Genomic DNA, 57263 nt, shown 5'->3' with positions numbered 1-57263 from the left:
GCGGCCTCGCCCGGCGCGAGAAGTGCCGCACTATGAGCGCAGGCGCCACGGCGACACGCCCCGGCGGATCGTACTTCCTTCCCGCCGACACCGAGATCGCGAAGACTCCCCCCGATATACGCGGAAGATACTCGCGCGATCCGCTGCTGGTAGTCGGCGGCACCGCGGCCAAGGTATGGCTCGGTCTATTCGCGCGGCTGGCCAAGACCGGAGAAACCCATGAGGTCAACCGGATACGCACGCTGAAAGTCATCCGGCGAGAGGTCGTCGCACACGACGAGAACGTCGTCGCGCTGACCCTGTCCGCTGCGGACGGCGGTGAGCTGGAGCCGTGGACGGCCGGCGCACATCTGGACTTGCTGTTGGAGTCCGGCCGCATGCGCGAGTACTCGCTCTGCGGCGACCCTGCCACCCGTGACAGCTACCGAATCGCCGTGCGCCGGGTGCCCGAGGGTGGCGGGGGCTCGATCGAGGTGCACGACAGGCTGCATACCGGATCCCTGATACGAATCAAAGGGCCGAGAAACGGACTGCCCATGGCCGTGCCCGGCCACGGGTCGCCTGCGCGTCGCCTCAGATTCGTGGCCGGAGGAATTGGCATCACACCGATACTGCCGATGCTGATGACCGCCGAGCGACTCGGACTGGATTGGTCGATGGTCTACACCGGGCGCAGCCGTGACTCGATCCCGTTCCTGGACGAACTCGCGATCTTCGGGGACAAGATCACCGTACGCACTGACGACGAACACGGACTGCCCACTGCCGCCGATCTACTCGGCGATATTCCGGCTGCTACCGCCGTGTACTGCTGCGGCCCCGTACCAATGCTCGAAGTCCTGCGCGCTGCGTTGATCGACCGCGACGACGTGGAACTGCACTATGAACGGTTCTCGGCCCCGCCGGTAGTGGATGGTGCGGCATTCACCGTCGTCCTGGCCCGCAGCGGCGATCGGATCGCGGTGTCCCCCAACGAGAGTGCGCTGGCAGCCATTCTGCGCCGCGATCCGAATGCGGCGTACTCCTGCAAGCAAGGCTTCTGCGGAACCTGCGAGGTGAAGGTCGTTTCAGGCGCCGTCGACCACCGCGACAGGTTACTCACCGCCTCCGAACGAGGCGCAGGAGCCATGCTGACCTGTGTATCCCGCTGCGCGGACCGCTCGGGCAACGGAGAACTCACCATCGACCTGTGATCTGCCGCAGCGCGTCGAGTGCCGTTCGGAGCATGAGTCTTTGATCTGCCTCGCCCCCCTCACGCAACCAGCGTTCGGTCATCAGGGCCGCTAGCCGTCCCACCGTGGACACGGCAACTTCGGCCTGGAGGCGGTCACCAGTTCGCCGCTCCACGACGTCGGACAGAGCTTCTTCAAGCCTGCGAATGTCTTTGTGCAGGTGTTCGAACAGGCTCGGATTGTCATCGATCAGCGCCAAAATCTGTGCCATGTCGCCGCGCGATTCGCGCACGATGGCCCAGAGGAGATCAGCGAGATCGTCGACGAGTGGCCTGGTGCCGGCAAGAAACTCATCGACGGCTTGCGTCGGCATGACGATTTCGCCGGTACCCAGCACGGCGTCCTCTTTGGTGGCGAAGTAGTTAAAAACCGTACGAGTAGACACGCCTGCCCGTGCCGCGATCGCCTCCGCCGTCACCTTCGCTACGCCAAATTCGGCGGCCAACTCCCAGGCAGCCTGGTGAATCACATTCCGCGTGTGCCGTGCTTTGCGTTGCCGTACCCCGACCTTCGTTTCGAAGTCCTGCATATCGCAATCATCCCCTACCCCGCCAGAGCCCCCGGCGCCGCACAACAGAGTGAGGGACGTCACGTTGGCAATAATTTTGCACTACTGCAATATTGTAGCTAAGAGATGCGGAGATCTGCCGATGCCGAGAGGAACACCATGATCGACCTTTCCGGGCAGTACGAAAAGGACACGAGTCGCGCTGACCGGCTCAGGACACAGTTCGCCGCGTACAGCCCTGTCGCCGACAACGTCGTTGCGCTGCTCAACCCCTATATCGAGGGCCTCGACAACCTTCCGCCCGACGGACGGGTATTGCTGGTTGCCAACCACACCTTGAGTCCCAGCGCGGACGTCCTACTGGCGCCCTATGTGGCCGGCCGTCATCTCGGTAGGCAGGTCCGCCAGCTTGCTCACAGGATGTTTGGCACGATCCGGAACGTCAATGGATTAACCGCCGATCTGTTCGATGCGGCCGGTGCGGTGATCGGCAGTCCGGAGAATGCCGGCGAGCTGATGCAGGCCAACGAACCCGTACTCGTCTTTCCCGGCGGCGGAAGGGACCTGGCCCGAGGCAGGGACCAGCTCAACCAGATCGACTGGGGTGAGCGAAAAGGGTTCGCCCGCATAGCGATCGAGCACAACTATCCGATCGTCCCCGTCACGCTGGTTGGTCCGGACCACTTTTATCAGGTCCTGACCACCCGAGAGGGCTTGTGGCGCAAGGTCACCGGCTCGGTCGGCAAGCGGTTATCCGGTATGGAGGAGATACCCGCCCTGACTGCGGGTATCGGATTTACCCCGATCCCCTACCCACAGCGGCTCTACCTACGCTTCTCTCCACCCATCGACACCACAAAGCCGCAACGCGTCTCCGGCGAACGGTGGGTGACCCAGATCCGCGAAAAGACCAAAGAAGCCATCGAAACCAGCATCACCGAGCTGCTGGATACTCGCGGCCAGGACCCCTACCGTCACCTAGCACCCTGGGCCAGAGACCGGGCGATCGCGGCGTAACCCGGTTACGGCGAAGCGTTGCCCCGGATATGCGGGGTGACCAGCATCAGCTGTCCCAGTACCCCATTCACGAAGGCGGGCGAGTCATCGGTCGAGAGCTGCTTGGCCAGCTCGACCGCCTCGTCGACAGCGACCACCTCGGGTACGTCCTCGGCGTGCAGCAGCTCCCACACCGCAACCCGCATAATCGCGCGATCCACCGCGGGAAGCCTGGCCAGCGTCCAGCCCTGCAGGTGCGAGGCGATCAGCTCGTCGATGTGGACGGCATGCTCGGTGACACCGTGCGCGACCATCACGGTGTACGGGTTCAGCGGTTCCACGTCCGGCTTCGACTCCGCCAAACTGCGTCGCTCGTCGGCCACCGCGGCTGCCGTCATATCCCGCGCTTCGGCCTCGAAAAGTAGATCCACGGCCCGCTTACGCGCCTTGCGACGGCCTCCCTTGGCAGACGCCCGGCCCGTCGAGCCGGTTTCAGCCATTCACGCGGCCGAGGTAGCTGGCGTCACGCGAATCAACCTTGAGGCGGTCACCGGTGTTGATGAACAACGGAACCTGGATCTCGGCGCCGGTTTCCATCGTGGCCGGCTTGGTGCCCGCGCTGGAGCGGTCGCCTTGCAGACCCGGCTCGGTGTGCGTGACCAGAAGCTCGACGGTCACCGGGAGCTCGATGTACAGCGCGGCACCCTCGTTGAACGCGACCTGCACGGTCATGCCCTCCAACAAGAAGCGCGAGGCGCCGCCGACCAGCTCCGGAGAAAGGTGATGCTGCTCGAAATCCTGGCTGTCCATGAACACGAACGAGTCACCATCGCGGTACAGGTAGGTGGTGTCGCGGCGGTCGACGGTCGCCGTCTCGACCTTCACACCCGCGTTGAAAGTCTTGTCGACGACCTTGCCTGACAGCACGTTCTTGAGCTTGGTGCGCACGAACGCCGGTCCTTTACCGGGCTTCACGTGCTGGAACTCGGTGATCTGCCACAGCTGACCATCGATGTTGAGCACCAGGCCGTTCTTGAAATCGGCGGTTGAAGCCACAGTCGTCTGTCTCCTTGCGTAACTGTTCAGTACTGCTCAATTGATGACGGTGAGTTCCTTGGGGAACCGGGTCAACAGCTCCGGCCCGTCGGGCCGCACCACGAGCGTGTCCTCGATCCGGACTCCGCCCCGGTCGGGCAGGTAGACCCCTGGCTCGACTGTCACCGCCGAGCCAGCAAGCAGTGTACCGGTGGCGCCGGCACCGATACCCGGTGCTTCGTGGATCTGCAACCCCACCCCGTGTCCGAGGCCGTGGCCAAAGTTCTGTCCGTATCCGGCAGCGGCGATGACATCGCGGGCCGCGGCGTCCACACCCTTAAGCGATGCTCCGGGAGCCAGCGCCTCCCGCCCCGCCGCCTGCGCGACCAGCACGAGTTCGTAGATCTCCTGCTGCCACGGCGATACCGACCCCAGCACCAGGGTCCTTGTCATGTCGGAGTGGTATCCGGCAACCAGCGCGCCGAAGTCTATCTTCACGAAATCGCCATCGGCCAGCACCGCGTCAGTGGGCCGGTGATGCGGGATCGCCGAGTGCGGCCCCGTGGCGACGATCGTCTCGAATGACGTGCCGTCCGCCCCGTGCTCACACATCAGGTTCTCAAGGTCACGCGCCACGTCACGCTCCGTGCGTCCGGGCCGGATTCCGCCAGTCTCGATCAACGCAGCCAACGCGGTATCTGCTGCAGCACACGCCCTTTCAAGTAAGAGGATCTCGGACTCGTCTTTCACCTCCCGCAATTTCTCGACCCGATTCGGTGCCCGGACAAGCTCGATATCCGCCGCTGCCGATGTCAGCTTGTCGTATCCGTCGACGGTGACCACATGACTTTCGAAACCCGCACGCCCGCTCTCGGCCAACGCGACCAGGGCCGCGCCGTACCCGCGGTCGATCAGGGCACGCAGGTCTGGAACCTGGGCAGCAGCCTGGGTGCGGTAGCGGCCATCGGTGCACAGCACGGTCGCCTTCTCGTCCGGCCCGTCCCCAGCTGCCACCCACAGCGCCGCCGCCGACCCGGTGAAACCCGTCAGATAGCGGATGTTGACCAGATCGGTGACCAAAAGCGCATCGAGTCCGTCTGCGCGCAGCCCCTCGCGGAGCCGTTCCCTGCGGCCGGTATGGCCGAGGACCGCACCCGAGGTTCTTCGCGCAAGCTGCTCATCACTCTTCACAGCTGTCGACGCTACCGCGATACGCTGGGCCCATGCCCGACGGTGGAACACGTTCTATGACGACTCAATGGCTCACCCGCGGCGCCGTCTTCGCCATCCTCATGGTGCTGATCCGTGTGGTGCAGGGACTGGCCATCAGCATCTGGGAGACCCACGGCACCCTGATCAACATCGTGCTGGTCCTGGTGTTCGTCGCGGCGGTGACGGCCTGGGCGATCGCGGATGGCCGCGGCGACGCGGGGCGCAATCCCGATCCGGATCGCCGCGAAGATCTAGCCATGTGGTGGCTGCTGGGCGGCATCTTCGCCGGAGCTGTCAGTGGTCTGGTGGTCTGGTTGATCAGCCTGTTCAACGACGGGATCTACGCGGCGAGCATCCTCGCCGAGCTCACCACCACTGCGGCGTTCGTGGCCCTACTGGTGTTCGCGCCGGCCATGGTCGGCGTCTTTGTGGGCCGGCTTCTGGTGGACCGCAAAGAAAAAGAGCACGCCGCGCTACAGCAATCCGATACCGACGTGTTCCAGGCGGTTCACGAAGAAGAAGTGGTCACGAAGTAGCGCAGGGCCAGCAGGTATCCCTGCACGCCCAGCCCGACGATCACCCCGGTAGCCAGCGCGCTGAGGTACGACTTGTGCCGGAACTCTTCGCGGGCATGCACATTCGAGATGTGCACCTCGATCAGTCCAGCGGTCAACTCTGCGCACGCATCGCGTAACGCCACCGAGGTGTGGGTGAACGCGCCTGCGTTCAGGATCACCGGATCCTTCGCGTCAGCGGCATCGTGGACCCAGCCGAGCAGTTCCGCTTCGCTATCGGTCTGCCGGACCTGAACGTCCACACCCAACGAGCCCGCCTCGGACTGAATGAGCGACACCAGCTCCGCGTAGGTGACGCTGCCGTAGACGGCGGCCTCGCGTTTGCCGAGACGGCCCAGGTTGGGGCCGTTGAGAATCTGGACTGTCACAACATCACTCCCTCGCCAGAGCTCGGACTGGCCACCACCGAGTACGCGGCGGCCAGCAGCGACGGATCGGGACCTTCCAACCGTCCCGGCTTGGCCAACCCGTCAAGCACCACGAAACGCAGTATGCCCGAGCGGGTCTTCTTGTCACCCTGCATGGATTCGACGAGTTGTCCCAGCGCGTCGGCGTCGTAACGTGTCGGCAGCCCGAGAGCCGAGAGCACCCGAGCATGCCGATCGGCGGTCTCGTCGTCCAGACGCCCGGCCAACCGCCCCAGTTCCGCGGCGAACACCAGACCGACCGACACCGCAGCGCCATGGCGCCACCGGTACCGCTCACGTCGCTCGATGGCATGTCCGAGGGTGTGGCCGTAGTTGAGGATCTCGCGCAGCTCGGCCTCCTTCTCGTCGGCCGCGACCACTTTCGCTTTGACCGCGATGGAGCGTTCGATGAGCTCACGCAGCACCGGCTTGGACGGATCGATCGCGGCTTGTGGATCCGCCTCGATGAGATCGAGGATCACCGGGTCGGCGATGAACCCGGCCTTCACCACTTCGGCCATACCGGCGACGATCTCGTTGCGCGGCAACGAGTCGAGGGTCGCCAGATCCACCAATACCGCGCCCGGCTGGTGGAACGCGCCGACGAGGTTCTTGCCCGCCTCGGTGTTGATACCCGTCTTTCCGCCGACCGCGGCGTCAACCATCGCAAGCAGTGTGGTGGGTACGTGCACCACCTTCACTCCCCGTAGCCAGGTGGCCGCGGCGAAGCCTGCGGTATCGGTGGCAGCTCCTCCCCCAAGGCTGACGACGGCGTCTTTGCGTCCGATCCCGATCCGGCCCAGCACCTCCCAGATGAAGCCGAGCACGGCCAGATCCTTACCGGCCTCAGCGTCGGGAATCTCGACCCGGTGCGCTTCGATACCGGTGTCGGCCAAAGTCTTCCGTATTTCCTCGGCAGTCACAGCGAGGGTGGGCTGATGCAGGATCGCCACCTTGTCGGAACCCTTGAGGGCGCCCACCAACTCACCCAACAGACCCGTCCCCACGATGACCGGATAGGGCGGATTCACCTCGACGGTGATCATCGTCGGTTCGGCGCTAGTCATTGTCGGCTCTTTCCTTGGTGTCGGTTCCGGAAGGGTCGGTATGGGCTGTGGCGGTACCGCCCGAGGTGCGCCGCCGCGAACGGGGACGGCGACGGGGACGGCGACGCCGCGACGAGACGGGTCCTGTACCGCCCTCGGGGTTCTCCAGCCGCGAGACGATCATCCGCACCACAGCGCCGGGGTTTCGCCTATCGGTGTTGACCTTGATGGTGGCGACCTCGCGGTACAGCGGCACCCGCTGCGACATTAGGGCGTGATACTTTTCGGCGCGGTCCGGTCCGGCTAACAGCGGGCGCACCACGCTTCCTCCGGTCCGCCGAATCCCCTCCGCGGCACTGATTTCCAGATACACCACAGTATGCCCGGCGAGCGCTTCCCGAACTCCTGGAGTGAGCACGGCGCCGCCGCCGAGCGAAACCACGCCATCGTGTTGATCAAGTGCCTGCCGAATCACCGATTCCTCGATGCGCCGAAATTCCTGTTCTCCATCGGTGGCGAAGATGTCGGCGATGGTGCGTCCGGCGGCTGTCTCGATGCCGATGTCGGTGTCATAGACGTTGACGTCCAACGCTTTTGCCAGCCGACGGCCGATGGTGGACTTACCCGATCCGGGAAGCCCGACAAGAACGGCTTTGGGGCTCATCCCGCTGTGTTAGCCGCTCTTCGCGCGAGCTGCTCATCGGAAAATTCCTGGCGTGGCTCCCGCTGCGCCACCGCATCCAGGTACGCACCGACATTGGTCTTCGTCTCGGACAGCGAGTCGCCACCAAACTTTTCCAGCGCGGCACGGGCCACCACCAGTGCGACCATCGCCTCGGCGACCACCCCAGCGGCCGGTACTGCGCACACATCGGAACGCTGGTGAATCGCGACAGCTTCGTCGCCGGTGGACATGTCGACGGTCGCCAACGCCCGCGGGACGGTGGAGATGGGCTTCATGGCGGCACGTACCCGCAACGGCTGGCCGTTCGTCATGCCGCCTTCGAGGCCGCCGGCACGATTGGTGGAGCGCAGGATGCCGTCGGGGCCCGGGTAGATCTCGTCATGCGCGACACTGCCCCGCCGGCGGGCGGTCGTGAATCCGTCGCCGATCTCAACACCCTTGATGGCCTGGATCCCCATGATGGCCGCGGCCAGCTGGCTGTCCAGCCGGTCATGCCCGCTGATGAACGACCCAAGTCCGACAGGCAGTCCCGCGACCACGACTTCCACCACCCCACCGAGGGTGTCGCCGTCCTTCTTGGCGGCCTCGATCTCATCGATCATCGAAGACTCGGCCTGTGCGTCAAACGCCCGCACCGGGCTGGCATCGATGGCGGCAAGGTCCGCAGCGCCGGGAACCGGCCCGTCGTACGGCTCGGAGTCGCCGATAGAGATGACATGCGAGATGACATCGACGCCCAGTGCCTGCTTGAGGAAGGCCTTGGCGATGGTGCCCACCGCCACACGGGCCGCGGTCTCGCGCGCGCTGGCTCGTTCGAGAACCGGCCGGGCGTCGTCGAATCCGTACTTGAGCATGCCTGCATAGTCCGCATGCCCGGGACGCGGCCGTGTCAGCGGCGCGTTACGCGCGATGTTCTCCAGTTCAGCAGGGTCGACCGGGTCCGGAGACATCACGGTCTCCCATTTGGGCCATTCGGTATTGCCGACCTCGATGGCCACCGGTCCGCCCAAGGTCAGGCCGTGTCGCACGCCGCCGACCATGGTGACCTGATCGGCCTCAAAGGCCATGCGCGCGCCGCGGCCGTACCCCAGACGGCGACGCGCCAACTGCCTGCCAATGTCCTCCGATGTCAGTTCGACACCGGCGACCATGCCTTCCAGGACCGCGACCAACGCGCGTCCATGCGATTCACCTGCCGTAATCCAGCGCAACACGGGAGCCATTGTCCCATGCGGGCACGTCGGTCTTCCAAATCGATCGGGACAGTGGATGGTTCTTTGTCAGATACCCGGTATCAGGGCGAACAGCCCGACGGCCACTGCGGTCGCCAGGCACATCGACGGTCCGTGTGGCACCGACACTCCCCGGCGTCCGCACGCGAGGAGCAGCATGCCGATCAGACCGGTGACCAGCGGCGCACCGATCGCCGCCAGAAACCACACGTCCAGCCCGAATGCCCCGGACAGGCCGCCGGTGCCGAAGGCGAGCTTGACGTCCCCGGCCCCCATCGCACGCGGCGACAGCAGGTGCGTCACCAGGTACACGCCAGTCAGCGCCACGGCACCCGCCACCATCGGCGGACTGCGGTCGAACATCGCCACCGCGACGACCCCTGCGGCAGCGGGCAGGGTGAGCCAGTTCGGCAGCCTGCGGTACCTGATGTCGAAATACGACAGTGCAGCCATCCAGCACAACACCGCCACCCCCGCCCCGTAAATCATGTGGGGAATGTAGCGCCGCGAGGCTAGATTCGGAACAGTGACGAGGACACCGAAGACACAGTGGAGCCCGCAGGAATACAGCAGATTTGGCGACGAACGCAGTCGCCCCTTCTACGAGCTTCTTTCTCGAGTGCCGGCCTCGGCTCCGCGAACCGTCGTTGACTTGGGTTGCGCCAGTGGAATCTTGACTGTCGACTTGGCCCGCCGGTGGCCCAGCGCATCGGTACGGGGACTGGATTCCTCCGCCGAGCTCCTCGCCACCGCCCCCGTCGATCTGCCGGCCAATCTGCGTCTCGAACAAGGCGATATCGCGGACTTCAAGGCCGAGGGCGTAGACGTGCTGTTCACCAATGCGGCCCTGCAGTGGCTTCCGCAACACCGCGAGCTCATCGCGGCATGGGCCCAGCAGCTCAATCCAGGCGGCTGGCTGGCATTTCAGGTTCCAGGCAACTTCGGCGCACCCTCGCACGCGCTGATGCGCCAGGTGGCCGAATCGCCGCGTTGGGCACCGCGACTGGGCGGGGTACTGCGCGGAACGGAGAGCACCGACGGAGCCGAAGGGTATGCGCGCCTGGCAATTTCGGCCGGATTGGTTCCAGATGCCTGGGAGACGACATACGTGCACCTGCTCGCGGGCGAGGACCCCGTGCTGCGATGGGTGCACGGCACCGGGCTGAGACCTGTCGTGTCGGCACTCTCGGCTGAGGAATTTGCCGAGTTCGAGGACGAATACGCCGGACTGTTGCGCCACGCTTACCCGCGCTCGGGCGATGTGACACCGTTCGGATTCCGCCGGATCTTCTGTGTGGCATCCAAGCCGGAAGTGGGTCGATAGACTCAGCCGGTGCCGGATACCAACGCCAAGGAACGCGCGCTGACCGGGCATGAGGCCCGCTGGGAAAGGCATAACTCCGCCCGCCAGACCCGCATCGTGGAATCTGCCGTCGCGCTGCTCGATGAAACGCCGCCCGGCACCGAGATTCCCGTGCAGGCGATCGCCAAGCGGGCAGAGCTGGCCAAATCCGTGGTGTACCGACAGTTTGAGGGACGCGAGGATCTCGATCGCCGGATCCGCTCATATCTGCTGCAGGACTTCGATACGACAATCTCGTCGCAGCTCGATGTCACCAAGGGTTCCATCAACGACATCGCCACCAGAACCATTCGGGCCGTACTGGATTGGATGACCGACTATCCGCATCGCTATGAGTTCATGGGCTCCGGCACCACCGACGAGGATCCTGCCGTCGACGCCGTCAGCACCGTCAAGGTGCGCATGGAGCAACGCGTACGGGGGGTACTGATCCCGATCACCGAACTACTCGGAATCGACTACAGTCCCTTCGAATCGGTGACATACGCGGTGGTGACGATGGTCGAAGGGACCCTCTCCCGATGGATGCGGGAAACCGAACCCGTGCGCAACCGCACCGAGATCGTCGATGACCTCGCGAACTACGTCTGGTACGTACTGGACGGAGCCGGCCGTTCGATGGGCGTGTCCTTGGACCCGCAGACCGAGCTGATGGCGGCGATTGCCGAACTCTCAGGCGCCAACCGCTAGCGGCGTGCCCGCGTGTGAACGGTCGGGCTCGCTGCGGTAGCGCGACGGACGGCCGTCGATGTGCAGCACCTTCCACAGCGGACGCACCCACCACGGTCGCATTCCGATGTCCTCGGTCAGCTTGCGCATATCCCCGAAATACTCGGAAAGGGTGTGGCGAGCGTGCGCGCTGCGCCAGAAGGCCTGCTTGAAAACCTCACGCGGGATGCCGTATTCGGCAGCGAAGGACCGCGGCGGAATCATGATCTCGTTCGCCAGTAACTTCATGACGACCGGGAACAACAGGGTGCAGAGAGCCCGTTTGCGCGCGCTCATCAGCGGCATGTGCACGCGCAGGAATTCACCGGCGAAGGAGATGTGCCGCGCCTCTTCGGCGACGTGGATCTCCATCGTGCGCCGGACGGCCGGCGGCAGGTCGACGTCCTTGCGGATCAACGACTTCTGATAGTGGTCGATGGGCTCCTCGCCGCCGAGGATGCCGATAAAGAGCACCACATGGGCCCAACCGCCCGCCACGCCGATGATCGGCGAGAGCCTGCGGAACCACTTGCGCATGCCCGGGACGTCGTCACCGATACGGTTGACCAGCTCCTGGAACATCTGGATGTGGTTGCACTCCTCGGTCATCTCGTGGAGACAGTAACGGAACTCCGGCGAGCCGTTCGGCAGCTTCATGAGGTACTGCATCATGCCGCGAATCAGGATGCTCTCGAAGGCAAGCCCCACTTTGACGCTATTGGCCAGTCGCCATCGGCCGATCTCGATTTGGCGATCGAGCGGCAGATCCCGGTACCACTGCGTGGCGCCAAGGGTGTCCAGCTCCGGGTTCAGCACCCATCGCGGATCGTTGCGATCGATTTGGTAATCGGGTGCATCCCAGTCGATGTCCGTGAAGGGGTCGAAGTGCAGGCGCACCGAGCCTTCGGACAGCGTATGCAGGGTCTGCAGGTACTCCGCGTCGAAATCACTCGGCCCGGGGACGGTGTAAAGCGGCATTGCTTCCTCCTCGAATCACCCTCCAATTTACTGGGACGCGGCATCCCACGCAACACCTGATGGGACCAAACGTCCCACAAATTTGATTCCCGCAGGTCATGCTCCATCGCGAGTCTGAATCGCACGACGACCACCGGCTGTCACGACCGGATTTACCGTGTGCTCAGCGCAGGGCGGCGGCCATCGCCGCACGCGGCGCAGGCTGCCCGGTAAACAGCTCCACTTGGGTAAACGCCTGGTTCAGCAGCATCTCCAAGCCGCCGACCACCGCTGATCCCCGTCGTTGCGCCGCGGCAGCCAGATCGGTGGGCCACGGGTGATAGATGACGTCGAGAATCGCCGGAGCCGCCGCCAGAGCCTCCACATAGGCGGTGGCGGCTTCTGCGGGCACGGTGCTCACCAACACACCGGACGACGCGCACGCCGACGGCAGGACCGCATCATCGAAACCGGTCACCGCCGCCCGCACACCCACCCGCCGCGCCAATTCGAGAGCGCCCTGCGCTCGGGCGGCATCACGGGCCACCACCGTCAGGGACCGCACACCCATCGCCGCCAGCGCAACGATCGCCGGTCGCGCGGTGCCGCCGGCACCGACGATCACCGCCGTCTGCCCCGCGGGATCGATCCCGGCGCCGCGCAGTGCCCCGGAGACTCCGTCGACGTCGGTGTTGTCGGCATGCCAACCGTCGTCCGCGCGCACCAGCGTGTTGGCAGCACCGATCAACCGGGCGCGCTCGGTGCAGCTCGAGGCAGATTCCAAGGCGGCGAACTTGCCGGGCATGGTCACCGAGAAACCGACCCACTCGGGCCCGGCGCCGCCCACCACGTCGGGCAACTGCTCGGCCGTGCACTCGATACGTTCGTAGGTCCAATCGGTCAGACCCAGCGCGCGGTAGGCCGCCAGATGCAGATCGGGCGAGCGGGAATGCCCGATCGGTGATCCGAGCACCGCGGCACGGCGAGCCTCAGCCGTACTCATGCTCGTCGTCCACGAGGCTTATCGCGCACTGTCGAGGATGCCGTTCTTCTTGGCCAGCTCGATATTGGCCAGGTGCTCGTTGTAGTCGGCGGTGAACAACGTGGTGCCCTCGGCGTCGATCGTGACGAAGTACAGCCAGTCTCCCGGCTCGGGATGCTCGGCCGCCTGCAGCGCCTCCGGACTTGGCGACGAGATCGGGGTGGCCGGAAGCCCCTGCGACACATAGGTATTCCACAGCGTCTTGTTTTCCCGGTCGCGGTCGGTGGTCGCGATTTCTTGGCGGTCCAACGGATAGTTGACCGTGGAGTCGAATTCGAGCTTCTGATGCTTGGCGAGCCGGTTGTAGACCACTCGCGCTACCTTCGCGAAATCACGGGGCTTGGCCTCCCGCTGCAGCAGTGACGCCACCACCAATACCTCGTAGGGCGACAATCCGGCCGCATCGGCCTGCAACAGCCCCAGCTGCTGGTACTGCGCCGTGCTCTCCCGGATCAGGGATGCCAGGATCTGCTCCGGCTCGGCCATCGGGTCGAAGTCCCACCGCCCCGCGGCGATCAACCCCTCGATGCGGCGATGATCGTCGCGTACGGCGTTGACGCCGTTGGATGCCCACTCCGGGACGGCCAGCTCGGCCTGCGACGCCGTCGTGGCGGCCTGCCGCAAGTCCGAGGCGGCCACACAGTGTTTGTCTTCGTCCAGGTCCACGCAGGAGGCACGTGCGATGAGGGTGAAGATGCCCTCGGTGACCGCGCCGTTGGCCACCGCGGAGACATCATCAAGCTGACGCCCCTCAGGGATGACCAATAGACCGACTCGGTTCTCCTGCTCGGCCAGACGCGCGACGGCGTCCTTACCCGGGATCTTGGTGCGCAGCTTGTAGAAGCCGGGCTGAATCGCGGCGATGGACTGATTGCCTTGCGCGGCATCGGTGAACGCGCTCGGGGTGGCCACCACTCCCTCGTCCTTGAGACGCTGCCCGATGACCTTGGTGGTATCGCCGGGGTGCACCTCGAACACGAAATCCTTGACTCCGGACCCCGAGTAGTCGCTCACAGGGGCGTCGGCACCGAACAGGCTGTCCCATAATGTGGCTCCGCCGACGACGGCTGCGACCGTGATGATGACGACCAGTGCCAGGCCCGCCAGTCCGGCATTGCGCCGGCGCCGAGCTGCTGCCCTGCGTCGCGCTCGTTCCCGACGGGTCTCCCGGGGACGAGGTCCGACCGCCACCGGTACGGCCCGGCGGCCACCTCCCCAGTCGTCGTCGGGCTCCTGGCGATCGTCCCAATCGCGCCAGTCGCTCAACGCGTGCCCCCTTCACTGCCGCACCGGCGCCGCTGCTCAAGCCAATCCTGCAGAATGGCCACCGCTGCCGCCTGGTCGATGATGCCGCGCTGCTGACGAGACCGTACTCCTGCCTCACGCAGGGAACGCTGGGCGGTAGTAGTAGTGAAACGCTCGTCTACCAAGCGCACCGGCACCGGGGCGATTCGCTCGCCGAGCTCGCGGGCGAACCCAGCAGCGTCGCGCGCGGACGCCCCCGTTCCCTCACGCAGGTTACGCGGCAGGCCCACGACGACCTCGACCACGCCCAGCTCTTCGACCAACTCCATAATGCGGCGAAAATCGCTGTCTTGCTTGGTATCCCGCGCAACCGTCGCAACCGGAGTGGCAAGAATTCCGTCGGGGTCACTCGATGCGACGCCGATTCTGACGGTGCCCACATCTACGCCGAGACGACGCCCTCGACCCGGGTCGTCGGGGCCAGGACGATCCGGGATGGGGACTTCGCTATCAGGCACCCGGGTCAGGCCTGGCGGATCTGTTCACGCAGTGCATGTAGCGCCGCGTCAATGCCGGAGGGATCCTTACCGGATCCCTGTGCCGTATCGGACTTGCCTCCACCTCGGCCGTCCACCGCCGGGCCGACGGCTCCCACGAGGTCATTGGCACGCAGCCCCGCATCTTGAGCGGCCTGATTGACCGACACCACGAAGGGCACCGAGCCGTCGCCGGCGGCGATCAGGGCCACCACCACGGGGTCGCTGCCGAGGCGTCCCCGGATGTCACCCACCAGGCTGCGCAGATCACCCGCGCCGGTGCCATCGGGCAGGCGGTGCGCAACCAGAGTGGTGTTGCCGATGCGTTCGGCATTGTCCACCAACGTTGCGATGGAGGCCTTCACTGAGGCCAAACGCGTTTGCTCCAACTCCTTTTCGGCCACCTTGAGCCGGTCCACAAGGGTCGCAACCCGGCCCGGAACCTCCTCGGAGGGCACCTTCAGAGTGGAGGACAGCGCTGCCATCAGGGCACGTTCCTTCGAGAGGTACCGGAACGCGTCGAGCCCGACATAGGCCTCGACGCGGCGGACGCCGGAGCCCACCGAGGACTCCCCCAATAGCGTCACCGGCCCGATTTGCGAAGAATGCGCCACGTGAGTCCCGCCGCACAGTTCCAGCGAGAATGGCCCACCGATATCGACGACGCGGACGCGGTCGCCATAGTTCTCGCCGAATAGTGCCATCGCACCCATCGACTTGGCCTGGTCCAGGTTGGTGACGAAGGTATTGACGGCGTAGTTGGCCTCGACCGCCTTATTGGCGACGTCCTCTACCTCCTGCCGCTGCGCCTCCGAGAGCGCGCCCTGCCAGCTGAAGTCGAAACGCAGGTATCCGGGCCGATTCAGCGAACCAGCCTGAACAGCATTGGGCCCCAGCACTTGCCGCAGTGCGGCATGCACCATATGAGTGCCCGAGTGTCCCTGGGTGGCGCCGTGACGCCACTGCGGATCCACCGAGGCCACCACCTGGTCGCCCTCGACGAACTCGCCGGATTCGACCGTCACCTTGTGCACGAAAAGGGTTTTGGCGATCTTCTGGACATCGGAGACCTTGGCCTGCGATGTCGCGTTGGTCCCGTCTCCGCGAATGGAACCGATGTCGGCGATCTGCCCACCCGATTCTGCGTACAACGGGGTACGGTCCAGCACGATTTCGGCTTCCGCGCCTGCAGAGGCGACCGGCACCCGGGCGCCGTCCACAAAAATGCCCAAAATAGTCGCCTGGGAATCCAACTCATCGAATCCGGTGAATTCGGTGGGGCCCGTGTCGACAAGTTCGCGGTACGCCGACAGGTCGGCATGCGCGTGCTTACGGGCGGCGGCATCAGCCTTCGCGCGCTGCCGCTGCTCGTTCATCAGATCCCGGAAGCCGTTCTCGTCCACCGAAAGCCCGGCCTCGGCCGCCATTTCCAGGGTGAGCTCGATCGGGAACCCGTACGTGTCATGCAGGGCGAACGCGTCGGTGCCCGACAGTGTGGCTTTCCCAGCGGTTTTTGTCTTTTCCGCGGCATCCTCGAACAGCCTCGAGCCAGAAGCCAGGGTGCGGTTGAAGGCGGTCTCCTCGGCAACAGCGATGCGGCTGATGCGTTCGAAGTCGGTGACCAGCTCCGGATACGACGGGCCCATCTCGTCACGCACCACAGCCATCAGCTCGCCCATCATGGGCTTTTCGACGCCAAGCAACTTGGTGGAGCGGATGATCCGGCGCAGCAGGCGGCGTAGCACATAGCCGCGGCCCTCATTGCCAGGGCTGACGCCGTCACCGATGATGATCGCCGCCGTTCGAGCGTGATCGCCGACGACGCGGTAGCGCACGTCGTCCTCGTGGCTGCCTTGCCCGTACCCGCGCGGAGCGACTGCTGCCACGCAGTCGATGACAGGCCGCACCAGGTCGGTTTCATAGACGTTGTCGACACCTTGCAGCAGACACGCGATGCGCTCGACACCCATACCGGTGTCGATGTTCTGGCGCGGCAGTGGCCCGAGGATCTCGAAATCCGTCTTAGATGTGCCCTCGCCACGCTCATTCTGCATGAACACGAGATTCCAGATCTCGATGTAGCGGTCCTCGTTGGCCTCCGGGCCACCCTCGATGCCGTACTCAGGGCCACGGTCGTAATAGATCTCTGAACACGGACCGCACGGGCCGGGGATGCCCATGGACCAGTAGTTGTCGGCCATTCCCCGGCGCTGGATCCGGTCCATCGGCAGCCCGGCGATTTCCTGCCACAGCCCGATGGCCTCATCGTCATCGAGATAGACGGTGGCCCAGAGCTTCTCCGGCTCGAACCCGTAACCACCCTGGGAGACCGGGTTGGTCAACAGCGTCCAGGCCAGCCGGATCGCCTCACGCTTGAAGTAGTCGCCGAAGGAGAAGTTCCCGGCCATCTGAAAGAACGTGTTGTGCCGGGTGGTGATGCCCACCTCGTCGATATCCGGGGTGCGAATGCACTTCTGGACGCTGGTGGCCGTGTTGTACGGCGGGGTGCGCTGCCCCAGGAAGAACGGCACGAACTGCACCATGCCGGCGTTCACGAACAGCAGGTTGGGGTCGTCGAGGATCACCGAGGCACTCGGCACCTCGGTGTGACCGGCCTTCACGAAGTGGTCCAGGAATCGCTTCCGGATCTCGTGTGTCTGCATGTCGTCCTTGCGTGTAGCTGGGGAATCTGACCGGACCACCCTACCGGTGCGCCTGCCTACCGCCGGTATACGCCAAGGTCAGGAGGTACCGCCACTGAGTATCTGCTCCGTCACAATGCACCGAGCTAACCGGAAACAGACGCTCAAGACACATGAACGGGCGCCGACTCCGATCGCAGCAAGCGCCGCCAGCGACCCGCTAGGGCGCGTCGCGGATCGAGCTGTCGACGGCGCCGCCGATCGGCGCGGTGGCGAGGCCGGTGAAGGGCCCCAGGAAGGGGCTCAGCAGGATGCCGGCTCCCGCCTCCGCGGCATTACCGGCGGCGCCCGCTCCGACGTCGCGGCCGTACTGCTCCACCCACGGGTCAACCGGCGCGGGTGGCGGCGGGCCCGAATCCTCGAGAACCGGCTCGGGGCCCGGTTCGGGTTCCGGATCTGCCCACGCCACGGCGGGCACTCCCATCACCGCGAGCGATGCCAGTAGTCCACCCGCGGCCACACGCATATGTAAAGCCATACCGTCCAGTATGCCGAGACGTCAGGATCTCTTCAGCCCACGCCGAATGATGGCTCGCAACTTGTCCAGCCGTGATCCGATGTCACGCTCGTTGCCGTGATCGGTCGGCTGGTAGTAATCGGTGCCCACCAGCTCATCGGGCGGATACTGCTGCGCCACCACACCGTCGCGGTCGTTGTGCGGGTACACGTATCCGACGGCGTTGCCCAGTTTTGCGGCGCCGCTGTAGTGGCCGTCACGCAGATGCGGCGGCACCAGCCCGGCCTTCCCCGCGCGGATGTCGCCCATCGCCGCTCCCAGTGCCGCGGGAACCGCTCCCGACTTGGGCGCGGTCGCGAGGTGGATGGTCGCGTGGGTCAAGGTCAGCTGCGCCTCAGGCATCCCGATCAGTTGCACTGTCTGGGCGGCCGCCACCGCCAACGGCAACGCGGTGGGGTCTGCCATGCCGACATCCTCACTGGCCAGGATCATCAGCCGCCGGGCGATGAAGCGCGGGTCCTCCCCGGCGATCAGCATGCGCGCCAGATAGTGCAGCGCGGCGTCCACATCGGAGCCCCGGATCGACTTGATGAAGGCGCTCACCACGTCGTAATGCTGGTCACCGTCGCGGTCGTAGCGCACCGCGGCCCGATCCACCGACTGCTCGACCACTTCGACGGATATGACCGAGCCCGCGCCTTCGGCTGTTTCTGCGGCGACTTCCAGCGCGGTCAGTGCGCGCCGCGCATCGCCCGCGGCCAACTGCGCCAGCAGGCTCAGCGCCTCGGGGTCCACGGTCACCGCACCACCGAGGCCGCGCTCGTCGGCGATTGCCCGCTCGAGCACCTCGCGAATATCGTTGTCGCCCAACGGTTGCAACTGAAGGATCAGCGAGCGCGAGAGCAGCGGAGCCACCACGGAAAAGGAGGGATTCTCGGTGGTGGCGGCCACCAGCAGCACCACCCGGTTCTCGACCGCGGCGAGCAGTGCATCCTGCTGCGTCTTGGAGAACCGGTGCACCTCGTCGATGAAGAGCACCGTCTGGCGGCCATGGACGGCGGCGCGGCGCGCGTCGTCGATAACGGCCCGCACCTCTTTCACCCCAGCGGACAGCGCCGACAACGCCTCGAACCGGCGCCCGGTGGCCCCCGAAATCAAGGATGCAAGGGTTGTCTTCCCGGTACCCGGCGGTCCGTACAGGATGACCGAGGCCGCTCCGGAACCGTCGACGAGACGACGCAACGGGGAGCCCTGCTTGAGCAGGTGCCCCTGCCCCACCACTTCATCGAGTGTCGCGGGACGCATCCGGACCGCGAGGGGCGCATTGGGCGCCACTCGCGCGTCCGCAGGGGCCGCGTCGAATCCGCCCCCGGGCACGTCGAACAGGCTGTCTGACACGTCTCAGGCTTACCACGTCGGGCCGACGGGTTCAGTGCAGCCCGTCACTGGTCAGGCAGCGTGACGAAATCGATCAGTTCCTCGACACGGCCGATCAGGGCCGGCTCCAGGTCTGTCCAGGTGCGCACCTTGCCGCGGATCCGGCGCCAGGCCTCGGCAATCTCGGTCTGAGTGCCATGAGGCCAGCCGAGCGCCTGGCAGATGCCGTGCTTCCATTCGATGTCCCGCGGCACGGTGGGCCAGGCATGCAGGCCGATTCGCTCCGGCTTGACCGCCTGCCAGATGTCAACGAACGGGTGCCCCACCACGAGGGTGTGCTCGCCGTAGGGACCTTTTTGCACCGTTTCGGCGATGCGTGATTCCTTCGATCCCTTCACCAGGTGGTCAACCAGCACCCCGAGCCGGCGCCCCGGACCGGGCTGGAATTCCTTCACGATGGCGGCCAGGTCATCCACCCCGCCCAGGTACTCGACGACCACACCTTCGACGCGCAGGTCGTGCCCCCACACCTGCTCGACGAGCTCGGCGTCGTGACGGCCCTCGACGTAGATTCGGCTGGCCAACGCCGTGCGAGCCTTAAGCCCCTGTACCGCAACCGATCCCGATGCACTCTTGGACGGCTTGGTGGGTCTGTGCCGCAGCGGCTCTTTGAGGATCACCGGCTTGCCGTCGATGAGATATCCCGGACCCACCGGGAATCCGCGGACGCGCCCGTGCCGGTCCTCCAGATCCATCCGGCCGTACTCGATTCGCACGACGGCGCCCACGAACCCCGTCTGCGCATCCTCGACTACCAAGCCCTTTATCGCCGCGACCTCGGTGGATTGCGGACGCCGCGGGGCATGCGGGTTGTTCGACAGGATATCGGTGCCATAGCGATCAGCCACCCGGCGATCGTAGGAATGCATCGGCGCCGCATCCGGCTACGACGCGCCCGCGTGACTAGACCGTGATCGGGGCCGCGTGCGCGTGGGTGCGGCATCGTGTGTCGCTCACCGCCCCACGGCCACACGGCCAAAGCTAGCCTTCAGTGGATATCACCCACATTGCTACGAGATAGCGCGAGTTGATCATGCGTTGGTTTTGGGATCACTGCCAAGCAGCGGAGCTTGTCGTCCTGACTCTTGCTGCGCCCGCAGTCCTATACCGGTGCTGGCGCTGGTATACGGATCGGCCCTCGCTGCCTTTGGCTGCGGGTGCGCTTTTTGCCGTGTCCATATGGCCGTGGGCACTGTGCGATGTCGAGCCAATATGGGGCAGGTTGCCGCCGCAGATACAAGCCTTTCACGCAGCGGGGGGAATTGGTGTCGCGGCGTCGGCCAGCGCATGGGTGCTGGTTGTTGAGGCATGTGGTCAGGCCGATCGCCTGGCTCGCCGCAAGAAAATCCAGAGACTTGTTACGGCAGCGGCGATTACGTTGATGGCAGTGGCAGCGTTAACCGGTTCGACGGTCTCGACACCGGGCGGCGGTGACTTCTTCACCTATCTGACAGAGTCACGCCGTGACTCGTTGAATCTTTTGGCAGCCACTCTCATCGGCCACATCTTCGCCGCTGGAGTATTGGCGCACCTTGCTTTACTCACCGTGTGGCGTGCGGACCGCACGCCCGCTGGACGTGGGTTGGGACTACTTGGCGCTGCAGGTACTGCGGTGGCGATCACGGTCGTAACTCGCGGTGTCTGCGCTGAACTTTTCCAGTGGTACGGATATCCGCCGCCTGCGTGGTGCGGTCTGACTGTGCAGACGAGCGCTGTCACGGCAGGTGCTGTGCTCGCCATATCGGCCCTGACGTGGCCGCCTCTCGCCCTGCGCTATCAGGCGCACCGAGAACTGCGACGGCTGCGGCCTCTGCGGAATGCGCTGATCGGACTGTTTCCGGGCTTAGCACCGCCGCAGCCGTTTGGGAAGAGGCTGACAGACCTAGTACCGGAGTGGATTGGTCAAATTCAGGATGGCCTGAGCTTGATGGCACAGTACCGGGGTCTCCCCCTAGAGGCCGCGGCTCCACCGCAGGATCGCGCGAGACATATCCGGGCCGTGGTTGAGTGGGCACAGGGCCAGTCGCCATTGGGCATAGGTGTTTCGTGGCTCCAAGCACCACCATCATCGACGAATGCGGAGTGGATCCGGGTGCTGGCCGATGCATTTCAACCTAGCGAATCTCGACTCACCCTGAGCCGGCAGGCAATTCAAGGCACAAGCCATTCGGTAACCAAATGAAAACACCGGCACAAGCCGAGATCAACAGAGCGTGTCGTTAATGCGGTACCGCGACAACATCTCTGCGCTGGCGCTCGCGCGTTCCAGACGGCGCAAAAGCAAACTTGCAAACCGCTCCGCAGCGATCTCATCGTGGGTCCATCCATGGGCTTCACCGCACGACCGCTCCAATATGAAGGCCACCAGCCGCGGTGAAGCCGCCTCCATACGCGCTGTCGCGTAATCAGTGATCACTTGCCCCCGGTGCCCGAGGACCATGTGGCCAAGTTCATGAGCGATAGTCCGCTCTCGCGATAGGCCGTCTGGCCGGACCTTCAACACGTCGCCGTCAGGAAACGACAACCACTGCCCAAAAACTCCTACAGGCAGCAGGTCTTCCTCAACCGTGATCGGCCTTCCGCGCCGCAGCGCCCACATGTCGACCAGCGATAGCACTGAGGACACCTCTACTGGTGCGGCACCAAATACCTCATCTACCGCCGTTCTAATCTCAGTAGACCTCGGCTGGCGGCCAGGCAAACCAAAACGGCGCGTGCCAAGCCGCCATCGACTACCCATGCGCAGAAAGTAGCAATCCGCAACGTGCCCGGCAAGGCCGAGTCGGCACTAGCGAGGGAGTCTTTTGAGGTGCAGCGCCGAACGCTAGCTGCCCGAGAGCGTCTCGCCGCGCAGCGCGGCGATAACGTCCCCGGCGTAGCCGGCCACGACGAGGTCGTCCACCCGCCCGGCGGCCGCGTGGAGTGCGATCCATCGCCCGAGGAGCGCGGAATGGCTGGGTGCGGGGTTACCGAAGGCCACCACATCGTCGTCGAGGTCGACGTCGGCGGTGAAGTACTGGTGGGTGGCGAGCCACACCCACATCAGACGCGCGTCCAGGATGCGTCGCGCGAGTGTCTCGTCATCCGCCAGTGCCGGGGCGATCGACACAATGTCGGAGCGCCACGCCTCGGTCATCGCATCGTCAAGCTCGGCGACTTCCTCACGTTCGGCGGCGCCGAGGAACTCCGGGTAAACGGTGAGGGCGTGCGCGATGTCGAGCACGATGTCCCGGAAACCGCCCCATTCGTAATCAAGGATCCGGACACCGTGTTCGGTGACAAGGATATTGTCGGGGGCAACCTCGGAAGGACTAAAAGCTCGGACGCCACCCTTCGCGAAGAGTTCAGCTGTTTGCTGTAAGCGTGAGATCAGTGCCGGCGGCACCTCAAGGGAGTATTCGCTCTTCAGGATCTGCTGCAGTGGCGCGATGGTTTCCGCTCCGCCGATGCGCTGCTGTGACGGGTCGACATCGGTCTTCTTGACATCGATGCGCCGGAGTAGCGCAGCAAAGTCACCTTCGCGTCCCACCGTCGCGACATGCATCCGTCCCAGGGCCTGCGCCCACGCCATCAGTGCGTGGTTTATCGCAGCACGATTGCGCTCGGCGAGCAGTTCGGACATGGTCGGCGCGGAACCCAGGTCGGTGAGCACGATGAGCCGTTCGGCGATCGAATAGGCAACCAGTTCCGGGCCGGGTCGATGCTTGGCCGTCAGGGAGTTTGCAAACTGATACGACACAACCTCGCGAAGCACGGCGGCAGCGGATCCGCCCTCGGGGACCTGCTTGATCACCATGGACTTCGGCAACGCGAAAGGGTTCTGCACCGCACGGACCCGAATAACGATCGCGGGCCCGCTGCCACCGAGATCTTCCGGTTCAGCCAACGTAACGGTTGCCCCCGCCCGCTTGGAGAGCAACTCCTCGGCTGTGGCAATAACCTGCGCGACGGGGTCTGCCAATAATGTCGTCATTACCGTCTCACCATACCCCGTCTTCCTGAGACTGTGGGGCGGCGCACACTCATCTCAGAATTCACATCCATGCATTTGCCAGCCATGGCCGCGGATGTCACTCTTGCACCTCCTGACCGATCGGTCTAATTTAAGACCATGCGGTCTGCAACGACGTTGACGTTCACCGAACAGGCACGACGGGCACAGATAGTGGCGGGCGCCATCGAGGTGCTCGCCAGTGCGGGATATCCAAAGACGTCGCTAGCTAAAATTGCCGAGCACGTGGGAGTGGCCAAGAGCGCGGTGCTGTATCACTTCACGTCGAAAACTGAGGTCATCGAATCCGTGATGCTCGAGGTCTTCACTCGAGCGTGCACCACGATCGTGCCCGCGGTGCACGCAGAGACCACCGCGATCACACGCCTCACCGCCTACATCAGAGCCAACATTGAGTTCGTCGTGAGTAACCGGGTGGCCGCGATCGCCCTACTCGAGATCATCACCGGTTACCGCAGCCAGGATGGCCTGCGGTTCGACCAGGCAGCAGCAGGCGCAGCCCCCCCGGCCGAGTTCGCCGCGATGGATCCTGAGGCGATTTTCACCGACGGGGTCGCGACCGGTGAGTTCCGGTCGGTGTCACCCCGGTTCATGAAGAACGCCTTGCGGGCGGCGCTGGATGGCGCCGTGTGGGAGCTGGGACGCGACCCGGACTATGACGCCATCGGATACGGAGAACAGCTCGTCGACATGTTCACGAAAGCCGTCGGTGGAGCGCCATGACAACGATCGTGATCTCCGCATACGGCACCCGGGGGGACGTCGCGCCGCTGACCGGACTGGGAAAACAGCTGCGCGACAGCCTTTCTGCGCACGTTGTCATCGCCGCAATGTTGGACGCCACCACGACGAAAGGTGCACATCATGGCCACTGAACTCCTCATGGGCAACGCACTACTGGCCGGGGCGATCACGCTCGCGGGCGGCGCGATCGGCGCGGGCATCGGTGATGGCATGGCCGGAGCGCAGCTGATCGCCGGGGTAGCCCGCCAGCCTGAATCTCAGAATCGTTTATTTACACCGTTTTTCATAACCGTCAGCCTCGTGGAGGCCACCTTCTTCATCAATGTGGCGTTCATGGCCCTGTTCGTATTCGCCACCCCGGGCGGGTAGTCACCCGGCTGTGGTGTCGCCGACGTCCGTGACAATCTCGTGGATCAGGCGCATCTTCTCCAGCACCGGACCGGGCAGCACGAACGGGTACAGGTCGTCGCGCCCCATGGAGCGGTTGACCATATTGAGCGACCACGCCAAGGGCAGCCACATCTCGATGATGGTGTCAAATCCGCTGGGGCCCAGCACCCTGCGATCGAAGGTGCCGCCGGCGGGCGCCAGGGCGAAGGCAGCGGCGGTGTCCAACGTGTCGCGGATATGCAGGTAATGCGCGAAGGTCTCCGCCCAGTCTTCGGCGGGATGCATGGTGGCGTAGGAGGAAACAAAGCTCGCCTCCCAGCCCTCGGGCACACCCTGCTGATAGTGCCGGTCAAGAGCCGCCTGGTAATCCGCGTTCGCATCGCCGAAGAGCACGCGAAATCTCTCCACATGGTCCGCAGAGGTTTCGACGAGCCGGTAATAGAAGTAGTGCCCGATCTCGTGACGGAAATGCCCGAGCAGCGTGCGATACGGCTCATCCATCGAGACGCGAAGCTGCTCGCGGTGCACGTCATCGCCCTCGGCGAGGTCCAATGTGATCACCCCGTTGTGATGTCCGGTCATCACCTGCTGTCCTTCACTGGAGAGCAGATCGAAGGCCAGTCCGAACTCGGAGTCGACGTCTCGCCCCGTCACCGGTAGTCGCAGCTCGGCGAGCTCGGCGATGAGCCGGCGTTTCGCCTTCTCTGCTTCTGCGAACGCCGGCAAGGCTGTGCTGTCGGAGTCACTGGGCCGGGTGCGCGTAAGCACGCAGGACGCGCACAACGTATCCGTACCGGTGCCGTCCACCAGCCAATTACATTCGGCCACATGTAGGTTCGCGCACAGGTGATAATTGTCCGAGTCGACGAACCCCGGCCCGTCGTCCTGGGCGATGACCAGCAGGGCCTTGTCCTGGAGCGAGAACCCGACATGACTGCCGCAGGCCAGGCACACCGAGTTTTCGAACGCCAAATGCTGGCCGCACTGCGGACAGATGAAGTCACGCATGAGCGGGGCTCTCCTCGCATGGTGCGACATCCACCGACACCTTGATCGTGCTGCTATCGGAATCGGTATAGATGATGCCGCGCAAGGGGGGCACGTCGGCGTAGTCGCGACCCCACGCGACGGTGACATACCGCGCGTCGGCGATCGTGTCGTTCGTCGGGTCGAATGCGACCCATCCATCGGGCGGGACCCACACCGCCGCCCACGCGTGGGTGGCGTCGGAGCCGACCAGGCGGGGCTGCCCGGGCGGCGGATTCGTTGCCAGGTAACCCGATACATAGCGCGCCGCGAGACCATGCGTGCGCAGAGCCGTGGCCGCCATGCGGGCGAAGTCCTGACAAACGCCCTCCCCCGCGGCCAGCACTTCGCTGACCTTTGTGGAAATGGTCGTAGATCCCGACCGGTACTGGAAGTCACGATAGATCCGGCTCATCAGGTCTACCACCGCCTCCCCAAGAGGCCGCCCCGCGGTGAAACTAACTGCGGCATAGGCGTATACATCATCAGTGATCTCTGGGGGCACCAGGTCCAGTACGAACTCGGTGGCAAGCGCGCCGGGCCCGGCCGACTCCCCGTGACCTGGGCGGGCCAGCTCCCACGCCTGCTCCCACCCCGCCCCGGGGGGCGGCGGGGTGCTGACATCGACGATCGAGCGGGCGGTCACGCTGAGCTCGCGGTGCGGCGTGGTCACATGGAAGTAGGAACTGAGGTTTCCGTACAGGTCTCTGCCGGTGGAACTGTCCGAAGGCTCCGGTTCTACGAGCAGCTCGTTCGATTCACAATGCTGCCAATCGGTGTCACGCGGCGTGAGATAGCCGCGCCCATATGAACTGGTGACGTCGTCGGAGTACCGGTACAGGGTGCGGTGCGTCACCTGGTACCGGATCGCGGACGAGCCGCCCGCGCGAAGACCATCGGTCACGGCAATCTCCGCCTCGTGTCGGGACCCCATAGTGGCTGCATACCGGTCGGCATGGACAGGTGCGTCGCGGTGACCACGGAGGACAATTCGCGCAACGCTTGATGAACGTTGTCCAGGGTTTCTGCGAGTGTGTCGCGCTGCCCATCCTCCCCCGCGGCGTCCAGATCCGCCGGATCAATCCTGCGTAGCTGTGTCACCAGGTCGTCCACCAGCCGCTCGGGACGCGAGGTTCCGGACGCACTCGGCAGCGACTTGAGGTCGGTGCGTAGCGATTCCACCTGATACAGCAGCGATCTCGGGTTGACGGCATCAAACAGCAGCAGGTCGGCGACGGCCTCCAGGCTGATCTTGCCCCGGGTACGGCGGCGGTACATCACCGAGGACTCGCATGCCACCAGTGTGGATTCGGTGACGGACTGCTCGGCCGCACGGCCACGGACCGTCGTGAGCGTGGAACGCAACAGGGCGGTCAGGCCGAGGCCCCGCTCGATTCGCTTGCCGATATCCATGATCGTCCAGCCGATATCGTGCACCGTCGACTCCGCCGCCAGGCCCGACAGCGCGAGAAGCCCTGCCAATACTTGAGTTTGGGTGGCGGCGAGCACCGTGTCATCGGCACGGGTGGGGCTGCCGCCGGATCGCGCGCAATCGTCGTACTCGGTGCCCGCGGCCGCAATGGCTCGATCCATGCCACCGAGCACCATCCAGGTGTCGTTGGACATCTGATCCCGAACCGCCCGGGCGGACAGACCGAGCCGCTCGACCGATTGCGCCAGGGACCCGACCCGCTCCTTGTCCACCGTCAATGACCACAGCTGGGTTCCGAGATCCTCGGATCTGGTGTCGGTTCCGGTGACGTCACCGAGCGCCTTCAAGAGCACCGGGACGCATTCACTGGCCTCCATGAACTGCCGATATCGGTACTCGTGGAAGCGTTCCCGCGTGACCGACAACAACCGGACCAGGTTCTCCGCGCGCTCTCCGTACCGCCCCAGCCAGAACAGATCCGACAACACGCGCGGTGAGCTGACCGCGTCGACCCCCGCCAATCGGCCGGCGGGCAGATCCAGCGATGCCACGGTCAGTGCCCGCTCGGTCTGATCGCGGTCAGGCTGTTGAACCCAAATATCCTTGGCAGCAATACTGTTGAGTGTCGACCCAGAATATCCGGAGGCGGCGACGTATCCAAGACCGCCGATCATCGGCGCGTAACCGCCGCGCTGCGCAACCGTGAACAACCGCATACCGATTGGCGCCGCGGTGAGGGCGCCCGACCGCAGATACGTGGGGGCCACCGACAACTCGGGCAGTTCCTGACCGATCCAGCACCAGGGTGCCACCTCAATGCGTGCCCGAAGCGTCTCCAGTGTCTGCGCAGACTGCAACGGTCCGGTATAAACCTCTTCTCCCACTGTTGATTTGACCAGCAGCGAGCCCAGATTCGCGAGCAGATGCGAGCGCTCCGCATCGATCCCGCCCCACCAGGTTTGACCTCCGGGCAAGGCGAGCGGCTCGTCAAGTAGCCGCTGCGACAGATCCGGCAGGAAACGGGCCAGGCCCGGATTTTCCAGTACCCCGCTGCCCAGTGAGTTGACGACCGTCACCGCGCCCCGGCGAAGCACCTCGACCAGGCCGACGACTCCCAATCGTGAGTCGGCCCGCAGATCCAACGGATCGGAGTAAGCGGCGTCGACGCGACGCAACACCACGTCCACCCGGTGCAGGGTGCCCAGTGACCGCATCCACAGCTTGCCGTCACGCGCCACCAGGTCCGCGGACTCGACCAGCGGAAAGCCCAGTACCGATGCGAGATAGGCCTGGTCGAAGGATGTCTCCGAGTGGATACCGGGACTGAGCACCACCACCGTCGGGTCCTCGACCGACTCCGGAGCGACATCGATGAGCGCCAGGCGCAGCGTCTGCGCGAAAGACGAGGTCGGCCTCGGCGCCATCTTCTCGTACAGGTCGGGGGCCGCATGAGCGACCACGCGGCGGTCCGCCATCGCATACCCTGCGCCAGATGGCGCCTGCGTCCAGTCGGCATTCACCCGAAACTCGCCGGCGCCGGTGCGGCCAACGTCACACCCGAGAAGGAACAGCTGATGCCTGCCGGGCAAGGCCATGCCGTGGGCCGCGCGGACGTACCCCGGATGCGCGAAGAGCAGCTGGGGCGGCAGAGCACCGGAACTGATCAACTCCTGCGGCCCGTACAGGTCGCTCAGGATGGCGTCCAGCAGCGTGGCCCGCTGCTGGAGGCCGACCTCCAGGACGTCCCAGTCGTCAGAGTCGACTAGCAGCGGGAGCCCATCCAGACGCCACGGCACCGGATGGGTGGGAGCGTCCGGCGCCGGCACAGATCCCGACACTCGTCCGGGATCCATGTAGGTGATGCCATCGCTGTCGACGAGGGTGCGGACGCGATCCAGCAGGCGGTCCAAACCGGGACGGCCACGCTGCGCGATGGCGCCGGCCAGGTCGGTCCATGCCGGACGAACGCTGCCATCGGACGCAAGGAACTCGTCATAACCCGCCTGGCTGCCCCTCCGTCCGACCTCGAACAGTGATCCCTGGGCGCGAACGCTGCGGTATTGCGCGATCAGCGGGTTATCGGCCATCGGGTTATCGGCGATAGAGAAGTCGGGTCCGACGGGAGCCCCCGAAGCAGGTGCTGCCACCGGACGTACCTTCCTTCCCGTTACGCTGCCGTTCCTCAGCCCTGCCGACGTCTACCTGCGCCCCACCGTTCTCGCACGGCGCAGGTCCAGGATGCCGGGCGCCACCGAATCGGTGGACATGCGGGCTTGTTTCTCGCGCAAGTCTGACAAATCAACGCGGCCGGTGGTGTAACCGGTGGCATCGAAGCGCCTCCCACGGCGTGCCTCGGCGGCCACCGCGTTGACGGGCGGGTCGTCATAGGACCGGCCACCCGGGTGCGACACGTGGTACGTACAGCCGCCGCGAGACAACGCGTTAGCCGTGTCGATGAGCTCGAAGCGCAGCGGGTCGTCGACGGTGATACTCGGATGCAGCGCGCTGGGCGGCTGCCATGCGCGGTACCGGACACCGGCCACCTGTACGTCCGGGTTGGCGGTCGAGAGCAGCGGGATGGGCTCGCCATTACACGTGACGACGTACCGAGACCTGTCGGCGCCGATAACCCGCACCTGCACACGTTCGATCGAGGAATCGACGTATCGCGCGGTACCTCCGGCCGTCGCCTCCTCCCCCAGTACCCGCCACGGTTCGATGGCCCCGCGCAGTTCGATCTCGATACCGTCGAACACCGCTGTGCCGATCCGGGGGAACCGGAACTCGGTGAACGGATCAAGCCAGCTGGTTTCGAAGGCGATCCCGTGCGCACGCAGATCGGCAGCAACCTGAGCAATATCGTGAATAAGGAAGTGCGGCAACAAGTAACGGCCGTGCAAGTTCGCGCCGTGGCGGATCAGCGGCGCGCGCAGCGGCTGCTCCCAGAACCTGGCCACCAGCGCCCGCACCAGCAGCGACTGGACCATTGCCATCTGGAAATGCGGAGGCATCTCGAATCCGCGCAGCTCCAGTAGGCCCAGACGCCCGCGGGCGCTGTCTGGGCTGTACAGCTTGTCGATGCAGAACTCCGCACGGTGGGTGTTTCCGGTGATGTCGGTAAGTAAGTGCCGTAGCGCCCGGTCCACGTGCCACGGAGCGGCCTTCGCGGAAGGATCCTGATCGGGCGCCTTCGTCAATCTGTCGATTTCCGCGAAAGCAATCTCCAACTCGTACAACGCCTCTTCGCGGCCTTCGTCGACGCGAGGTGCCTGCGAGGTGGTGCCGACGAACCGTCCCGAGAACAGGTAGGACAACGCGGGGTGATGCTGCCAGTAGGTCAGTAGCGACACCAGTAGATCGGGGCGACGCAGCAGCGGTGACGTCGCCGGGGTCCGGCCTCCGAGCGTGATGTGGTTGCCCCCGCCGGTCCCGGTGTGGGTGCCGTCGACGTCGAACGATTCGGTGGTCAGCCGCGCCTTCCGCGCCTCCTCGTACAGGGCCTGCAGCTGGCGGGACTGTTCAGCGAAACTCCCGGTGGGGGTCACGTTGACCTCGATGACCCCCGGATCGGGAGTCACACTCATGACTTCGAGTCGAGGATCCGGTGGCGGTCCATACCCTTCGAGCACCAGCGGGCAAGTGACAGCGGCCTCGATGCGCGCGATGAGATCCACGAAGTCGTCGAGGCTTTGCACCGGAGGCAGGAACAGATACAGCAGCCCGTCACGGATTTGGGCGACCAGGGCGGTGGGGGGTGCTCCGTCCGCGGGCACAACGACGGCGCCCGCGCCGGAACGTTCTGCGCCGAGTTCCGCGATGACACTGAGGGGGTCTGCCTCGGTGGGGTGCGGCGCGGGCTGCCAGGAGATCGAGTCCAGCGGGAGCCGCAGCCCTGCCGGGGACGATCCCTCGACCAGGACGATGCGGCCGCGGCGCAGTGTCCAGTCGGCGCTTTCCCAGCCGCCGCCGTCCTCCCCGCGGTGCAGGGGCAGCAGGTACGCGGCCGGTTGGGTCGTGTCTCCGTCCAGACGCGCCAGCAATTCGGAACGCCGATCCGCCGAGTCTTCCTGCGGTGCTGGGTCATCAGCCGCCGCGACCGGTTCGCCGGCGGGGCGCCGAACGGATGCGGCGAGTCGGCTCAACGGATCCTCGTACACTGCGCGCACCTGGCTCTCGGGCAGTCCGAGATCACCTGCGAGGGCGAGCAGTAGCGCGCGGTCGGCGCCCTCGGGGGTGGACCACTGACGGTCCTCGGTCCAGGGGTCGGCGAGCAGGTCGGGATCAGACCACAGTGGCCGGCCGTCGCGCCTCCACTGCAAACCGATTTGCCACCGCGGTAGAGGTTCGCCGGGGTACCACTTGCCCTGGCTGCGCTGCACCAAACCTGTTGGCGCCCAAAGCGCTTTGAGACGAGCGGTGAGATCGGAGGCACGTATCCGCTTCTGCGGCCCGTCGGCCGCGGTGGTCCATTCCTCGGCGACCTGGTCGTCGATCGACACGAATGTCGGCTCGCCTCCCATCGTCAACCCCACCCCGGCGGTGTCGAGCCGGGTGTCGATCTCGGCACCCAGTGCGGTGACGGCCTCCCACACCGATGCCGTGTACGGCAGCGTGACTCGTGGGTCTTCATGCACACGGGTGACGGTGTTGGAGAAATCCAGGGTCGATTCGCACATATCGGTGGCGCCGGAGATGGCGGCGGATGTCGACGGGTGCGGAGTCGCCGAGAGCGGTATATGCCCCTCACCGGCGAGCAACCCCGACGTGGGGTCCAGACCAACCCAGCCGGCACCCGGGATGTACACCTCGGCCCAGGCGTGCAGGTCGGTGAAGTCCGCGACCGGCCCAGAGGGACCGTCGATTGCGACGATATCCGAGGTCAGTTGCACCAAGTACCCGGATACGAAGCGGGCGGCAAGTCCCTTCTGCCGCAGGATCGACACCAGCAGCCAGGCAGTGTCACGACAGGAACCGATACCCACTGCCAGCGTCGTATCCGGGCTCTGAACACCGGGCTCCAACCTCACCGCGTATCCAACGTCCGAGCACAGCGCCTGGTTGAGGGTGACGAGGTAGTCGATGATCCGCGTGTTGGGCGCCATCGTGAAATTGGCCACCCAGGCCTGAACCAGCTCACCGGGCCCCGAGCCGGGCACGGATTCATCCACCAGCTTGAGGTAGGGCTCCAGGTCTGCCGCCAACGCGGGCGGATAGGCAAACCCGACGTGTTCGGCCCACTCCTCGATGAAGAAGTCGAACGGGTTGACCGATTTCAGATCGGCGATGAGTCCGACGGTGATCGATAGCCGACGGGTCCGATTCGGAAACACCACGCGGGCAAGGAAATTACCGAAGGCATCCTGTTGCCAGTTGATGAAGTGATCGTCAGGGGCGATACGCAGCGAGTAGGCCTCGATGGGGGTTCGGGTGTGCGGAGCAGGGCGCAACCGAATCTCGTGCGGGTGCACCTGCACGAGTCTGTCGAATACGTAGCTGGTCCGGTGCTCCAGCGCCACCTTGATGCCCATCGGCTGATCCCACCATAACCTGGCGTTACCCGCATGGCCTGAGATTCAGGGCACAATGAACCGGTGGCCACCTGGGATGACGTAACAGGCGCCGCTTTGGGCCTCCCCGAAGCGATCGAGACCTCCCCGCGCGTGTGGAAGGTGCACAAAAAACTATTCGTCTGGGAACGGCCGTTGCGGAAGAGTGATCTGGCAGCGCTGGGAGATTCGGCCCCCGACGGCGACGTATTGGGCGCCCGCGTCGGCGATGAGGGCGTCAAACGCGCACTGATCGCCGACCAACCGCAGGTGTACTTCACCACGCCACATTTCGATGGTTATCCGATCGTGCTTGCCCGGCTGGAGGCCATCGCACCGCCGGACCTCATCGAACTCGTCACCGAGGCCTGGCTGTGCAGGGCGCCCAAGACGCTCGTGCGAAGGTTCCTCGGCTAGCGGCGTCGTAGCTCGAAAATCGGGATGGGTCGGTCGGTCTTCTCCTGGTAGTCGGCGAACACGGGAACCTGCGCAACGACCTTCGGATACAGCGCATCGCGCTCGCCAAGCGACAGCTCGTGGGCGACCACGTCGTAACCGTCGGTTCCGATGTCGATATGCGCATGTGGACGTGCGCGCAGGTTGTGCACCCAGGCGGGGTCTTTGTCGGCGCCGCCGAATGACCCGACGATGTAGATCTTCTCGTCGATGTCGAAGTAGGCGAGCGGATTCAGACGCTCCTTTCCGCTCTTGGCACCGGTGTTGGTCAGGAGCAGGATCGGTACGCCGGCGAACTGTCCGCCGACCTCCCCGCCGTTGGCACGGAACTCCTGAGTGATGCCGTCATTGAATTCGTTAATCACCGCAGCAGGCTGCTGGTTGAAAGGTGTGTCATCGGTCACCTCACCAGAGTGCCACTGCTGCGCCGCGTTCTCAGGTTGCGCTGTCAGGATGGCTGAATGACGGTCGCCGCCTCTTCGTCCCGACGTTGGTTCGGCTCGACCGAGATCCTGGTGGTGGCTCTTATCGCGATGGCCCTGGCGGCCAGCTGGTTACGTGGGATTGTCGATGGCAACGAGAAGCTGGCCACTGCCGGGACGGTGTTCTGCGGGGTGTTCGTCCAGGCCGTCCCGTTCCTTGCACTCGGCGTGATCGTGAGTGGGCTCGTCGCGACGTTCGTCACCCCGGAACGGCTGGCGCGGTGGCTGCCGAGCCGGTCCGTCGCCGCGGTGGCGGTGGCGGGTGTGAGCGGCGCGGCGCTGCCCGGCTGCGAATGTGGATCGGTTCCGGTGGCACGCCGGCTGTACGGATCGGGATCCGTCGGCGCGGCCGCGCTCACCTTCATGTTGTCGGCGCCGGCGATCAATCCGGTGGTGTTGGTCGCTACCGCGGTCGCGTTTCCCGGCCAACCAAAGATGGTGTTGGCGCGCGCGGCGGCTTCACTGCTCACGGCCATGGCGATGGGCATGGCATGGTCGCGGTGGGGACGGGACAGCTGGGTTACCCGCAAGCTGCCCACCGCGCACGCCGGATCCTCTTCCCGCTGGACGACATTCACCGAGGCGGCGCGCCACGACTTTCTGCAGGCGGCCTCGTACCTGGCGATCGGCGCGGTGGCCGCGGCAGCTTTGCATGTGCTGGTTCCGGCCTGGGTGTTCGAGCATCTGGCCGGCAATCTCGTGGTCGGCGTGGTCACGATGGCGCTGCTGGCCGTGGTGCTCGCGTTGTGCTCGGAAGCCGATGCTTTCGTCGCCGCGAGCATCACGATGATGCCGCTGATTCCGAGGCTGGTGTTCCTCGTGGTGGGGCCTGCTGTCGACGTGAAGCTCATCGCGATGCAATCGGGGATGTTCGGGCGCGCGTTCGCGGCCCGATTCGCGCCGCTGACATTCGTGGTGGCCACCGTCATCGCGACGGGTGTCGGACTGGCGGTGCTGGGCACCTCATGAGGCGCGACACAGAGAACACGCTGCTGATCCTGTTGGGGGTCAGTGTGGCGATGATCGCGGTGACCGGAACCTTCACTCGCTACGTCAAACCCGGACTGCTGCCGTGGCTCGCCGGTTCGGCGGTCATCGTGATCGGGCTCGGTCTGGCTGCGATCATCCGCGATGTGCGTCGCGGTCACACCGACCATGATCCTGAGCATGACGGCCATGGCGATCACATCCACAAGCACGGCGCCACTTGGTTTTTGGTGCTGCCTATAGTTCTGCTGATCTTCATCGTGCCCCCGGCGCTCAGCGCTCGTTCCATCGCGCCCGCCAATATTGCCGGATCAGCCAACACACCCCGGCGGGCGTTCCCCCCGCTGCCGCCCGGTGCCGCACCGTCGGTGCCGCTGCCGGAGGTCCTGATGCGCATCGCCGCCGGTTCCTCGGACACGCTGAGCGGACGCACCATTACCGTCACCGGATTCACATTCAAGGAGGGAGAGCGCACCGACCTGGCCAAGATCGTCATCGTCTGTTGCGCCGCGGATGCCCAGCTGGCCCGGCTGCATATGACGGGACCGGCGGCCGCGACCGCATCCACGCTCCCGGAGAACACCTGGGTCTCGGTGACGGGGACCGTGCCGGGCGGACAGAGCTATCGCGGGCCCTCGTCGATTCCCGTCATCGAAGTCACCGGCCTCACCCGCACCGATCCGCCGAAGAGCACCTACTGAACGGAGTCGCGTTGCGGTACAAGGCATACCTGTTCGACGTGCAGGGCACGCTGTTGGATTTCTTCGAACCCGTGTCACGCGCGGTTGCCGAGTACGCCCCCGATATCGACGCCGCCGCTTTCACCCGGGCGTGGCGCGCGGACTATTTCGCCCGCGTCGCGAATCTGGCCCAGTCCGCGGACGGCTGGACGCGAGTGCAGGATCTGTACGCGCACGGCTTCGGCGATATCTGCGAGGCGTTCGGCCTGCCACGACCCGAGGCCGCGACCGCCGAGGTCGTCGCATCCCGCTGGCAGCACCTGATTCCGTGGCCGGACGTATCCGCCGGCCTGTCGGGGCTGCGTTCGCGGGCAATCGTCGCCACGCTGTCTAACACCGATATGGCGACCATGGTGAATCTTTTCAAACACCTGGGTATTTCGTGGGACGCGGTCCTTACCGCCGAGGTGTTCGGCAGCTTCAAACCGGACCCGGTGGTGTACCGGCGCGCACTGCGCTACCTCGGTATCGACCCGGCAGACGCGGCGATGGTAGCCGCACATCCGTACGACCTGCGTGCCGCAGGAGAAATCGGCATGGGCACGATTTTCGTCTCGCGGCCCTACGAGTACGGCGATCCCGCACTCGCTCATGGCGACCCCGACGAAGAGTTCGATCAGCGGGTCACCGAGATCGGCGATATCGCCTAGCGCAGCCCGCGTGGCCGCACCAGCAGTACCAACACCCCGGCGAGGACGATGCCGAAGAGGTTGACCGCCAGCTGCAATGCCGACAACCCTGCGATATCCCATTCCCCCACCGTCGCCGCCACCACCGCGAATCCGGCGGCCGGCACAGTGGTGACGGAGATGAAAACACCAACCAGCGCTGCCGATTTCGCCGACATCAGCGAGAGCATGCCCGCCGCACCTGCCAGCAGAGCAACCACCAACGAAAACGGTCCGACCTGGAACACGAAGTCGACCTGCTGTAGTTCGTTCACGCTTTTCAGCGTGACCCAGCCGGCCCCCTCGGCCGCCAGAGCCCCGACGGCGGTCACAGCCATTGCCACCGGGAAACCCACCACCAATGCCAGCAACGACCGGCGGGCCAGCGACCACTTGCGACGCACGATCGAGACCGCCAGCGCGGCAAGCGGACCGAACTCGGGCCCGACCACCATGGCACCCACGATGGTGACCGGTGAATCGGTGACCACGCCGACCGCCGCGATGAGACAGGCGAGGCACAGAAAGGCCAGAAACGTCAGGTTGAGGGTCGACTCCTCACGGGTGCGCCCAATCAGCTCATCCCAGATGACGGCATCGGCGGGATCGCCCTCGGCGTCGTCCTCGGCCTCATAGGCGATCTGCGAGATCACCGTGTCGAGCACCTCCGCGGTGATCGCGCCGCGCTTGTCGATGTCGATCGACTTGAGGCCGTCCAGTACATCGTTGGCAGTCTCGCGCGCCACGTCGGCGGTGATCACATCGCCAGCCGGGCTGATCGCCACTCCGGGCTCTCGCACGATATGCGCGACCCCCGTTGTGGTGCAAAGGAATTCGACCACCTGATCGGAGAGGTCCGCAGGCGCGATGATCCGGACGTGCAGCACGGGCGCTACGCGTCCGCCGGCTTACCTGGCTTATCCGGCGTATCGGACTTATCGGGTTTCGCGTCAATTCCCGATTCCTTGCGCTGCGCCGCGGTGATCGGTGCCGGAGCATCCGTAAGCGGATCGACACCGCCACCGGACTTCGGGAAGGCGATGACTTCGCGGATCGACGGCGTACCGGCAAGCAGCGCGGTCACCCGGTCCCAGCCGAAGGCGATGCCCCCATGTGGCGGTGCACCGAAAGCGAAGGCGTCCAGCAGGAATCCGAACTTGTCCTGGGCCTCTTCATTACTGATGCCCATCACCTTGAACACGCGTTCCTGAACATCACGACGATGGATACGGATCGATCCGCCACCGATCTCGTGCCCATTGCACACGATGTCGTAGGCGTAGGCGAGTGCGGAACCCGGATCGGTGTCGAAGGTGTTCTCCGACTCCGGCTTCGGCGAGGTGAAGGCGTGGTGCACCGCGGTCCACGCGCCCGAACCGACGGCCACGTCGCCGGCCGCGGTCGCGTCTCCGGCCGGCTCGAACAGTGGCGCATCCACCACCCAGGTGAATGCCCAGGCGTCCGGATCGATCAGTCCGAGACGCTGCGCGACTTCGCCACGCACCGAGCCCAACAATGCGCGCGACGACTTGGCGCCGCCCGCGGAGAAGAAGATGCAATCACCGGGCGCCGCACCGACATGGGCGGCCAGCCCGTCGCGTTCGGTATCGGTCAAGTTTTTGGCGACGGGACCGCCGAGGGTGCCGTCCTCTCCCACCAGCACATAAGCCAGGCCCTTGTGTCCACGCTGTTTGGCGAACTCCTGCCAGCCATCCAGGGTGCGGCGTGGCTGATCGGCGCCGCCGGGCATCACCACGGCACCCACATAGGGCGCCTGGAACACCCGGAAGCTGGTGTCCGAGAAGTACTCGGTGCATTCCACCAGCTCAAGCCCGAATCGCAGATCGGGCTTGTCGCTGCCGTAGCGACGCATCGCTTCCGCATACGTAATGCGGGCGATGGGCGTGGGCACGCGATACCCGATCAGGTCCCACAGCGCGACGAGGATCTCCTCGGCGAGCGCGATGACATCGTCCTGGTCCACGAAGCTCATCTCGATATCGAGCTGGGTGAACTCGGGTTGCCGGTCCGCCCGGAAGTCTTCATCCCGGTAGCAACGCGCAATCTGGTAGTACCGCTCCATGCCCGCGACCATGAGCAGCTGCTTGAACAGCTGCGGGCTCTGCGGCAGCGCGTAGAAGCTGCCCGGTTGCAGGCGAGCGGGCACCAGGAAGTCGCGCGCCCCCTCTGGAGTCGAGCGAGTCAGCGTTGGGGTCTCCACCTCGACGAAGTCGTGACGGGCCAGCACGGTGCGTGCCGATGCGTTTGCCTTGGAGCGCAACCTGATTGCCTTACCCGGTCCTTCGCGGCGCAGATCCAGGTAGCGGTACTTCAGGCGCGCTTCCTCACCAGCGGTCTCGTCCAGCTGGAACGGCAGCGGCGCACTCTCGTTGAGCACGGTCAGTGCGGCGGCGTTGACCTCGATCTGCCCTGTCGGGATCTCGGCGTTGGCGTTGCCCTCGGGCCGCACCTCCACCACACCGGTGACCTCGACGCAGAATTCGGCACGCAACCGATGAGCCTGTTCGAGTACCGCGTCGTCACGGAACACCACCTGGGACACGCCGGAGGAGTCACGCAGGTCAATGAAGATGACACCACCGTGGTCGCGCCGACGAGCCACCCAGCCGGCAAGCGTCACGCGCTGCCCGGCGTCCGACTCCCGCAACGTACCCGCGTCGTGAGTGCGCAGCACAAAAGATCCCTTCGACAGTGCTTGTTATACAAAAAGGCCAGTGTGTAGACGTTTGAGCCTAGCGGCCCCGCGTTCCTCGCCTCGCCAGGGCGCCGCGCCCGGACTCAGTGCACCTGGGCCCAGGCGATACGGCGCACCGAGTCCGGGTCCTCGATGGTGACGTCGGAGCGAGACCGGATGATCCGCGTGCGGCGACCGTCAGCTCCGTAGGTCGGCCAGTCGCCCGGCCCCTCTCCCGTGGCGAAGTCCAGCCAGGCTCGCTGCATGCGGCGCCCGACCGACGGCATCATCCGCGCACCGAGCGGGCTCAGCAGCATCCCGACAAATGATCCGTAACTGTGCTGGACATGCACGATCTCACTGCCGTGGGTGGCGCCCAGGCCAAGGAGCTTGAGCCCCCACGCAGTGTGATCGAACCTGTACATATAGGTGTCCACGAAGGCGCTGTAGGCGTCGGCAAAGGCCCACATGGGTGCGGCGAACATGGCGTCTGAGCCCACCGCCACCAGCGCCGAACGGCTCGGATACCGCGGGTACGCGGCGATGATCGCGTCTTGATACTCCGGACCGACCCGGTTGAAGTAGCCATTGACGGTCGGCTCGGTAGTGGGCAGCATCGGCGGTTTCACGCGCGCGAACATCGACGCTTCATGGCTGTTGGATCCGATGATGAGCGGCACCTGGTGCACCGCGCCGCGCCGCGCCGCCTCGATGGGGTGATGCGGCAGCAGCGCGGTGCCGTGTGTTAGGCCGTACCCGAGGATCGGCGTATCGGTGGCGCTTTCGATCTGCAGTTTGGCCGCGCCGCGTCGCAGTTCCCGCTGCGGCAAGACCTTGAGCCGGCTCGGGTCGGTGACATCGAGCAGCTCCATGTATCGATGCGCACGCCGGTCACGCAGGCTCTTGTCGGCGATCAGCGGCAACGCGGGGCTCTGTGCGATGGCACGCCCGAACAATCCTTCCGCCGCCGGACTCGCCAGCAGCGCCAGCACCGACGTCCCCCCAGCCGACTCACCGAAAATGGTGACGCGATCGGGGTCACCACCAAAAGCCGCAATGTTGTCACGCACCCATCTGAGCGCCGCGATCTGATCTCGCAACGCCAGGTTGTCGTCGAAACCCTCGCCCAGGGCGCTGAGCTCCAGTCCGCCCAGGGCTCCGATCCGGTAGGTGACGTTGACGACGACCACGTTGCCGTTGGCGGCAAGGCGCGCACCGCTGTACAACTCCAGCTGCCCGGCGCCGAACACGAAGGCCCCACCCGGGATCCACACCATGACAGGCAGGTTGGCGTGGATATCCGGCGACCAGACAGTGACGGTCAGGCAGTCTTCGCCGCGGATCTTGGGGTCGTCGCGACCGGCGCCCACGAAGGTTTTTCCCTGCGGCGGCATCGGCGCGTGTTCGATGGCGTCACGCACGCCGTCCCACGGCTCCAGGGGGATGGGCGCCAGGAACCGAAGCTGTTCGACCGGCTGTCGCGCATAGGGCACCCCGCGCCAGACCGAAACACCGCCTTCGGTGGTTCCACGCAGGTCCCCCAACGGCGTGCGGACGAGGGTCGGCAGGGCGACGTCAACGGCCACGTATCGAATCGTAATGCGGACCAGCGCTACGAGGCCGAGGCCCCGCCGGAATGTCCCGGGCCGGACATGAACTCTTCGCCATGTAGCGATACGCCCGTCCGTGGAGTATGCAAAGGTATCGGCAGCCGACAGCAGCCGATAGCTGAGTGGCAGAGACACGACACGGGAGTGACAGACCAATGACCTTCAACGAAGGCATGCAGATCGACACCAGCACCACCTCGGGCGGTGGCATGGGCCGCGGCCCCAAGATGGCCATCGGCGGTGGTGTCGGCGGGTTGCTGATCGCAGTCGTAGTCATGCTGCTCGGCGGCGATCCCAGCCAGGTGCTGCAACAACAACCGAGCCAGCAGGGGTCGGGCGTGACCCAGCGGCCGACAGAGGACTTCAGCCACTGTAAGACCGGTGCCGACGCGAACAAGTCGCTGGACTGCCGCATCATCGCCACCGGGAACTCGGTGGACGCCGTCTGGACGCAGATTCTCGGACCTAAATACCCACGGCCGGGCGTCAAACTGTTCAGCGGTCAGGTGAACACCGGATGCGGCGCCGCCTCCACCGAGGTCGGTCCCTTCTACTGCCCCGCCGACCGGACCGCCTACTTCGACACCAGTTTCTTCCAGGTACTGGTCGACCAGTTCGGATCCAGCGGTGGCCCCCTGGCCCAGGAGTACGTGGTGGCCCATGAGTTCGGTCATCACGTGCAGAACCTGTTCGGCGTGCTTGGTAAGAATCACCGATGCGCCGAGGGCCAGGCGGGCGGAGGCGTGTGCACCGAACTGCAGGCCGACTGCTACGCCGGCGTCTGGGCAAAGCACGCATCGACCACCGTTCAGGAGGGCAGCGGTGTCCCGTTCCTGAAACCGTTGACGGACGAGGACATTCGCGACGCATTGTCGGCCGCGTCGTCCGTGGGCGATGACCGAATCCAGAAGCGGGCCACCGGCCGCGTCAACCCCGAGGCGTGGTCGCATGGCTCCTCCGAGCAGCGCCAGCGGTGGTTCACCCAGGGCTACAACACCGGCGACTTCCGCACCTGCGACACCTTCAACGCCGACAGCCTGAACTAGACCCGGAGGGCAAGGGCGCGCTAGAACAGCGTCATCTCCGGAGCGGGCGCGAATTTCGTTGGCCTCGCCGGTTTTTCCTCGCGATGCGAGACCAGGCCGTACTTGTGCACCAGAGGCCCTACGCGCTCTCGCAACCAAGCCCGGTACTCGGCGGGCGCATACGCGCCCTTGCGATAAAGCTCTCGGTATCGGCCGACGAGCTCGGGGTGCGATTGGGACACCCAGGACATGAACCAACCACGTGTCGTCCCACGCAGATGCAACGGAAAGACCGTCACACCGGCGGCGCCGGCTTCGGCGATCCGGCCCAGCAGGTCATCCAGATGCTCCACCGTGTCGGTCAGGAACGGAAGCACCGGCGCCACCATCACGTGCGGTTCGAAACCAGCCTCGCGCGCCGACGCGATCAACGACAGTCTCGCCTGGGGCGAAGGCACCCCCGCTTCAACCTCGCGGTGCAGCACCTCATCCCCGATGGCCAGCGAAATCCCCAGGCTCACCGGTACCTGCCGGGCAGCATTGGCGAGCAGCGATAAATCTCTGCGCAGCAGAGTGCCCTTGGTGAGGATCGATATCGGTGTACCAGAATCAGCCAGCGCCGCAATAACTCCCGGCATCAGCTGATAGCGGCCCTCGGCTCGTTGATAGGGATCAGTATTGGTGCCGAGTGCGACTGTCTCCCGGTTCCAGGACTTGCGCCCCAGTTCTTTCCTGAGCACCGGAACCAGATTGGTTTTCACGACGATCTGGTTGTCGAAATCTGCCCCGCTGTCGAACTCCAGGTATTCGTGGGTGGGGCGCGCAAAACAATAGCGGCAGGCATGTGCGCAGCCCCGAAAGGCATTGACCGTGAACCGAAACGGCAACATGGATACCGCGGGGACCTTGTTGAGCGCCGACTTGCAGAGCACTTCGTGAAATGTGATGCCCTCAAAATCGGGGGTGCGCACACTGCGCACCAGACCGATCCGCTCCAAACCCGGAAGCGCACCGTCGTCAGCATCCAGCGCCTGACCGTCCCACCGCATACTCTATGCGAACATATGTTCGATGCCGTGTCAATCCCCTCCTCCACCGCCCCTCCTCCACCGCCCCTCTGACACCGTCGGAGCGCGAATCTAGGCTTGGCCCCATGAAGCAGCAGCTGCACTTTGTCACTGTCGCCGCAACGGATCTGGACGCCACTCGGCGTTTCTACGGCGCGCTGGGCTGGGTTCCACTGCTGGATGTCGAAGGTGAAATCGTCTTCTACCAGAGCGCACCAGGACAGCTGTTGGGGTTTTTCCTCGCGGATAAGTTCAACGAGGATCTCGCCGCGCCCGGTGATCACTCACGAGTTTCCGGGATCACCTTGGCGCACAATGTCGATTCCGCCGAGGAGGTGACCGCACTGTCCGGAACCATGAGCCGGTCGGGGGGCACTGTTCTCAAACCGCCGCAACCCGGCCAGTTCGGTGGGGTCTTCCACGCCCACGTCCAGGACCCCAACGGGCTGATCTGGGAAATCGCCCACAATCCTGGTTGGCGGATCGATTCCGATGGCACGGTCCACCTCGGGGGCTGACGTGGCGCGCGCCCGCCGCGGTCGGCCTGATTGACTTATCGCGTGACGGATTCCGCGACCGAGCTCCTATTCTCCTACGGCACCCTGCAGCAGGCCGAGGTGCAGCGGGCCACCTTCGGACAGGAACTGGATGGCCATACGGACGCCATCGTGGGATTCGATCTTGACTACGTGACCATCACCGACCCGCATGTCATCGCTACCAGTGGTAGCGAACGTCATCCCATCCTTCGTCCGTCGGCCGATGCATCAGCGGAGGTCCCCGGCACGGTCTTCTCGATCACGCCCGAGCAGTTGGCCGCCGCCGACGAGTACGAAGTGGACGACTACCAACGCATTTCGGTGCCGCTGCGCTCGGGCGCGACGGCCTGGGTCTACGTGTTCGCGAGCTAGCGGGCTACCACTTGCGCAGTGAACACGTGACGGCGGTCTCGCCATCGGCCTGGTTGGCCAGGGCACCGTCCACGTACACCTCGCAGTGGAAGACCGGAGCACCGGTGACAGCCTTGGCCGCCGCGCTGGCGCTCACATAGGCCCACTGCGTCGGGTCGTTCAGCGTGGTCTCGACGACGAACGGAGCGTCGGGGGTGATGCGAGTCGAGTTGCGCACCAGGTACTTGCTCGACTCCGAGTCGTAGGCCGATGCGCTCGGCGGCTCGTTCTGCAGCACGAGGGTCTGCGAGAGGAATTCACGGTCGGAACTGATCACGTACCTCACCTGGTGCGGCGCCGCCTGCGCGATAGGAGCCACCGTGGTCGTCAAGGTTGCGGCACCGGCCGCGGCGAGCAGAGCTGCTGTGATACGTCCCATACGTGTCATATCCGCGATGCTAGCCGCGCCGTTACTTCATCGACAATCGAACCGATCGACACGGGCTGCTGAACGCCGTCCGCCAACGTCTTGAGCTCGATGTTTCCCTCACCGATTTCCCGATCGCCGGCGACCAGCGCAATCGAGGCTCCCGAGCGGTCCGCACCGCGCATCGCACCCTTGAGTCCGCGGTCGCCGTAGGCGATATCGGTGCGGATCCCCGCGATCCGCAGCTGCGCCGCCACCGTCACGAGCACCGATTTCGCGTCCTGCCCGAGGGGCACGCAGAACACGTCGCAGCGGCCGCTGTCTCCCACCGTGACGCCCTCGGCCTGCAGCGCGAGCAGGGTTCTATCCACGCCGAGCCCAAACCCGATACCCGACAACGACTGTCCGCCAAGCTGCGCCATCAGTCCGTCGTAGCGTCCACCGCCACCGATCCCGGATTGCGCACCGAGCCCGTCATGCACGAACTCGAATGTGGTCTTGGTGTAGTAGTCAAGCCCACGCACCAGCCGGGGATTCACCACGTACTGCACGCCCAGCGCATCCAGATGGCTCAGCACCTGATCGAAATGCGCCTTGGATTCCTCGGAGAGATGGTCGAGCATGAGCGGCGCGGCGGCCGTCATCTCCCGCACCTCGGGCCGCTTGTCATCGAGCACCCGAATCGGGTTGATACGGGCCCGTTCTCGTGTAACTTCGTCCAGGTCCAGCCCGAAGAGGAAGTCCTGCAACAATTCTCGATACTGCGGACGGCATGAGGCGTCACCCAGCGAGCTGATCTCCAATCGGAAGCCGGTCAAGCCAAGGGAGCGGTACCCGGCATCGGCGATCGCGATCACCTCGGCGTCTAGCGCCGGATCGTCGACGCCGATGGCTTCCACACCCACCTGCTGCAGCTGGCGGTAGCGGCCGGCCTGCGGTCGCTCATACCGGAAAAAGGGCCCGGCGTAACGAAGCTTCATCGGCAGCTGGCCGCGATCCAGACCGTGCTCGATGACCGCACGCATCACCGAGGCCGTGCCCTCGGGGCGCAACGTCACCGACCGATCGCCACGGTCGGCGAAGGTGTACATCTCCTTGCTGACCACATCGGTGGACTCGCCCACCCCGCGGGCGAACAGTCCGGTGTCCTCGAACACGGGCAGCTCGATGTAGCCGTATCCGGCCAATCGCGCCTGCTCCAGTAGCCCGTCACGAACGGCCAAGAACTGCGCCGAGTCCGGCGGCACATAGTCCGGTATGCCCTTAGGAGCCCGGAAGGATGCGGTACCGGAGGTCTTCTCGCTCACAGGGTTCCTTCGAGGAATGGGTTGGCACGCCGCTCATCGCCGATGCTGGTGGCATTGCCGTGACCCGGCAGCACCACCGTCGAATCGTCCCGGGTGAGCAGTTTGGCCGCGATCGAATCGAGCAGCTGTTGGTGGTTTCCGCCGGGCAGATCGGTGCGCCCGATCGACATCTGAAAGAGCGTGTCGCCGCTGAACACCACGTCGACGGGCCCGTTGTCGCTGTCGACCTCGACGCCGAACACGACAGAACCGCGGGTGTGGCCCGGCGTGTGGTCGACAGTCAGTGTGATCCCGGCGAGCTCCAGCTTGTCGCCGTCACCGATCTCGACAAGCTCCTTGGGCTCGGTGAACGCCATGCCCTGGATGAACTGAGCCAGACCCGGCCCGATCCCGGCGAGCGGATCGGCGAGCATCACGCGGTCATCGGGATGGATGTACACGGGGATCCCGTATTCATCGGCGAGCGGCTGCGCCGTCCAGGTGTGGTCCAGATGCCCGTGGGTGAGCAGCACCGCCTCGGGGGTGAGGTCGCGTTCGGCGAGGATCTCCTTGACGCCGGAGATCGCCTCCTGGCCGGGGTCGACGATGACGGCGGGGCCGCCCTCGTGGGGCGCCACGATATAGCAGTTCGTGGCGAACATGCCCGCGGGAAAACCGGTGATCAGCACCCGACCAGCTTAGGCGGCGGGTCCTGCACCATCTCTCAGGTGTGGCTGGCACACTCTCTGGCGACCTAGATTCTTCATGGACGCCCTAGGAGGAGAACCCGGTGCCGACCAACGAGCAGCGACGTCAGACGGCCAAGCGCAAGCTGGAGCGACAGCTGGAGAACCGTGCCGAGCGTGCCCGTAAGCAGCGGATCTGGGCGATCGGCGGCGTCGCAGTGGTCGCCGTCGTCGTCGCGGTGGCCATCACCGCCTGGCTGGCCATCAGCAAGAGCGACAAGACCGATGCGGCGCTGGACACCACCGCCACCACCCCGGTCTCCACGGTCGACGCGCCACCGACGTCCTCGTTGCCAACGCCTGACGAGCCGCCCGTCACCGGCCCCCCGCTTCCGAAATTCGTGCCCTCCGCCGAGGTGGGCGCCAACTGCCAGTACCGGCCCGCGGGTGCGCCCGCCAAGGCCATCGACAAGCAGATGCCGCGCTCCGGGAAGGTCCCGACCGATCCGGCGACGCTCACCGCCAGTGTGAAGACCAGCCAGGGCAACATCGGCCTGGTGCTGGACAACGCCAAGGCGCCGTGCACGGTGAACAGCTTCGCCAGCCTGGCGCAGGGTGGGTATTTCGACGACACCATCTGCCACCGCATCACGAGTGGCGGCTTGTCGGTGCTGCAGTGTGGAGACCCGAAGGGCACCGGTTCGGGCGGTCCGGGATACGAATTCGACAACGAGTACCCGACCACCGCGTACAAGGCCGATGATCCAGCGGCACAGCAAGCCGTGGTCTATCCCGCCGGCACCTTGGCGATGGCAAACGCGGGCCCCGGGACCAACGGCAGCCAGTTCTTCATGGTCTACAAGGATTCGAAGCTGCCGCCGCAGTACACGGTGTTCGGCACCATCGACAAGACCGGTATGGACACCCTCGCCAAGATCGCCAAGAACGGCATCAAGCCAGGAGCACGTGGAGCGGGCGATGGCGCGCCCGCGCAAGAAGTCAAGATCATCGACCTGCAGCTCGACTGACGTGATTTCGCGTCGCGCTGTGCTGCTCGGTGGGCTGACGGCGGCCGGCGTGGCCGCCGTCGGTTGTTCACGCGGCGGTGACCGCCAACTCTCACCCACCGAACTCGCCTCCCTCGAAACGGATTTCGGGGGCCGCGTCGGTGTGTACGCGTTGGACACCGGGTCGGGCGCCACCCTCAGCCACCGGTCAAATGAACGCTTCCTGATGTGCTCCACGGTGAAGACCTTCATCGTCGCAGCCATCCTGCACCGGCGCCTGAGTGAACCGGGGCTGCTGGACAACCGGATCGAGTACACGCAGTCCGACGTCCTCGAGTGGGCTCCGGTTACGTCCCAACATGTAGCCGAGGGCATGACCGTCTCGGCGCTGTGCGAGGCGACGATCCGCTATAGCGACAACACCGGCGCCAACCTGTTGATTGCGCAGCTCGGCGGCCCCAAGCAGACGGAGAAGTACGTTCGAAGCCTGGGCGACAACGTCTCTCGCATGGATCGCGTCGAAGGTCAGCTGAACGTCCCCGACGGCGATTTGGACACCTCGAGCCCGCTGCAGCTGGTGACCAATTTGCGCAGGCTGGTCCTCGACGAAGGGCTGGATCCGCAGGGGCGCGATCTGCTCACGGGCTGGTTGAAGGGGAACACCACCGGCGACCAGTCGATTCGGGCGGGGGCTCCGGCCGGGTCGACGGTCGGCGACAAGACGGGCAGCGGATTCAAGGGCGAAACCAATGACATCGCGGTGATCTGGCCACCCGGGCGTGCGCCCATCGTGGTGGCGGTGCTCACCGTCCCTGACGACCCGAAGTCCACCAAGGGCAAGCCGACCATCGCCGCGGCCACCCGAATCGCCCTCAAGGCATTCAACGCCTAATCGCCGAGCAGACGCGAGATTTAGGCGGCGCTGGTCACCCGATAGACGTCGTAGACACCCTCGACGTTGCGTACGACGTTGAGGACGTGTCCCAGATGCTTCGGGTCTCCCATCTCAAAGGTGAACCGGCTGATAGCCACTCGATCATTGGAGGTGGTCACGGATGCCGACAGGATGTTCACTCGCTCATCGGCCAGGGCGCGGGTCACATCGGAGAGCAACCGGTGCCGGTCAAGCGCTTCCACCTGGATGGCAACCAGGAAAACCGAGGAGGCCGACGGCGCCCAATGTACTTCGATGATCCGTTCCGATTGCTGCTCAAGGGATTCGGCATTGGTGCAGTCGGTGCGGTGCACGCTCACCCCCCCGCCACGCGTGACAAACCCGAGGATCTGATCACCAGGCACCGGCGTACAACATTTCGCGAGTTTCGTCAGCACGCCCGGGGCTCCCGGTACCGCCACGCCGACATCCTCGGAGCGTCGCTGCCGGATGGGCATCGTCGACGGGGTGGAGCGCTCGGCAAGTTCTTCCTCGGCGCTGTCCACACCGCCGAGCTGGGCGACCAACCGCTGCACCACATGCCGCGCCGAGACGTGGCCCTCGCCCACCGCGGTGTATAGCTGTGAGGTGTCCTGGTAGCGCAGCTCTCGGGCCAGCGAGGCCATGCCCTCGCCGTTGACCAACCGCTGCAACGGAAGCCCACCGCGGCGCACCTCGCGCGCGATGGCATCCTTGCCGGCTTCCAGAGCCTCCTCGCGGCGCTCCTTGGCGAACCACTGCCGGATCTTCGCCTTCGCCCGCGGTGACACGACAAAGGTCTGCCAGTCACGCGACGGGCCGGCGTTGGCGGCCTTGGAGGTGAAAACCTCGACCACTTCCCCGTTTTCGAGCTTGCGCTCCAACGCCACCAAGCGGCCGTTGACGCGGGCGCCGATACAGCGGTGACCCACCTCGGTGTGCACGGCGTAGGCGAAGTCGACCGGGGTAGACCCGGCGGGCAAGGTGATGACGTCACCCTTGGGTGTGAAGACGAAGATTTCCTGTACCGCCAGGTCGTAGCGCAGCGATTCCAGAAACTCTCCGGGGTCGGCGGCCTCACGCTGCCAGTCCAGCAACTGGCGCATCCAGGCCATATCGTCGATTTCGGCGGCGGCATGGTTGGGCGGAACGCCGTTGCGGCCCTTGGCTTCCTTGTACCGCCAGTGCGCGGCAATGCCGTACTCGGCAGTACGGTGCATATCGCGGGTGCGGATCTGCACCTCCAGAGGCTTGCCCTCGGGGCCGACCACGGTGGTGTGCAAGGACTGATAGACACCGAACCGGGGCTGCGCGATGTAGTCCTTGAACCGGCCCGCCATCGGCTGCCAGAGCGAGTGCACCACGCCCACAGCGGCGTAACAGTCCCGAATCTCGTCGCACAGGATCCGGACGCCGACCAGGTCGTGAATGTCGTCGAAGTCGCGGCCTTTGACGATCATCTTCTGATAGATAGACCAGTAGTGCTTGGGGCGCCCCTCGACGGTGGCGCCGATACGCGAACCATTCAGGGTGGCAACAATTTCCGCGCGCACCTTGGCCAGGTAGGTATCGCGTGACGGCGCCCGGTCGGCGACCAGCCGCACGATCTCCTCGTATTTTTTGGGGTGCAGGATCGCGAAAGACAGATCTTCCAGCTCCCACTTGACCGTGGCCATACCCAGACGGTGCGCCAGTGGCGCAATCACTTCGAGCGTCTCTCGGGCCTTACGCGCCTGCTTCTCCGGCGGCAGGAATCGCATGGTGCGCATGTTGTGCAACCGGTCGGCGACCTTGATCACCAGCACCCGAGGGTCGCGCGCCATCGCGATGATCATCTTGCGGATGGTTTCGCCCTCGGCGGCGTTGCCCAACACCACCTTGTCGAGCTTGGTCACGCCGTCGACCAGGTGGGCCACCTCGGTGCCGAATTCGGTGGTCAGCTGCTCCAGGCTGTAGCCGGTGTCCTCGACCGTGTCGTGCAGGATCGCGGCCACCAGGGTGGTGGTGTCCATGCCGAGTTCGGCCAGGATGTTCGCCACGGCGATCGGATGGGTGATGTAGGGATCACCCGACTTACGAAACTGCTCGGCATGTCGGCTCTCGGCTACCTCGTATGCGCGCTGTAGCGCCGCCCGGTCAGCCTTAGGGTAGAACTCACGGTGAACGCCCATCAGGGGCTCAAGTACGGGGCTGACGGTGCCGCGCTGGGCGGTCATCCTGCGGGCCAGCCGGGCCCGCACGCGGCGCGATGCACTCATGGTGCCGCTGACCCGCAAAGATTCCGGGCTCGGTGCGGTCGGTTCGCTCACGGCAGGCAGGGACTCGACCGCGACCTGATTCTCGCTGGGTACTTGCTCGTCAGCCACGGTTCACCTCCTGCCGCCTAGATTATCCCTCAGATCACACGCAGCGCAGTTAATGGCAGCGGCGCCACGGCCGCGCGGCCGCCCAGATCGGACAGTTCCAGAACTACACCCGCGCCGATCACATCTGCCCCTGCGGTGCGCAGGAGCTTGATTGCTGCCGCCAGCGTTCCTCCGGTGGCCAGCACATCGTCGATGATCGCCACCCGATGACCTGTCAGATCCACGCCGTCGGCAGGAATTTCCAGCGCCGCGGTGCCGTATTCGAGCTCATAGGTCTGAGCATGCACTGGTGGTGGCAGCTTTCCCGCCTTCCGCACAGCCAGCACACCTACGCCGAGCCGGATCGCCACGGCGGCCCCCAACAGGAAGCCGCGGGCATCGATCCCCGCGATCAACGTGGCGCCTGCCGCCGCCTGCCCCAGTGCATCGGTGACCTGTGACAAACCCTCCGCGTCCGCGAACAGCGGCGTCAAGTCCTTGAACTGCACCCCCGGCTCGGGGAAGTCGGGAACCTTACGAGTCAGCCTGTCGATGAGCGCTGTGACAGCGTCCGCAGATGTCACGCGGGCAACACCCAACGATCCATGTTCCAGCCCGCACCCCACCGGGTGACGCTCGGCGTGGCGGCATACATCGACTTCGGTGCGATCAGTACACGCGGCTGCCGGTACAGCGGCAGTGTCGGCAGGTCGTTCCACAAGATCGCCGATGCGTCGCCGAGTAGCCGGCTCTGATCCCTGGCGTTGGTGGTCACGGCCAGCGCCGCGATGATCCCGTCGATCTGACCGTTCGCGTAGTTCGTCGGATTCTTGCCCTCGCGTGACCGCAGGGCGTACGCATCCATGAGCCATGAGCCGGTCGATCCGCTTCCGGGAGCTCCACCGATCGAGCTGAGCAATGCATCAACCTGATTGTCCCGCAACGAGTGCGGCCCAATCTCGGGTGAACTGACATCCTGCACGGTGATCCCGGCGGGTTCACAGGCCTGCGCCATGGCGGACACAATCGCCGCACGGCGCGGGTTGGGCGCCTGGTATCCCACCCGGACGGTCAACGGACGATTGGCCACGGCGGCACGTGCCGCGACCGGGTCAGAACGCATGAACCGTCCCGCTTCGGCAGCGGCCTCCACGGAGGCGAACGAGTCTCCGATACTGGTATCCAGCCGGGCGTTCATCACCGGCACTCCAGCGATTCCCGCGATGGCGTCACGTGGTGTGCACAGGGCGACCGCACGGCGCACATCGGGAGCCCCGACCGATCCTCCGGCACCGAAAATGAGTTGTTCCACACCCGAACCGGGTTCCTCAGTGCGCGCGAATCCGTCGGGGGCGGTCAGAGTCCCGGACGATCCGGCGGCGACGTCGACAACCTCCAGATCGCCATCGGACAACCGTTTTTGCACATCAATCCCGCTGGGCCACACCGTGACCCGCTTAGTCACCGGCGGGCTCCCCCACCACTTGTCGTTGGCAACGAGCACGACCGATCCGTCATCGTTGTACCCGTCGAGTTTGTACGGCCCCGACGACGGGAACTTCGAGAGATCCAGATCGGAGCCGAAGTTCCACTGGTTGTTCCAAAAATCGGCGATCTTCTGCAGCGCCGGAACGTCGTTGGCGGCGATGGCACCGATCAGGTCGATACCCCCGCCGAGCTTGTCGGCGACCACATGCCACGGCAACATCGTGGTCGCGGTGAACAACTGGGTCCAGTCGGTGAAGGCACGATCCGGCGCGAAGGTCACCCGCGCGGTCTTCTGCCCCGGCTTGCAATCGACAGTGGAGATATCGGCGTATCCGGCCGTGCTGGCTGCGTCGAAATCAGGCAGGCGGCCAGATTGCGCGAACCAGGCCAGCACCATGTCTTCACAGGTCACCGGCTTGCCGTCGGAGTAGACGGCCTTCTCATTGATGGTGTAGTCGAGCACCAGCGGAATGCGGCCGACGACCTCGACGGTGCCGAAGTCGTGGTCAGCGATCACCTGGCCGTCAGGTCCGTGGAAGCCGAAACCGGTGAGCACACGGTTGAATGCCTGTGCCCCCGCTGATGCGTTCCCCGCGACACTGTTGACGTTGTACGTCGTCAAGCGGCCGTCGACGGCATAGTCGAGCGTTTTCGCCGCCGAGGTCCAACACGAGGTCAACAACCCCGCCGCGAGCAGCACCGTGGTCGCGATAGCGCCGAGTCGCGCGATCCGTCTTGCTCCGGTCCGTGCTGGGCCCCGTGAAACCATCAGCGCCGCCGCACGTTTCGCTTACCTTGAGGGCGGGCACCCGGCCTGGGTTTCGCGGGACGTACCGCGGTCGTGGTGGCATCGGACGCCTCCGCTGCCACTGCCTTGGCGGCTGTGGTTCCCGAACCGGTGTCTGCCAGGGGCGCGGCCTCGGGCTTACGGCGGCTCAGCACCTTCTTGGTGTGGCTCGACACCAGTTCGGTGCGCTCACGGAATGCCACCAGCAGCGGGGTTGCGAAGAAGATCGACGAGTAGGTGCCGACCAGAATGCCGACAAGCTGAACCAGCGCAAGGTCCTTCAATGTGCCCACGCCCAGCAGCCAGATGGCCACCACGATGAGCGAGAGCACCGGGATCACCGAGATGAGGCTGGTGTTGATGGAACGCATGAATGTCTGGTTCACGGCCAGGTTGGCGTGCTCGGCGAAGGTACGCCGTGACGTGTGCTGGAACCCGTGCGTGTTTTCCTCCACCTTGTCGAACACGATCACGGTGTCGTACAAGGAGAATCCCAGGATGGTGAGCAGACCGATCACCGTCGCGGGGGTGACCTCGAAGCCCACTAACGAGTACACACCGGCAGTGACCAGCAGGTCGAAGACGAGCGCGGCCAGTGCGGCCAGAGCCATGTAGCGCTCGTAGCGCACGGCGATGTAGATGCCGGCCAGCACCAGGAACACGACGAGCGCAATGATCGCCTTGTTGGTGATCTGTCCGCCCCAGGTCTCGGACACGTCCGAGTCGCTGATGGAGTCGATGGACGGCTTACCGTCGGGCCCCTTGGGCGCGAACTTATCGAAGAGCGCCTTGTGGAGCTTCGCCGAATCCTCATTGTCGAGCTTCTCGGTACGAATCTGAATCGAGGCCGAGTCGCCGGTTCCGGTGACGACAATCGATTCGGCGTCGTGGCCGAGTGTTTGACTGAAGACGTCCTCGGTCTGCTGAACGGTGGCGTCGCCCTTCGGGAACCACACCTTGGTGCCGCCCTCGAAGTCGATACCGAAGACGAATCCCTTGATCGCGATGGACAGGATCGCGACGATCATGAACGCACCACTGATCCCGAACCACAGCGTGCGCTTGCCGACGACGTCGACGGCGCCCGTTCCGGTGTACAGGCGGTAGAAGAATCCGTGTTCTGGTGCCACACTCACGGTTTCGACTGCGGTGGACTTGGGTTCCTTCGCGGCGCTCTCGGCGTTTTCCACCGGGTCCTTGGTGCCGTTGCCGTTGCTCACTGTGTCATTGCCGGTGCTCATGCGTGTGCCGCCGCCTTACGTTCGCGGGCAATCTGCTGGACCGCGCCGAGCCCGTTGTACACGGGCTTGGACAGAGTCGCGGACTTGGAGGACAGGTAGACAAGCGGCCACGTCACCAGGAACACCACCACGACATCCAGGATGGTGGTGAGTCCGAGGGTGAACGCGAAGCCCTTCACCTGCCCGATGGCCAGGATGTAGAGCACCACGGCGGCCAACAGGGTCACCGCGTTACCCGACAGGATCGTCTTGCGAGCACGGGCCCAACCGCGCGGCACCGCCGAACGGTACGAACGACCTTCTCGTATCTCATCTTTGATGCGCTCGAAGAACACCACGAAGGAGTCCGCGGTGGTACCGATACCGATGATCAGACCGGCGATACCCGCCAGGTCCAGGGTGTACGAGATGTATCTGCCCAACAGGACCAGGATCGCGAAAACCATGGCTCCGGAGGCCACCAGAGACAGCGCGGTCAATATGCCGAGTACACGGTAGTAGATCAGCGAGTACAACAGCACGATCGCCAAACCGATCGCGCCCGCGATCAGGCCGGCCTTGAGCGAGGTCAATCCGAGTGTGGCCGAGACGGTTTGGGCATCCGAGGATTCAAAGGACAGCGGCAGCGAACCGTACTTGAGGGCCGCGGCAAGCTGCTTGGCCGAGTCGGAGGTGAACTGTCCGCTGATTTCGGTTTTGCCGCCCGGGATGGGTTCGCGGATCGCCGGAGCGCTGATCACCTTGGAGTCCAACGTAAACGCGGTTTGGGTGCCCTGCTGCCAATGCGCAGACGTGTAGTCAGCCCAGACCTTCGCCCCAGTGGGCTTGAACTCCATGCTCACTACATAGATGCCTCGCTGCTGGTCGAGCCCCGAGCTGGCGTCCTTGATTTCCTCACCGCTGATGATCGACTTGTCCAGCAGGTAAGCGGCCTTTCCACCCTGGCTGTCGTCACCACAGGTGACCAACGGAAGGTTTGGATCGTCGTTACCCGCGAGCGGGTCATCAATGTCATAGCAACGCGAGGACTGGACCTGAAGCGCCAGCATCTGAATCCGCGGGTCGTCGCTCTGCCTGATCTGCTTCTCGAAGTCGATCAGCTGCTTGCGTTCCTCACCGCTGCCGGGCTTCGGCGGCAGATCGGTGGGCGGAGCCGCGGGCGGTGTCGCATTCGGCGGTGTGGCATTCGGCGCCGCGGGCTGCGTCGCCGGAGCGGGTGGCGGTGGTGGCGGTGTCGTGGTTTGCGCCGGATAGGGCCGCGGCTGCGGTTTCGGGGAGGGTGCGGCGGGTGCAGGCTTTCCTGCGCCCGGCTCCGGTGGCGTCGCCTCATGCCCAGCGCCTGGCTGACCACCCTGCGGCCCTCCGGCCTGGGGGTTCTCCTTGGGCTGCGCCGGCACCATCTGGACGACAGGCCGGATGTAGAGCTTGGCGGTCTGACCGAGGTTGCGGGCCTCGTTGCCGTCGTTACCGGGCACGGTGATGACGAGGTTGTCGCCGTCGATGATGACCTCGGATCCGGAGACACCGAGTCCGTTGACGCGCGCGTTGATGATCTGCTGCGCCTGTGTCAACGCGTCCTTGGTCGGCTTGGAGCCGTCAGGGGTACGGGCCGTCAGGGTGACGCGAGTTCCGCCCTGCAGGTCGATACCGAGTTTGGGCCTGGGCTGTTTGTCGCCGGTGAGGAACACCAGCAGATAGGCGCCAATAAGCAGCACCAGGAAGGCAGCCAAGTAGCGCATGGGATGCACAGGGGCCGATGGCGAGGCCACGTGTCCGGTCTCCTTGCTTGTCGAGGGCGGGTCGGGAGGCGTTCAGGGTTGAGCAAAGGCGAAAGCCGCTACTCCTTGGTCAGCTCGACCCCGGTGCTCTCGACGTCGCGCGACGCCTCCTCAGCGGTGTCAGCAGTGTCCTGGGTGTCCTCGGTGTCCTTGCCCTCGTCAGCGATCTTGTCGCGGATCGCGAGCTTTATCCAGCGAGTCACAACACCGGGCGCGATCTCCAGATCCACGGTGTCGTCGGTGACGGCGGTGATGGTGCCCTGCAGACCGGACGTCGTGTGTACCCGGTCGCCGATCGCCAGAGACTCGTGCAGCTCGATGGTGGCGTCGAGGGCCTTGCGCTGCCGCCGGTTCGCGAAGAAGAGGAATGCGCCCATAACGAGGATGAGCGGCAAAAAGACGATGATCGATTCCATGGCGGCTTTCGGGATTCTTTCCGTTGGGTCTTCACGAGTTCAAGCACGGTCTGCGTGAAACGAGCACGCGACAAGTCACCAGTGTGCCATCCGACTCTGTGGAATCGACGCGAACCCCGGACCTGCGCGTCCTGGGCTCAAGCCTCCCGTCAATCGAACAGCCCGGACTGCCCCAGCACCTGCGGCGGCGGAGTAAGACCCAGATGCGTCCACGCCAACGATGTCGCCACCCGCCCGCGCGGCGTACGGGCGAGCATCCCGGCGCGCACCAGGAACGGCTCGCATACCTCTTCCACCGTGGTCGACTCTTCCCCGACCGCTACCGCCAATGTCGACAAGCCCACCGGGCCGCCGCCGAAGCTGCGTGTCAGCGCCGTAAGCACCGCCCGGTCCAAGCGATCCAGCCCCAGCTCGTCGACGTCGTACACCTCCAGGGCGGACTTGGCGACGTCTACGGTGATCACACCGTCCGCCCGCACTTCCGCGTAGTCACGGACCCGGCGCAGCAATCGGTTGGCGATACGCGGGGTGCCGCGCGAGCGCCGGGCTATCTCCACACCCGCGTCGGCTCCCAGCTCGATACCGAGGATTCCCGCCGATCGAGTCAGCACGCGCTCGAGTTCATGGGGCTCGTAGAAGTCCATGTGGGCGGTGAATCCGAACCGGTCACGCAGCGGCCCGGTCAGAGACCCCGATCGGGTGGTCGCGCCGACCAGCGTGAACGGCGCCACTTCCAGAGGGATCGAGGTGGCACCGGGCCCCTTGCCGACGACGACGTCGACACGAAAGTCCTCCATCGCCAGATACAGCATTTCCTCGGCGGGCCGGGCAATGCGGTGAATCTCGTCGATGAACAGCACATCGTGTTCAACGAGGTTGCTCAGCATCGCCGCCAGGTCGCCCGCTCGCTCCAGTGCCGGCCCCGAGGTGACCCGCAGCGAAGAGCCCAACTCGGCAGCGATGATCATCGCCAGCGAGGTCTTGCCGAGCCCGGGTGGGCCGGACAACAGGATGTGATCGGGAGTGCCGCCGCGATTCTTGGCGCCGGACAGCACGAGCTCCAGCTGCTCACGGACCCGTGGCTGGCCGATGAACTCCCGCAGCGACTTGGGCCTGAGCCCGGCGTCGATGTCGTTTTCGCCAACCGTGAGCGCACCGGACATCTCCGGGCCTGCATCGAATTCGTCCTCGTCGCCGCCGAACTCATCGAAGCCGGTCATCGCGTCTTGCCCAGCAGCGTCAGCGCCGACCGCAGCACGGTCGAGGTATCTCCATCGAAATTGTCTTGAGCCAGCACGGTATCGGTGGCCTGCTCGGCTTGTTTGGCGGCGAATCCGAGGCCGATAAGTGCCTCGACAACCTGTGTGCGCACCAGCGATGCGGTGCCACGGCCCAGTTCGGTGGTTCCACCCTGTGCCCCTGCAGCTGCCGCCACCTTCTCACGCAGTTCCAGCACCAAGCGCTCGGCGCCACGCTTGCCGATCCCGGGCACCCTGGTCAGTGCGTTGACATCGCCGTCGGCCAGCGCCTGACGCAAGGTCGGCGCGTCGTAGACCGCGAACGTGGCCATCGCGATCTTGGGTCCCACACCGGAGACGCCGAGCAGCGTCAGGAACAGGTCGCGGGAATCGGTGTCGGTGAAGCCGTACAACGTCATCGAGTCTTCACGGACGATCATCGCCGTGATCAGCCGCACCTGGCTGCCGCGCCGCAGCGTCGACAGCGTGGCCGGCGTGGCATTGAC

At 65.1% G+C, this 57263-nt stretch carries 55 protein-coding genes and 1 pseudogene (2 of these 56 running past the window's edge); 18 read left to right on the top strand and 38 right to left on the bottom strand.

Features of this window, described 5'->3' with window-relative positions; translation table 11 throughout:
* Positions 1–36 carry the 3' portion of a metal-dependent hydrolase gene (locus AC5Y5C_RS08210; RefSeq protein ID WP_499970877.1) on the top strand. It extends 843 nt beyond the left edge of the window, so 36 of the gene's 879 nt are visible here — the last part of the coding sequence; the start codon falls outside the window, past its left edge; it ends in the stop codon at positions 34–36.
* Positions 33–1193 carry a PDR/VanB family oxidoreductase gene (locus AC5Y5C_RS08205; protein ID WP_499970875.1) on the top strand — a complete coding sequence of 387 codons (1161 nt, stop codon included), beginning with the start codon at positions 33–35 and terminating at the stop codon, positions 1191–1193. Before AC5Y5C_RS08210 ends, AC5Y5C_RS08205 begins: the two co-directional genes overlap by 4 nt.
* On the opposite strand, the gene AC5Y5C_RS08200 is transcribed toward AC5Y5C_RS08205, so the two are convergent.
* On the bottom strand, positions 1177–1701 hold the full coding sequence (locus AC5Y5C_RS08200; RefSeq protein WP_499970874.1) for a TetR/AcrR family transcriptional regulator: 525 nt from the start codon (positions 1699–1701) through the stop codon (positions 1177–1179). The two genes, AC5Y5C_RS08205 and AC5Y5C_RS08200, sit on opposite strands and share 17 nt — an antisense overlap.
* A gap of 198 nt (positions 1702–1899) precedes the next feature.
* Between AC5Y5C_RS08200 and AC5Y5C_RS08195 the strand changes: the two genes are divergently transcribed.
* Positions 1900–2757, top strand: coding sequence for a lysophospholipid acyltransferase family protein (locus AC5Y5C_RS08195; RefSeq protein WP_499970873.1), 858 nt, complete (start codon positions 1900–1902; stop codon positions 2755–2757).
* A 5-nt stretch (positions 2758–2762) separates the two neighbouring features.
* On the opposite strand, the gene nusB is transcribed toward AC5Y5C_RS08195, so the two are convergent.
* Genes nusB through AC5Y5C_RS08180 form a run of 3 tightly spaced genes read right to left on the bottom strand, consistent with a single transcriptional unit; the run spans position 2763 to position 4962 of the window.
* Entirely contained in the window at positions 2763–3236 is a 474-nt protein-coding gene (nusB, locus tag AC5Y5C_RS08190) for a transcription antitermination factor NusB (protein WP_499970872.1), read from the bottom strand.
* Positions 3229–3792 carry an elongation factor P gene (efp, locus tag AC5Y5C_RS08185; protein WP_499970870.1) on the bottom strand — a complete coding sequence of 188 codons (564 nt, stop codon included), beginning with the start codon at positions 3790–3792 and terminating at the stop codon, positions 3229–3231. The genes nusB and efp overlap by 8 nt, the downstream gene beginning before the upstream one ends.
* Before the next feature lie 36 nt (positions 3793–3828).
* Positions 3829–4962 carry a M24 family metallopeptidase gene (locus AC5Y5C_RS08180; protein WP_499970868.1) on the bottom strand — a complete coding sequence of 378 codons (1134 nt, stop codon included), beginning with the start codon at positions 4960–4962 and terminating at the stop codon, positions 3829–3831.
* Between the two features lie 32 nt (positions 4963–4994).
* On the opposite strand from AC5Y5C_RS08180, the gene AC5Y5C_RS08175 reads away from it, so the two are divergent.
* The gene (locus AC5Y5C_RS08175; protein WP_499970866.1) at positions 4995–5519 is read left to right on the top strand and encodes a B-4DMT family transporter; all 525 of its coding nucleotides are present in this window, start codon (positions 4995–4997) and stop codon (positions 5517–5519) included.
* On the opposite strand, the gene aroQ is transcribed toward AC5Y5C_RS08175, so the two are convergent.
* From aroQ to AC5Y5C_RS08150, 5 genes and pseudogenes are all read right to left on the bottom strand, one after another.
* On the bottom strand, positions 5492–5926 hold the full coding sequence (aroQ, locus tag AC5Y5C_RS08170) for a type II 3-dehydroquinate dehydratase (RefSeq protein WP_499970865.1): 435 nt from the start codon (positions 5924–5926) through the stop codon (positions 5492–5494). The genes AC5Y5C_RS08175 and aroQ overlap by 28 nt on opposite strands.
* Positions 5923–7032 carry a 3-dehydroquinate synthase gene (aroB, locus tag AC5Y5C_RS08165; protein ID WP_499970863.1) on the bottom strand — a complete coding sequence of 370 codons (1110 nt, stop codon included), beginning with the start codon at positions 7030–7032 and terminating at the stop codon, positions 5923–5925. The genes aroQ and aroB overlap by 4 nt, the downstream gene beginning before the upstream one ends.
* 136 nt (positions 7033–7168) lie before the next feature.
* Positions 7169–7675: pseudogene (locus AC5Y5C_RS08160) on the bottom strand (shikimate kinase); the annotation flags it as partial.
* Entirely contained in the window at positions 7672–8910 is a 1239-nt protein-coding gene (gene aroC, locus AC5Y5C_RS08155; RefSeq protein ID WP_499970861.1) for a chorismate synthase, read from the bottom strand. The pseudogene AC5Y5C_RS08160 and the gene aroC, both read right to left, overlap by 4 nt.
* Before the next feature lie 66 nt (positions 8911–8976).
* Positions 8977–9417 (bottom strand): prepilin peptidase, encoded by a 441-nt coding sequence (locus tag AC5Y5C_RS08150; protein WP_499970859.1) that lies wholly within the window; start codon positions 9415–9417, stop codon positions 8977–8979.
* Between the two features lie 37 nt (positions 9418–9454).
* Between AC5Y5C_RS08150 and AC5Y5C_RS08145 the strand changes: the two genes are divergently transcribed.
* Both AC5Y5C_RS08145 and AC5Y5C_RS08140 read left to right on the top strand, forming a co-directional pair.
* Positions 9455–10252 (top strand): methyltransferase domain-containing protein, encoded by a 798-nt coding sequence (locus AC5Y5C_RS08145; protein ID WP_499970857.1) that lies wholly within the window; start codon positions 9455–9457, stop codon positions 10250–10252.
* A 9-nt stretch (positions 10253–10261) separates the two neighbouring features.
* Positions 10262–10981, top strand: coding sequence for a TetR/AcrR family transcriptional regulator (locus AC5Y5C_RS08140; RefSeq protein ID WP_499970855.1), 720 nt, complete (start codon positions 10262–10264; stop codon positions 10979–10981).
* Here AC5Y5C_RS08140 and AC5Y5C_RS08135 read toward each other — a convergent pair.
* From AC5Y5C_RS08135 to AC5Y5C_RS08095, 9 genes are all read right to left on the bottom strand, one after another.
* Complete coding sequence (locus AC5Y5C_RS08135) at positions 10964–11977, bottom strand: AurF N-oxygenase family protein (protein ID WP_499970853.1); 1014 nt, start codon at positions 11975–11977, stop codon at positions 10964–10966. The two genes, AC5Y5C_RS08140 and AC5Y5C_RS08135, sit on opposite strands and share 18 nt — an antisense overlap.
* A 163-nt stretch (positions 11978–12140) precedes the next feature.
* Positions 12141–12959 (bottom strand): shikimate dehydrogenase, encoded by an 819-nt coding sequence (locus AC5Y5C_RS08130; protein WP_499970852.1) that lies wholly within the window; start codon positions 12957–12959, stop codon positions 12141–12143.
* Positions 12960–12977: 18 nt separating this feature from the next.
* A complete protein-coding gene (gene mltG / locus AC5Y5C_RS08125) occupies positions 12978–14264 on the bottom strand; it encodes an endolytic transglycosylase MltG (RefSeq protein ID WP_499970851.1) in 1287 nt (428 codons plus the stop codon).
* Positions 14261–14761 (bottom strand): Holliday junction resolvase RuvX, encoded by a 501-nt coding sequence (ruvX, locus tag AC5Y5C_RS08120; protein WP_499970850.1) that lies wholly within the window; start codon positions 14759–14761, stop codon positions 14261–14263. The genes mltG and ruvX overlap by 4 nt, the downstream gene beginning before the upstream one ends.
* 5 nt (positions 14762–14766) lie before the next feature.
* Positions 14767–17442 carry an alanine--tRNA ligase gene (gene alaS / locus AC5Y5C_RS08115; RefSeq protein WP_499970848.1) on the bottom strand — a complete coding sequence of 892 codons (2676 nt, stop codon included), beginning with the start codon at positions 17440–17442 and terminating at the stop codon, positions 14767–14769.
* Between the two features lie 199 nt (positions 17443–17641).
* Positions 17642–17959: a hypothetical protein gene (locus AC5Y5C_RS08110; protein ID WP_499970847.1), complete on the bottom strand. Its 318-nt coding sequence runs from the start codon at positions 17957–17959 to the stop codon at positions 17642–17644.
* 21 nt (positions 17960–17980) lie between these two features.
* On the bottom strand, positions 17981–19336 hold the full coding sequence (locus tag AC5Y5C_RS08105; RefSeq protein ID WP_499970846.1) for a replication-associated recombination protein A: 1356 nt from the start codon (positions 19334–19336) through the stop codon (positions 17981–17983).
* 44 nt (positions 19337–19380) lie between these two features.
* The gene (locus tag AC5Y5C_RS08100; protein WP_499970844.1) at positions 19381–20223 is read right to left on the bottom strand and encodes a DUF3097 domain-containing protein; all 843 of its coding nucleotides are present in this window, start codon (positions 20221–20223) and stop codon (positions 19381–19383) included.
* 1976 nt (positions 20224–22199) lie between these two features.
* On the bottom strand, positions 22200–23348 hold the full coding sequence (locus AC5Y5C_RS08095; RefSeq protein ID WP_499970843.1) for a kinase: 1149 nt from the start codon (positions 23346–23348) through the stop codon (positions 22200–22202).
* 138 nt (positions 23349–23486) lie between these two features.
* Between AC5Y5C_RS08095 and AC5Y5C_RS08090 the strand changes: the two genes are divergently transcribed.
* From AC5Y5C_RS08090 to AC5Y5C_RS08080, 3 genes are read left to right on the top strand one after another with little or no spacing between them, the layout of a single operon-like run.
* Positions 23487–24110: a TetR/AcrR family transcriptional regulator gene (locus AC5Y5C_RS08090; protein WP_499970842.1), complete on the top strand. Its 624-nt coding sequence runs from the start codon at positions 23487–23489 to the stop codon at positions 24108–24110.
* The gene (locus AC5Y5C_RS08085) at positions 24107–24262 is read left to right on the top strand and encodes a hypothetical protein (RefSeq protein ID WP_499970841.1); all 156 of its coding nucleotides are present in this window, start codon (positions 24107–24109) and stop codon (positions 24260–24262) included. Before AC5Y5C_RS08090 ends, AC5Y5C_RS08085 begins: the two co-directional genes overlap by 4 nt.
* A gap of 7 nt (positions 24263–24269) precedes the next feature.
* Complete coding sequence (locus tag AC5Y5C_RS08080) at positions 24270–24500, top strand: F0F1 ATP synthase subunit C (RefSeq protein ID WP_499971781.1); 231 nt, start codon at positions 24270–24272, stop codon at positions 24498–24500.
* Here the strand turns inward: AC5Y5C_RS08080 and AC5Y5C_RS08075 are convergent, their stop codons facing one another.
* From AC5Y5C_RS08075 to AC5Y5C_RS08060, 4 genes are all read right to left on the bottom strand, one after another.
* Positions 24501–25529: a zinc-binding metallopeptidase family protein gene (locus tag AC5Y5C_RS08075; RefSeq protein ID WP_499970839.1), complete on the bottom strand. Its 1029-nt coding sequence runs from the start codon at positions 25527–25529 to the stop codon at positions 24501–24503. It lies immediately after the preceding gene.
* Positions 25522–26481 carry a transglutaminase family protein gene (locus AC5Y5C_RS08070; protein WP_499970837.1) on the bottom strand — a complete coding sequence of 320 codons (960 nt, stop codon included), beginning with the start codon at positions 26479–26481 and terminating at the stop codon, positions 25522–25524. Before AC5Y5C_RS08070 ends, AC5Y5C_RS08075 begins: the two co-directional genes overlap by 8 nt.
* Entirely contained in the window at positions 26448–29051 is a 2604-nt protein-coding gene (locus tag AC5Y5C_RS08065; protein ID WP_499971779.1) for a circularly permuted type 2 ATP-grasp protein, read from the bottom strand. The genes AC5Y5C_RS08070 and AC5Y5C_RS08065 overlap by 34 nt, the downstream gene beginning before the upstream one ends.
* Before the next feature lie 126 nt (positions 29052–29177).
* A complete protein-coding gene (locus AC5Y5C_RS08060) occupies positions 29178–32507 on the bottom strand; it encodes a transglutaminase family protein (protein WP_499970836.1) in 3330 nt (1109 codons plus the stop codon).
* 63 nt (positions 32508–32570) lie between these two features.
* Between AC5Y5C_RS08060 and AC5Y5C_RS08055 the strand changes: the two genes are divergently transcribed.
* On the top strand, positions 32571–32942 hold the full coding sequence (locus AC5Y5C_RS08055) for an MmcQ/YjbR family DNA-binding protein (protein ID WP_499970835.1): 372 nt from the start codon (positions 32571–32573) through the stop codon (positions 32940–32942).
* On the opposite strand, the gene AC5Y5C_RS08050 is transcribed toward AC5Y5C_RS08055, so the two are convergent.
* Positions 32939–33385, bottom strand: a complete 447-nt coding sequence (locus AC5Y5C_RS08050; RefSeq protein ID WP_499970833.1) for a nitroreductase family deazaflavin-dependent oxidoreductase — start codon at positions 33383–33385, stop codon at positions 32939–32941. The two genes, AC5Y5C_RS08055 and AC5Y5C_RS08050, sit on opposite strands and share 4 nt — an antisense overlap.
* 57 nt (positions 33386–33442) lie before the next feature.
* Here AC5Y5C_RS08050 and AC5Y5C_RS08045 point away from each other — a divergent pair, with 57 nt between their 5' ends.
* Genes AC5Y5C_RS08045 through AC5Y5C_RS08035 form a run of 3 tightly spaced genes read left to right on the top strand, consistent with a single transcriptional unit; the run spans position 33443 to position 35840 of the window.
* The gene (locus AC5Y5C_RS08045) at positions 33443–34432 is read left to right on the top strand and encodes a permease (RefSeq protein ID WP_499970831.1); all 990 of its coding nucleotides are present in this window, start codon (positions 33443–33445) and stop codon (positions 34430–34432) included.
* Positions 34429–35151 (top strand): TIGR03943 family putative permease subunit, encoded by a 723-nt coding sequence (locus tag AC5Y5C_RS08040; RefSeq protein WP_499970829.1) that lies wholly within the window; start codon positions 34429–34431, stop codon positions 35149–35151. Before AC5Y5C_RS08045 ends, AC5Y5C_RS08040 begins: the two co-directional genes overlap by 4 nt.
* Before the next feature lie 11 nt (positions 35152–35162).
* On the top strand, positions 35163–35840 hold the full coding sequence (locus AC5Y5C_RS08035) for a haloacid dehalogenase type II (RefSeq protein WP_499970827.1): 678 nt from the start codon (positions 35163–35165) through the stop codon (positions 35838–35840).
* Here AC5Y5C_RS08035 and AC5Y5C_RS08030 read toward each other — a convergent pair.
* The 3 genes from AC5Y5C_RS08030 to AC5Y5C_RS08020 form a co-directional block, all read right to left on the bottom strand.
* Entirely contained in the window at positions 35837–36745 is a 909-nt protein-coding gene (locus tag AC5Y5C_RS08030; protein ID WP_499970825.1) for a DUF389 domain-containing protein, read from the bottom strand. The genes AC5Y5C_RS08035 and AC5Y5C_RS08030 overlap by 4 nt on opposite strands.
* Before the next feature lie 5 nt (positions 36746–36750).
* Positions 36751–38553, bottom strand: coding sequence for an aspartate--tRNA ligase (gene aspS / locus AC5Y5C_RS08025; RefSeq protein WP_499970823.1), 1803 nt, complete (start codon positions 38551–38553; stop codon positions 36751–36753).
* Between the two features lie 104 nt (positions 38554–38657).
* Positions 38658–40163 (bottom strand): carboxylesterase/lipase family protein, encoded by a 1506-nt coding sequence (locus AC5Y5C_RS08020; RefSeq protein WP_499971777.1) that lies wholly within the window; start codon positions 40161–40163, stop codon positions 38658–38660.
* 155 nt (positions 40164–40318) lie between these two features.
* On the opposite strand from AC5Y5C_RS08020, the gene ypfJ reads away from it, so the two are divergent.
* Positions 40319–41209 (top strand): KPN_02809 family neutral zinc metallopeptidase, encoded by an 891-nt coding sequence (ypfJ, locus tag AC5Y5C_RS08015; protein ID WP_499970822.1) that lies wholly within the window; start codon positions 40319–40321, stop codon positions 41207–41209.
* A gap of 20 nt (positions 41210–41229) precedes the next feature.
* On the opposite strand, the gene AC5Y5C_RS08010 is transcribed toward ypfJ, so the two are convergent.
* Positions 41230–42237: an Rv2578c family radical SAM protein gene (locus AC5Y5C_RS08010; protein WP_499970821.1), complete on the bottom strand. Its 1008-nt coding sequence runs from the start codon at positions 42235–42237 to the stop codon at positions 41230–41232.
* 104 nt (positions 42238–42341) lie between these two features.
* Between AC5Y5C_RS08010 and AC5Y5C_RS08005 the strand changes: the two genes are divergently transcribed.
* Both AC5Y5C_RS08005 and AC5Y5C_RS08000 read left to right on the top strand, forming a co-directional pair.
* Entirely contained in the window at positions 42342–42773 is a 432-nt protein-coding gene (locus tag AC5Y5C_RS08005) for a VOC family protein (RefSeq protein ID WP_499970820.1), read from the top strand.
* 42 nt (positions 42774–42815) lie between these two features.
* Positions 42816–43166, top strand: coding sequence for a gamma-glutamylcyclotransferase family protein (locus AC5Y5C_RS08000; RefSeq protein WP_499970818.1), 351 nt, complete (start codon positions 42816–42818; stop codon positions 43164–43166).
* Positions 43167–43170: 4 nt separating this feature from the next.
* Here AC5Y5C_RS08000 and AC5Y5C_RS07995 read toward each other — a convergent pair whose 3' ends face one another.
* From AC5Y5C_RS07995 to AC5Y5C_RS07985, 3 genes are read right to left on the bottom strand one after another with little or no spacing between them, the layout of a single operon-like run.
* Positions 43171–43584, bottom strand: a complete 414-nt coding sequence (locus AC5Y5C_RS07995; RefSeq protein WP_499971775.1) for an Rv2576c family protein — start codon at positions 43582–43584, stop codon at positions 43171–43173.
* Between the two features lie 5 nt (positions 43585–43589).
* On the bottom strand, positions 43590–44879 hold the full coding sequence (gene hisS / locus AC5Y5C_RS07990; protein ID WP_499970817.1) for a histidine--tRNA ligase: 1290 nt from the start codon (positions 44877–44879) through the stop codon (positions 43590–43592).
* Entirely contained in the window at positions 44876–45547 is a 672-nt protein-coding gene (locus AC5Y5C_RS07985) for an MBL fold metallo-hydrolase (RefSeq protein ID WP_499970815.1), read from the bottom strand. Before AC5Y5C_RS07985 ends, hisS begins: the two co-directional genes overlap by 4 nt.
* Before the next feature lie 101 nt (positions 45548–45648).
* On the opposite strand from AC5Y5C_RS07985, the gene AC5Y5C_RS07980 reads away from it, so the two are divergent.
* Both AC5Y5C_RS07980 and blaMAB read left to right on the top strand, forming a co-directional pair.
* Entirely contained in the window at positions 45649–46572 is a 924-nt protein-coding gene (locus tag AC5Y5C_RS07980) for a peptidylprolyl isomerase (RefSeq protein ID WP_499970813.1), read from the top strand.
* A gap of 1 nt (position 46573) precedes the next feature.
* Positions 46574–47443, top strand: coding sequence for an MAB family class A beta-lactamase (gene blaMAB, locus AC5Y5C_RS07975; protein WP_499970812.1), 870 nt, complete (start codon positions 46574–46576; stop codon positions 47441–47443).
* Positions 47444–47463: 20 nt separating this feature from the next.
* Here blaMAB and AC5Y5C_RS07970 read toward each other — a convergent pair whose 3' ends face one another.
* The 8 genes from AC5Y5C_RS07970 to ruvA form a co-directional block, all read right to left on the bottom strand.
* The gene (locus AC5Y5C_RS07970; protein WP_499970810.1) at positions 47464–49830 is read right to left on the bottom strand and encodes a RelA/SpoT family protein; all 2367 of its coding nucleotides are present in this window, start codon (positions 49828–49830) and stop codon (positions 47464–47466) included.
* Positions 49831–49859: 29 nt separating this feature from the next.
* Positions 49860–50393 carry an adenine phosphoribosyltransferase gene (locus AC5Y5C_RS07965; RefSeq protein ID WP_499970808.1) on the bottom strand — a complete coding sequence of 178 codons (534 nt, stop codon included), beginning with the start codon at positions 50391–50393 and terminating at the stop codon, positions 49860–49862.
* Complete coding sequence (locus AC5Y5C_RS07960) at positions 50390–52066, bottom strand: ABC transporter substrate-binding protein (protein WP_499970806.1); 1677 nt, start codon at positions 52064–52066, stop codon at positions 50390–50392. The genes AC5Y5C_RS07965 and AC5Y5C_RS07960 overlap by 4 nt, the downstream gene beginning before the upstream one ends.
* The gene (secF, locus tag AC5Y5C_RS07955; RefSeq protein ID WP_499971772.1) at positions 52066–53304 is read right to left on the bottom strand and encodes a protein translocase subunit SecF; all 1239 of its coding nucleotides are present in this window, start codon (positions 53302–53304) and stop codon (positions 52066–52068) included. Before secF ends, AC5Y5C_RS07960 begins: the two co-directional genes overlap by 1 nt.
* A gap of 17 nt (positions 53305–53321) precedes the next feature.
* Positions 53322–55094 carry a protein translocase subunit SecD gene (gene secD / locus AC5Y5C_RS07950; RefSeq protein WP_499970804.1) on the bottom strand — a complete coding sequence of 591 codons (1773 nt, stop codon included), beginning with the start codon at positions 55092–55094 and terminating at the stop codon, positions 53322–53324.
* A 68-nt stretch (positions 55095–55162) separates the two neighbouring features.
* On the bottom strand, positions 55163–55519 hold the full coding sequence (yajC, locus tag AC5Y5C_RS07945; protein WP_499970802.1) for a preprotein translocase subunit YajC: 357 nt from the start codon (positions 55517–55519) through the stop codon (positions 55163–55165).
* A gap of 149 nt (positions 55520–55668) precedes the next feature.
* Positions 55669–56682, bottom strand: coding sequence for a Holliday junction branch migration DNA helicase RuvB (gene ruvB / locus AC5Y5C_RS07940; protein WP_499971770.1), 1014 nt, complete (start codon positions 56680–56682; stop codon positions 55669–55671).
* Between the two features lie 53 nt (positions 56683–56735).
* Positions 56736–57263 carry the 3' portion of a Holliday junction branch migration protein RuvA gene (gene ruvA / locus AC5Y5C_RS07935; RefSeq protein ID WP_499970800.1) on the bottom strand. Its footprint extends 81 nt past the window's final position, so 528 of the gene's 609 nt are visible here — the last part of the coding sequence; its start codon lies off the right edge, out of view — the gene reads right to left on this strand; its stop codon occupies positions 56736–56738.

The organism is Mycobacterium sp. NGS15 (assembly GCF_059813245.1).
This window is presented reverse-complemented; position numbering and strand designations above follow the sequence as displayed.

What these genes read in the sequence shown, in the direction of transcription:
- AC5Y5C_RS08205 (WP_499970875.1), top strand. Translation starts at nt 33, where the DNA reads ATGAGCGCAGGCGCCACGGCGACACGCCCCGGCGGATCGTACTTCCTT.
- AC5Y5C_RS08195 (WP_499970873.1), top strand. Translation starts at nt 1,900, where the DNA reads ATGATCGACCTTTCCGGGCAGTACGAAAAGGACACGAGTCGCGCTGAC.
- nusB (WP_499970872.1), bottom strand. Translation starts at nt 3,236, where the DNA reads ATGGCTGAAACCGGCTCGACGGGCCGGGCGTCTGCCAAGGGAGGCCGT.
- AC5Y5C_RS08175 (WP_499970866.1), top strand. Translation starts at nt 4,995, where the DNA reads ATGCCCGACGGTGGAACACGTTCTATGACGACTCAATGGCTCACCCGC.
- aroB (WP_499970863.1), bottom strand. Translation starts at nt 7,032, where the DNA reads ATGACTAGCGCCGAACCGACGATGATCACCGTCGAGGTGAATCCGCCC.
- AC5Y5C_RS08150 (WP_499970859.1), bottom strand. Translation starts at nt 9,417, where the DNA reads ATGATTTACGGGGCGGGGGTGGCGGTGTTGTGCTGGATGGCTGCACTG.
- AC5Y5C_RS08135 (WP_499970853.1), bottom strand. Translation starts at nt 11,977, where the DNA reads ATGCCGCTTTACACCGTCCCCGGGCCGAGTGATTTCGACGCGGAGTAC.
- AC5Y5C_RS08130 (WP_499970852.1), bottom strand. Translation starts at nt 12,959, where the DNA reads ATGAGTACGGCTGAGGCTCGCCGTGCCGCGGTGCTCGGATCACCGATC.
- alaS (WP_499970848.1), bottom strand. Translation starts at nt 17,442, where the DNA reads ATGCAGACACACGAGATCCGGAAGCGATTCCTGGACCACTTCGTGAAG.
- AC5Y5C_RS08110 (WP_499970847.1), bottom strand. Translation starts at nt 17,959, where the DNA reads ATGGCTTTACATATGCGTGTGGCCGCGGGTGGACTACTGGCATCGCTC.
- AC5Y5C_RS08095 (WP_499970843.1), bottom strand. Translation starts at nt 23,348, where the DNA reads ATGACGACATTATTGGCAGACCCCGTCGCGCAGGTTATTGCCACAGCC.
- AC5Y5C_RS08090 (WP_499970842.1), top strand. Translation starts at nt 23,487, where the DNA reads ATGCGGTCTGCAACGACGTTGACGTTCACCGAACAGGCACGACGGGCA.
- AC5Y5C_RS08085 (WP_499970841.1), top strand. Translation starts at nt 24,107, where the DNA reads ATGACAACGATCGTGATCTCCGCATACGGCACCCGGGGGGACGTCGCG.
- AC5Y5C_RS08080 (WP_499971781.1), top strand. Translation starts at nt 24,270, where the DNA reads ATGGGCAACGCACTACTGGCCGGGGCGATCACGCTCGCGGGCGGCGCG.
- AC5Y5C_RS08075 (WP_499970839.1), bottom strand. Translation starts at nt 25,529, where the DNA reads ATGCGTGACTTCATCTGTCCGCAGTGCGGCCAGCATTTGGCGTTCGAA.
- AC5Y5C_RS08070 (WP_499970837.1), bottom strand. Translation starts at nt 26,481, where the DNA reads ATGGGGTCCCGACACGAGGCGGAGATTGCCGTGACCGATGGTCTTCGC.
- AC5Y5C_RS08060 (WP_499970836.1), bottom strand. Translation starts at nt 32,507, where the DNA reads ATGGGCATCAAGGTGGCGCTGGAGCACCGGACCAGCTACGTATTCGAC.
- AC5Y5C_RS08045 (WP_499970831.1), top strand. Translation starts at nt 33,443, where the DNA reads ATGACGGTCGCCGCCTCTTCGTCCCGACGTTGGTTCGGCTCGACCGAG.
- AC5Y5C_RS08040 (WP_499970829.1), top strand. Translation starts at nt 34,429, where the DNA reads ATGAGGCGCGACACAGAGAACACGCTGCTGATCCTGTTGGGGGTCAGT.
- ypfJ (WP_499970822.1), top strand. Translation starts at nt 40,319, where the DNA reads ATGACCTTCAACGAAGGCATGCAGATCGACACCAGCACCACCTCGGGC.
- AC5Y5C_RS08010 (WP_499970821.1), bottom strand. Translation starts at nt 42,237, where the DNA reads ATGCGGTGGGACGGTCAGGCGCTGGATGCTGACGACGGTGCGCTTCCG.
- AC5Y5C_RS08005 (WP_499970820.1), top strand. Translation starts at nt 42,342, where the DNA reads ATGAAGCAGCAGCTGCACTTTGTCACTGTCGCCGCAACGGATCTGGAC.
- AC5Y5C_RS07995 (WP_499971775.1), bottom strand. Translation starts at nt 43,584, where the DNA reads ATGGGACGTATCACAGCAGCTCTGCTCGCCGCGGCCGGTGCCGCAACC.
- AC5Y5C_RS07960 (WP_499970806.1), bottom strand. Translation starts at nt 52,066, where the DNA reads ATGGTTTCACGGGGCCCAGCACGGACCGGAGCAAGACGGATCGCGCGA.
- yajC (WP_499970802.1), bottom strand. Translation starts at nt 55,519, where the DNA reads ATGGAATCGATCATCGTCTTTTTGCCGCTCATCCTCGTTATGGGCGCA.
- ruvB (WP_499971770.1), bottom strand. Translation starts at nt 56,682, where the DNA reads ATGTCCGGTGCGCTCACGGTTGGCGAAAACGACATCGACGCCGGGCTC.